This window comes from Arthrobacter sp. 131MFCol6.1 (genome assembly GCF_000374925.1).
GTDB lineage: Bacteria > Actinomycetota > Actinomycetes > Actinomycetales > Micrococcaceae > Arthrobacter.
Genome location: NZ_KB895551.1, coordinates 57,018 through 112,771, shown reverse-complemented (window position 1 = coordinate 112,771; position 55,754 = coordinate 57,018). Strand labels below are relative to the sequence as shown.

The following is a 55,754-nucleotide window of genomic DNA, read 5'->3' as shown; positions in this document are numbered from 1 at the left end:
ACCGGGTTCCCGGCGTACTTGGTCCAGGTGGCGCCGTCGTCCGTGCTGTAGGCGAGGGACTGTGCCTGCCGTCCGGCGAGCGGCGAGGCGGGCGAGTACGCGCTGGTGTAGATGGCCACCAGCGGGGGCACGCCGCCGGCGCCGAAGCCGCTGGTGTTATGGACATCGACCACCGCGGAGCCGGAGAAGATGGCTTCCTGCTCATCGCACGCGATGGCCACGGGTTGTTCGTCCCAGTGCTGCAGGTCCGTGGAGGTGGCGTGGCCCCAGGACATGTTGCCCCACTCCTCGCCGTGCGGGTTGTGCTGGTAGAAGAGGTGGTAGGTGCCGTTGGAGTAGACCAGTCCGTTGGGGTCGTTGAGCCAGTTGCGCTGCGCCGAGTAGTGCCACTTTGGCCGGTACTGGCAGTCGAGTTCTGTGAGTGTTTTCATGAGGGTTCTTTGCAGGCTTTCGCGTGAGGAGGCTGGTCAGCCCTTGACGCCGCTGGAGGCGATGCTGTTGATGAAGGATCGCTGGAACGCGATGAACAGGACCACCACGGGAATGGTGATGAGGGACGCGTAAGCCATCACCTCGCCCCAGGAGACGTTGAGCTGGAAGAAGTACTGGATGCCGATCATTACCGGCCGGAGCTCCTCGGACTGGACCACCATGAGCGGCCAGAGGTAGGAGTTCCAGGCGGGCAGGAAGGTCAGGATGGCCACGGTGGCGGTGGCCGGTCCCGCGAGCGGCATGACCACCTTGCGGTAGATGGTGAACCAGCCGGCGCCGTCGATCCTGGCGGCCTCGTCCAGTTCCTTCGGGATGGACTCGAAGTACTGGTGGAACAGGTAGATGGAGAACGCGTTGGCGATGAACGGGATGATCTGGACCTGGTAGGTGTCCAGCCAGCCCTTCGAGATCTCGAGGCTGAAGCCGTTGAGCTCAAAGTACGGCAGCTGGTTGACCCACCACACCAGCGGCAGCGCCAGCGTCTGGAAGGGCACGATGAGGGTGGCGAGGATGGCGGTGAACACGACGCGCTTGCCGCGGACCTCCATGCGGGACAGGGCAAACGCGCAGAGGCTGTTGATGAAGATGCCGAGCACCACCGTGACTGCGGAAATGCCGATGGAGTTGATCAGGAAGCGGGCGGCCGGGACCCGGTCGAACACGGCCGCGTAGTTGTCCAGTGAAATGTTGCCGACTGGCAGGAACGCAGCCACCGAGGACATGTCGCCGAAGATCTGCTGGTCCGGCTTGAGCGAGGACACCATCATGAACACGATGGGGAAGGCGGCGACGGCGGCGAACAGGAGGCGGACCGCCGTGGTCGCGGCGCTGCCGAGACCCTTGGAAATGAGTGTCTGTTTCACGTCAGTCCTTCTCTCGGGTCAGGTAGCGCTGCACTGCGGAGATCAGCAGCACGAGCACGAAGAACACGAGCGAGATGGCCGAGGCGTAGGAGGTCTCCTGCTGCTTGAAGCCGGAGCGCACCGCCTCGTAGATGATGGTGGTGGTGGAATCGAGGGGCCCGCCCTGGGTCATGACGCTGACCTGGTCGAAGAGCCCGAGCGCCTGGATGGTGATGGTCACCAGGACCAGGGTGCGGGTGTGGGTGAGGCCGGGCCAGGTCACGTAGCGGAACTGGTGCCAGCGGCTGGCCCCGTCGAGCTGGGCGGCCTCGTACAGCTCCCCGGAGATGCTTTGCAGGCCTGCGAGCCAGATGATCATGTGGAATCCTGCGGCCTGCCAGATGGACAGGGCGATGATGGCCGGCATGGCGGTGGCGGGATCGTTGAGCCAGTCCGGGCCGTTGATCAGGCCGAAGCTGGCCGCCGAGAGCAACTCGTTGATCAGGCCGTCCTTGCGGTACATGAACAGCCACAGCAGGGACACCACCACCATGGACGTCACCACGGGGAGGAAGTAGATGGTGCGGAAGAAGTTCACGCCGCGGAACTTTTTGTTGATCAGGAGGGCCATCGCCAGGGCGAGTCCGGACTGGACGGGCACCACCACGACGGCGAAGTAGCTGACGTTAAGCAGCGAGCGCCAGAACACCGGATCCGCGAAGAGCCGCGCGAAGTTGTCCGTGCCGACAAACTCCACGGGCCGCGGGGAAACAAGCCGGGCGTTGGTGAACGCCAGCCCGAAGCCCAGGATCGCCGGGAGGAAGACGAAGGCGAGCAGGAGGACCGCGGCCGGGGCGATCATGCCCCACCCGCTGATCTGTTCGCGCAGGTGGCGCGGCCGGCGGCGGGGTTTGCTGGGCGGTGCGGCCGGGGCCGGATCCGCCAGGCGGCGGCCGGGGGAGGGGAGTTGGGTGGTTGTCATGGTTTTCTCCGTCGACAGTCAGGGCCGGAGGTACGACGACGGCGGCGGTTGCGCACCGCCGTCGTCGTACCGTTTGGCAGCCGGCTAGTTCTTGTAGCCGCCGTTGGACTTGATATTGGCGTCGATGGCCTTGACCGACTTGTCCAGCGCCGTCTTGGGGTCGGCGCCGGCGAGGATGTCCTGAACCGCCTTGCCGTATTCGGTGGCGATGAAGGGATAGGCCGGGGTTTCGGGACGCATCACCGCGTGGTTGCGGGAAAGTTCCATGAAGATCCGGTTTGTGCCGCCCTTGGCGTATTCGGGGAGGAGCGCGGCGGCCTCGTCGGTGGCCGGGATGGTGCCCGTTGCCTTCGCCACCGCGGCCAGGTTTTCCGGCTTCAGTGAGTAGGAGAGGTAGTCCATGGCTGCCGCGGAGTTGTTGCAGCCGCTGGTCACGCCCCACTGCCAGGAGGCGCCGCCGATCTTGGGGCCGGTCCCGAGGTCCACGGACGGCATGACCACGAGGTCCTTGCCTACCGCCGCGCGTGCCTTGTCCGCGGCCCAGGAGCCGGTGTAGAGGAGGCCGCTCTTGTTGTTGAGGAAGTCCTGGGTGGAGTCCTTGCCGCTCTTCTTGGCCATGAAACCCTGGTCGGCCAGGCCGCGGAACCACTGGGCCCACTCGATGGCCTTGTCGCCATTGAGGACGCCGTCTGCCGACTGGAACCCGTCGCGGTTGATCAGGTCCCCACCGAAGGACTGCAGGAACGGGGAGTAGGCGTAGGGCAGCCATTCGCCGGTTCCGGCGGTACCCATATCCAGCGGGTATTCCCACTTGCCCAGGGCCTTGAGTTTGGTCAGCGCGTCCTGGAACTCGTCCTTGGTCCACGGCTTCTCCACCGTGGCGACCCGGACACCGGCTGCCTTGAGATCGGAGGCGCGGGCGAGCATCGCCAGTGCGACGTCATAGGTGCCCACGGCGTAGGTCTCGCCCTCCCATTTGGCCACCGTGCTCGGCAGGTTCTTGGAAACGTCCGCGTCGAGTTTCAGGGGTGTCAGGTACTTCGCCCAGGCCCAGTTGGGAACATTGGGGCCATCGATGTCAACAATGCAGGGGAGCTTCCCGGCGGCCGCGGCGGAGACCACGGAGTCGTTGTAGGAGTCCTGCGGGAACGCCTGGACCTTGATCTTGGCCTTGGCGCCGGCGCTCTTGTTGTAGGAGTCGACGATGTTTTCGACCGCCTTGAGTTCTTCGGCGTTGCCCGCGTTGTGGGTCCACATGGTGATCTCGTTGGAGCCGGCGGACGGGGCCGAGGCGCTGCCCTTGCCGCAGGCGCCCAGGGATCCGACAAGTGCCGCCGCAGCTACACTGGTGGCGAGGATCCGGGTGAATCGCTTGTTCATGATGGTCAATCTTTCTGCTGAATTTGGGCGTGGGAGATTGCCCCGGGTCCTTCGGGACGCGGCCGGTGCAACGGCTGCGTCCCTTCTTATTGCGGTCCCCGGGCGGTGGAGCTGTGGAGCGGTGGAACGGTGTGGTGATGCCGGCCTGGTGCCGGCGATCAGCTAACGTGGCGGCGGGCCGAGGGACCCCCGCTCAATCAGGGGGCAGTCCAGCCGCGTCTGGACTGCGGGTTCGCCTGGATTTTCGATGTCGTCCAGGATTCGGTGGACCGCCCAGCTGCCCATTTCGTAGTGCGGAAGGGCGACGGTGGTGAGCCCCGGCCACAGGGCGTCCGCGATGATTTCGAGATTGTCGATCCCCACAATGGACACGTCCTCCGGGATGCGCAGCCCCAATGCGGTGGCCGCCTGGTAGGCGCCCATGGCAACCCTGTCACTGAAGCAGAACAGGGCTGTGGGGCGGTCGGGCTGACCGAGCAGGCCCAGCGCGGCCTCGCGGCCTCCCGCGGTTTCGGGCTGGGCGATCACGAGGTGGCGGGGGTCGTGCTGCAGGCCGTGCCGCCGGAGAGCGTTGAGGAAGCCCTCCCTGCGGCCGTGCGTGGCGGGGATGTCGTCCATGTTGTTGATCATCCCGATCCGGGTGTGGCCCGCCTGGATGATTGCTTCAACGGCCGTTTCGGCGGCGCCCACCTCGTCGGGGATAACCGAGGAAATGGATTTGTCGTCAGTGACGGAGTCCAGCAGCACGGTGGGGAGGCCCTCCAGTTCCGCGGGGACCTGCACGCTTTGGTGGTACATCCTGGCGTAGACCACCCCGTCCACCTGGTGCTGGCGCAGCATGTTGATTTCACGGTTTTCCAGCTCGCTGTCCAGGCCGGAGTTGACCACCATCACCACGTAGCCGCGGTCGTAGGCGGCGTCCTGCGCTCCGCGGATCATGGCCCCTGCAAAGGGGGTGGTGGTGATTTCGTCACTGACCAGGCCAAGGATCTGGGAGCGCTGGTTGCGCAGTCCGCTGGCCATCTTGTTCGGGGCATACCCAAGGTCCCTGGCCACGTCCCGGACGAGTTGCTGCGTGGCCGCCTTCACCCGGAAGCTCGTGGCGTCGTTGAGGGCATGCGACACCGTGGTGACGGAGACTCCCGCGGCCTTGGCCACGTCGCGTATTCCCACTCTTGTCGTCATTGACTTCCCTTTGCAAAACGTTTTGTATCTGGTGTGAGACACGTTACACAAAACGTTTTGCAGTTGTCAACGCGACGGCATGTCCAGCCCGCATCCCGGACGCGCAGGCAGATCGTCGAGGTCGTCGTCATGGACCGTGCCGGATTGGACGCTGGCAGGCGGACAACGATGCTGGAAGTACCGGTCGCTCCTCCCCGCCGGGCGTTGTCCACGTTTATCGCGTAGTGCATAGTGATATCCACTCAGTGTTCCCGCCCCGAGGGATGGACAACCAATGAAGAGCAAGCCGGCCACAGCGGTGATTCAGACAGCACATCGGAAGCTCTCGGAGGCGCTCCCGTTCAGCGACCGGGCTGACTTCGTCGATGCCGACAGGGGGTTTATCGCAGCTCTGGAACCCGGCGTGGTGAGGGCGTCTGACGGCCGGGTTGTCTGGGATAACGACAGCTACGCCTTCCTGTCAGGAGATGCCCCGGCATCGGTCAACCCCAGTCTCTGGCGCCAGTCCTCCCTGGTGGCCAAACAGGGGTTGTATCAAGTGGTTGATGGCATCTACCAGGTGCGCGGTCTGGACCTTTCCAACATCACGTTCGTCGAAGGCGACACGGGTGTGATCGTGATCGACCCGCTCATCTCGACGGAGACGGCGGCTGCGGCACTCGCCCTTTACCGCACGCACCGGGGCGACAAGCCGGTTGTCGCCGTCATCTATACGCACAGCCATGTGGACCACTTCGGCGGCGTCTTCGGAGTTGCGTCGGAGGAGGCGGTGAAGGCCGGTCGCATCGAGGTGATCGCGCCGGTGGGTTTTGTCGAACACGCAGTGTCCGAAAACGTCTACGCCGGGACCGCCATGGCCCGCCGGGCAGGCTACATGTACGGCGCGGCCCTGGAAAGCGGACCCCGGGGCCAGGTCGGAGCAGGGCTCGGCCAGACGACATCAACAGGAGAAGTCGGCCTCATCGTGCCGACCCTTGACATCAGCGAGACCGGCCAGACTCACAGGGTCGACGGCGTCGAAATCGAGTTCCAGATGGCCCCGGGGACTGAGGCGCCGGCGGAGATGCACTTCTATTTCCCCCGATACCGTGCCCTGTGCATGGCCGAAAACGCGACCCACACCCTGCACAACCTGCTGACCCTGCGCGGGGCGCTCGTCCGCGACCCGCACGTGTGGTCGTCCTACCTGACCGAAGCCATCGAAACGTTCGGTGCTCGAACCGATGTTGCGTTCGCGTCCCACCACTGGCCCACATGGGGATCCGAACGCATCATCGATTATCTGTCCACACAACGCGACCTGTACGCCTACTTGCATGATCAGACCCTGCGGTACATCAACCAGGGCTACACGGGGTCAGAGATCGCCGAGATCATCGAGTTGCCGCCGGCACTGGAGAGTTCCTGGAGCACGCGTGGCTACTACGGCTCCGTCAGCCACAACGTCAAGGCCATCTACCAGCGGTACATGGGATGGTTTGATGCAAACCCCGGCCGGCTCTGGACACACACTCCGGCCGAACTCGCGACCCGGTACGTCGAGGCGATGGGCGGGCTCGATCCAGTCATCAAACTCGCCCAGTCTGCCTTCGACTCAGGAGACTTCCGTTGGGCTGCGACCCTACTGGACCACGCCGTCTTCTCCGACCCGGATCACGCCGCAGCCCGCGCCCTCTATGCCGACACCCTGGAACAGCTCGGGTATGGCTCCGAGAACGGGACTTGGCGGAACTTCTTCCTTTCGGGCGCTGCGGAGCTCCGCGAAGGCAACTTCGGCACCCCGACGGTGACGGCGGCACCGGCGATTCTCGCCCAGCTCACTCCAGAACAGCTCTTCGACTCGCTCGCGATCTCGGTCAACGGCCCCAGAGCATGGGATCTCGATCTGACACTAAACGTGACGTTTACCGATCTCGAAACGACTTACCGGGTCACCCTGCGCAACGGCGTCCTCATATCCACCAAAGGGGCCATCGATGCGGCAGCAGCGGTGTCGCTCTCCGTCACTAAAGGCCGGATGCTCGCGCTCCTCGGAGGGGACACTGATTCTGCCGGCATCGATCTCACCGGCGACGCCACCGTCCTCCATTCCCTGCTCGGCGTACTCGACGACGGCGACCCGTCGTTCAACATCGTGACCCCGTAGCCGGCCCGTTCCACCGGCAATGAAGGCTTTGCCCAGGTGCCGGCACGAGCGCCGCCAAGGACGAAGACGAGGCACTTCACTGCACGACACGGGCTCTGTCAGCCAGAAAGGGCCCTAGTTTCGTAGACTCGATGGGTTCGACATTGTCTCCGCTCCAGGGACAAGCCGCCACAGGAAGAGCCATCGATGAAGATTATCGTCCTAGTAAAGGAGGTCCCCGACACGTACGGGGACCGAAAACTGAACCTCGAGACGGGCCTCGCCGATCGAGGAGCCAGCGAGGCAGTCATTGATGAGATCGGTGAGCGGGCCCTGGAGCTGGCACTGACCTACGCCGACGCGAACCAGGGCACTGAGGTCGCAATCCTTTCCCTCGCCCCCGAGAGTGCAACGGCAACGATTCGCAAGGGGCTTGCGATGGGCGCGGGAAGCGCCACCCACGTCTGTGACGAGGCGCTCCGGGGAGCGGACCTGGGACTTACCGCTGAAACCCTCGCCGCAGCGATCCGCCGCAGTGGGTTTGACCTGGTGATTACCGGCAACGTCTCCACCGATGGATCCGGCGGAATGATTCCCGCGATGCTTGCCGAACTGCTTGACGTGCCGCATGCCACCGGGCTCAGCTCCGTCGAGATCAGCGACGGCGCGGTGTCGGGTTCCAGGGCCGTTGACACCGGCGTGCAGAAGGTCTCAGCGAACCTGCCCGCGGTGATTTCCATTACCGAGGCACTTCCGGAGGCGCGCTTCCCGAACTTCAAGGGCATTATGGCCGCGAAGAAGAAGCCCCTTGAGGTCCTGACACTCGCGGACCTCGGGATCACGGCCGACAACCCGGAGGCGGCGCGTTCGATCATGCTGACCATTGCGGAGAGGCCCCCGCGCGCGGCGGGCGTGAAGATCATCGACGAGGGTGATGCCGGCGAAAAGCTCGCTGAGTTCCTGATCGAAAACCGACTGGCCTAAGGATCAACGACATGACTGAATTCCCTCGTGACGCAATCCTCGTCGTCGTCGAAACCCGGGCATCCGGTGAACTCGAGCAGGCCGCGGCCGGGCTCTTCGGTGCCGCCGCTGCCGTTGGCACCCCGGTTGCATTGGTACTTGCCTCACCCGGCGCCGGGAGCGCCGCCGCCGTGGAGGCCGCGGCCCTTGGTGCCGCACACGCCCTCATCGCGGAGACTCCGGATCCTTCCGCGCTCGGAGTGCCGGGCGTTGACGCGCTTGCCGCCGCCGTGGAGCAGGTGCAGCCGGACGCGATCCTGATTTCGCATTCCCTGAACGGGCGCGACCTCGCCGGCCGTTATGCTGCCCGTTCGCGTGCGGCGATTTCTGCCGATGCGGTCAGTGTTTCCCGTGATGACGAGGGCGTCGTGGCACACCACTCCGTCTACGGCGGCGCCTACAACGTGACGTCATCGTCCACGTTTGGGGCGCCGGTGATTACGGTCCGCCAGGGCTCCATCGAGGCCCGGGCCGAGGCTCAGCCGCAAGCGTCGCAGACCTTGGCCGTGATGCCCTCCGAGAAACCGGCCGCGCGGATCGACTCCTTCGAGGAGGCAACTGCCGCCACCTCGCGGCCGGAACTGCGTGGTGCTGCGAAGGTTGTCGCCGGTGGCCGTGGCCTTGGCTCGGAAGAACAGTTCGCACTCGTTGGACAGCTCGCCGATACGCTCGGTGCTGCCGTTGGCGCGTCGCGCGCCGCGGTGGATGCAGGATTCGTCCCCACAGCGCATCAGGTCGGCCAGACCGGGGTTTCCGTGTCACCGCAGCTGTATGTCGCGCTGGGCATTTCTGGCGCGATTCAGCACCGGGCCGGCATGCAGACCGCGAAGATGATCGTCGCCATCAACAAGGATGGCGACGCGCCGATCTTCGAGGTCGCGGACTATGGTGTGGTCGGCGACGTCTTCAAGGTTGTTCCCCAGCTCATTAGCGCACTTGAGGCCCGGAAGAAGTAGCGATGGCAACTCTGTCTCGGTCCATTCGGCGGGGCCTGCCGCGCGTCGAAGGTGGTGAACCCTGGCCTCCAGCAGGCCAGGCGCCCGCCCGCATAGTCACGGAAGAAGCCGCAGAAGCGGTCGATGTGTCGGTGTCTGTTTCCGGGGCAGCGGCGGCCGCCGCCGAGCCAGTGGCCGCCGCGCCGTCCGCCATCGGGCCAATGGCCGCCGCGCCGTCCGCCCCCGCTGCTGTCCAGGAAACGGCGCCGGCGGCAGTGTCCGCGCCGGTCCCTGCAGTGAGCCCAGGCGCTGCGGAGGCGCGGCAGCTGCGCCGCGGCCTGCCGCGCGTGCCGGGCGGCGAACCTTGGCCGCCAGCAGGCGAGGCTCCGGTGTCAGTGGCGGCTCTGTCCGGGGCTCCGGCCGCGGGCGCCACGGCGGCATCTGCCGTAGATGCAGCCGCAGATGCTGCTGAGAAAGCAGCGGTGCCGGCAGCGGCGGTGACTTCAGCTGCTCCGGCAGCCGCACCCGCCACACTCACTATGGGAACCACCTCGCTGCGTCGCGGGCTTCCCCGTGTCCCCGGCGGCGAGCCCTGGCCACCGGCTGGGCTTGCTCCGGCGGCCGCCGCCCCTGCGGTGCAGGCAGGTCCCCAACATGTTGCCGACGCCGCCCCTGCCCCGGCTCCCAGCGTGGTGAAGGCCGACGTCGGCGCGGAGCCCTCGGCGTCGAGCGCACCCGCGGCCGCCGCCGCTTCACCGGTGGCGCAGCCCGTCGCCCCGGCACCCGCGGCACAGCCAGTCGCCCCGGCACCCGCGGCGCGGCCCGTTGTCGCCGCCCCGGCATCCGCGGCACAGCCAGTCGTCGCGGCACCCGTGGCGCAGCCCGCCGCCGTCGAAAAGCCCGTGAAGCCAAAGGCTGAGGCAAGGCTCTACGGCTCACGTACCCTGGGCCAGTGGATCAAGCTCGTCGTGCTCTTCGCCGTCGGCGGAGTGGCCGCCGCAGCGATTCTTGTGCTCGCCGCGCGCGGTGTAACGACGCTGCCGGGCGTACCCGAGTTCCTCGAGAGATACCCCGGCGCGTATGACCTGCCCGATACGGTGGAGCCCGGCTTCCCGTGGTGGGCGCAGTGGGCGCACTTCCTGAACATCTTCCTGATGGTGCTAATCATTCGCTCCGGCTATCAGGTGCGCACGCAGCAGAAGCCGCCGGCGTTCTGGACGCCGAAGCGCGGTGGCAAGAAGATCAGCATCAACCTGTGGCTGCACCAGACGCTGGACATTTTGTGGCTGGCCAACGGACTCATCTTTGTGGTGCTGCTGTTTGCCTCTGGCCGCTGGATGAGGATCGTGCCGAGCAGTTGGGAGGCGTTCCCGAACGCGCTCTCCGCGCTCCTGCAGTACATGACACTGGACTGGCCCGTTGAGTCCGGTTGGGTGAACTACAACAGCCTGCAGCAGATCATGTACTTCGTGGTGGTGTTCATCGCGGCCCCGGTCGCGGCGATCACGGGTGTGCGCATGAGCGAGTTCTGGCCGAAGAACGCGAAAACGCTGAACAAGGTCTACCCGTTGGAGGTTGCGCGCGCGGTTCACTTCCCGACCATGCTGTTTTTTGTGCTGTTCATCCTCATCCACGTGTTCCTCGTGTTCGCGACCGGTGCGCTGCGCAACCTGAACCACATGTTCGGCGGCACCGACGTGGTGAACTGGGTCGGGTTCTGGCTCTTCGCGGCCGCAATCGCCATCACGGCGGCCGGATGGTACGCCGCCCGGCCGCTCGTGCTCGCGCCCATCGCGAAGCTGTTCGGCCAGGTGAGCAGCCGCTAAGCCGGAATTCCCCCGTTCAGCGGCGCAGCAGGTAATCGGCCACACCGTCCGGGTTTGCCAGGGCGAGGAGATGGCCGCCGGGCAGGACGTCGGGCTCCATGCCGAGGCGTTCGCGGGCGACCCGTTGTTGGAAGTCCAGCGGAAAGAAGCGGTCTCCCCGTCCGGCCAGGACGCGGGTTGGGATCCTGGGCCAGTCCGTGAAGGTGCAGACTGACTCGAACACCGCGTTTGCTTCGGGGCGTTGGTGCGGTTCGCCTTCCGCGGCGACTTCCGGCGGAACGTCGTGCAGGAAGTAGGTGTCCGTGTCGAACTCCGTGCTGTACCCGTGGGCCTGGGCCGCGCTTTGCTGCGCCGCAGCCCAGCCGGTGTTGTCCCACCATGCACCGGGGGTCTCGCCCGGTAAGGGGATCATCGCATTCACCAGGACAAGCCCGGCGACGGGGGCTTTTTCGCACACGAGCGGGGCGGTGAAGCCACCCAGCGACTGCGCAACGAGCACCACGTCGTGGCGTCCACCGATGGCCTCAAGAACCAGGCGCGCGTACTCGGGCAGCCCGGCGCTTTCGTCGTCGCCGGGCAGATCGACAGCGACGGCTTCGTGGCCGGCCCCCTGCAGCAACGGAACGACGCGGCTCCAGTACCAGGCCGCGCCGCCCGCTCCGGGGATCAGGACGAACGTACTCACCGCAGCACCGGCCAAACGCCGACGTCGGGACCCCGGTTCTGGACCGGCAGGTGGCGGCCGTGGGGCCGGCTACGTTTCAACACCGAGCTCATCTCCCCATTGTTACCCCGCCCGCATCGACTCGGGCACCCGCAATACCCCCACTGCCGCTACCAAATACGGCACCGGATCGGGGTCCGTCCCGGCGGCCCACTGCGTCCAGGCCTCGAACGTCGCGCCGATCAACGCGGCACACAGATACCCGGCCACGTCCTCGGGGACGCCCGCGGACATCAGGTAGGCCCTGGTCCGCTCGCGCTGGGGCGCCAGCGATTCGTAGCTGCGGCTGGCCAGTTCGGGGTGCTCGGCGATCAGCCGCAGCCGGCCGCGCGTGACCGCGAGATCCGGCAGAACGGCAACTCCGGCGACCGCAGCGTCGCGCAGCCGGGCCAGGATGCCGCGGTCGGCCAAGCCGGCAGCGCGGGCGGAGTCCAGCACCCGGCCCGACGCTTCGACCACCGGTTCCATGCCGCCCCAGACGAGCTCGGCCTTGCTGGCGAAGTAGCGGTACAGGCTCTTGCGCCCGATTCCCGCCTCGCGGGCGATGTCTTCCATGGAGGTCTGCTCGTAGCCGCGCTCAGCGAACAGCCGCAGTGCGACGGCGGCCACGGCGTCCGGATCAATCGTCACCGGGCGCCCGGTGGAGCGCGGGACGGCGGCGGTCACAGCATCCGAAGGCATCCCACCAGTATTCACCCTTACATAATGACACAGAGTGTCATAAGGTGGACCGCATCACCGTCAGCAACGTCTGGAAGGACATCATGGGCAACGAAGCTTCATGGCAGGAAGCCACCACCACCGGCCGGTTCGCCGGTAAGACCGTCATCGTCACCGGCGCGGCCTCCGGCATCGGCCAGGCCACCGCGCTGCGGATCGCCAAGGAAGGCGGCCGCGTCATCGCCGCCGACATCAGCAAGGAACGCTTGGATGATCTGGTGGCCGAGAACGCCGGGCTGGACCTGGTCCCCGTCGCCGGCGACATCTCCACCGAAGAGACCGTGGCCGCCGTCGTCGCTGCCGCCGGCGGACGCGTCGACGCCCTGGCGAACGTTGCCGGCATCATGGACAACTTCGCCCCGATCCACGAGGTGGACGACGACACCTGGGATCGCGTCTTCCGGATCAACGTCACCGCCCTCATGCGCCTCACCCGCGCCGTGGTGCCGCTGATGCTGGACGCCGGCACCGGCTCCGTGGTCAACGTCGCCTCCGAGGCCGGCCTGCGCGGGTCCGCCGCCGGCGCCGCCTACACCGCGTCCAAGCACGCCGTCGTCGGCCTGACCAAGAACTCGGCCGTGATGTACGGGCCGAAGGGCCTGCGCTTCAACGCCGTGGCCCCCGGCCCCACCATCACCAACATCGTGGCCAACTGGGGATCCCAGCTCGCGGCCGAACGCCTCGGCCCGCTCATGCAGGCCACCGTCCCGACGCCCGCCACGGCCGCGCAGCTCGCCGCGTCCATCACCTTCCTGCTCAGCGACGACGGAACCAACATCAACGGCGCCATCCTCGCCTCCGACGGCGGCTGGTCCGCCCTGTAGGCGAGCGGCACTCAACGCAGCCGGACGACGGCGGGATGTACCGCCGTCGTCCGCTTGGGTCGCTCGTTTGCTCTACCCGGGATGACGCTGGACGGCCGAGGGTGGAGGCGGTGGCCCGGTCACTTTGGACCCGTCGACGCTGACCTCGTTCCGCGCCGCGTCCGCTGTCGTGGAACTATATTCGGACAAGGGGGAGGATCGGACTGCAGTGCAGGCACAAAGGAAGGCGGGGTTTCTGAATGGCGGAAATGCCGCCCGCCACGGTGGAAGTGACTAACGCGCTGGTCCAGCGCCTCGTCCGGGACCAGCGGCCCGACCTCGGCGATTGTCCGATAGCGCGGGTTGCGAACGGCTGGGACAACGCGACCTTCCGGCTCGGAGACAGCCTGGCCGTCCGGCTGCCGCGCAGGGCGGAGGCCGTGCCGCTGATACTTCACGAGCAGCGCTACCTTCCCGACATAGCTCGCCGCTCCCCGGTTGCTGTTCCTGTCCCCGTCCATGCCGGCAGGCCGACATCGGACTTTCCATGGCCGTGGAGCATCGTGCCGTGGGTCCCCGGAGCCGCTGCGGCCGACGTCGGCCCGGCAGACCGCGGACCGGCGGCTGAAGGCTTGGCCGATTTCCTGCTGTCCCTTCACGTGCCCGCCGAAACTGACGTCCCGGTGAATCCGTTCCGAGGCGTGCCGCTGATAGACCGTGACGCTGTGCTGGTGGAACGGCTCGGGGACCACGAACGCTACCCGCAGGCGGCAGCGCTGAGAGCAGTGTGGGCGCAGGCCTGTGCCGCCAAAGCCTGGGATGGTCCGGCAATGATGCTCCACGGGGACCTCCACCCTGGCAACATCCTGCTGGCGGACGACGGCTCCCTGGCCGGCGTCATCGATTTCGGCGACGTCGGGGCAGGGGACCCGGCTGTCGATCTTGCGGTGGGGTGGCTGATGTTCGACGCCGGCACTCGCCGCCGCTTCATGGGCGACTTTGGCTCCGCAGTCGACGGGGACGCCTGGATGAGGGCGCGCGGTTGGGCCCTCATCCTGTCCACCGCCATGCTGAGCAACTCCGACGATAATCCGCGGATGTTCGCCGTAGGAAAGTTCGGGATCAGGCAGATCCTGGATGACGGACTTAGCCTGAAACTCTGACGCCGGCATTAATGGTGCTCCTATTAATGTCAGTGGCTCCTTCTATGGTGTTGGTATGGAAGGCAGAGCAGTTGCCGAGACGTTGGAGGCCATGGAGGCCTCCCTCGCTGCAATGGCTGCATGTGCCGATCGCGGAGCCGGGAACGTGCACTCGACTGGCGCTGACCTTCTCCGGGACGGAGCGGACGCGTGCCTGGACGGCATGGCAGAAGTGAGCCGGATGGAAGCCAGGCTTGCCGCGCTGAAAGTGCACTTCGCCGCCGGATTTGCCCGCGCTACTGTGGCCATGGCGGCCCCGGCTGCTTCCCCGCAGGAGCGCACCGCCCAGGAAATGGCGGCGACAGCAGAAGTGGCTTGTGTCCTGACCGTGAGTGAACGATCGGCGGCGGCGCTCCTGGCGGAATCAGCCACCCTGACCACCGGGTTGCCCCTGACCCTGTCTGCGCTGCAGGCCGGGAGCATTTCATGGCAACACGCACGCGTGATGTGTGATGAAACGTCCGGCCTGGACCCCGCTGCGGCGGCTGCTTTGGAGGCTCATTTCCTGAACCCGGAAGCTCCTTTCGCCGCGCGTGGCTGCCCGGCGGGGGAGCTCGTGCCGGGCAGGTTCCGGGCCAAAGCGCGCAGATGGCGTGAGCTGCACCATCCCGTAAGCATCGAAACGCGCCACCGCAAGGGTGTGGAGGACCGTCGGCTGGAATATGTGCCGGACCGGGACGGCATGGCCTGGCTCTCGGCCTATGTGACCGCGGACGTGGCGGTGGCTGGATGGTCCCGCGTCACGGAAGCGGCCCGTGCCCTGCAGGGGCCGAATGAATCCCGGACCCTGACCCAGCTCCGTGCGGACGTGGCCGCAAACTGGCTGCTGACGGGGGTGGCGGAAGGAACTCCGTCACCCAAGGCGCAGGTCCTGGTGACCGTACCGGTGCTGTCTCTATTGGGCGCCGTGACGGAACCGGCCACGCTGGACGGGTATGGTCCCGTTCCGCCGTCCATGGCCCGCCGGCTTGTGGGGGATGGCGCCGGATCGTTCCTGCGTGTGCTGACCGATCCGCGCACCGGAGCGCCGCTGGAAATCGGACGGACCAGCTACCGGGTTCCGAAGGCGATGCGCCAATGGTTGCGGCTTCGGGACGGCCGGTGCCCTTTTCCGGGCTGTAATAACCATTCCATGGATAACGAAGCGGATCATCTGTTGGCTTGGTCCGAGGGAGGCGGCACCGGCGTCACCAACCTGGGCCAGCCATGCCGGCGGCACCACCGACTCAGACACACCACAGCATGGAGGCCGGTTGACGCGACCCGGGACCAGCCACCCGGCTGGATCTCACCTGCGGGACGCTCCTATCCCAGCGAACAACAAGACTGGGAACCACCACACTGGCCGCAGCACCTCGGCCACGCGGGTGAAGGGCAGGAGTTGGAACCGCCCGACTGGCCCGACGTACTTGCCGGTGACGTCGGCCCCGGAGAGCCCGAGCCGCCATTACCGGTCGATCCCTTTCCTGACTGGGCACTGTTCATCGCGGCGTAGGATCGACTCTCCATGTTCCCCCCTCGCCAATGACGGGGGCGCGATGAGGCAAATGGGTGCGGAAGCTTCGGGCTTTGGTGGTCGCGCCGAGTTTGTCCGGATTACGTACGAGGTAGATGCCCGTAACCTGTTCGTTGCTTGATTCAACAAGGGCCACAAGGTCAACCCTGTCTCCGCTGTAAATGATGAGGGCCGGCATCCCGTTCAAAGATGATGATTCAACCCGCAGATCAGGGAGCGGGTTTTTTGCGATGCCAGTGAGGAAGCGCACGATGTTGTCCGCGCCAATAACGGGTTTGCGGGCCGCTGTGACTTTTCCGCCTCCATCGGAGAGGAGGACGGCTCCGGGGGCGAGTACATCCATGAGGGACTGCATATCGCCCCCGAGTAGAGCCGTGAGGAACCGGTCAGCGACTGCTCGTTGCTGTCGTGCATCCACCTCAAAGCGCGGTCGACGCGCGCGCACGTGCGCCTTTGCCCTGCTTGCTATTTGACGGACGGCCGCCGGCGACTTGTCTGTGGCTTCGGCGATCTCCTCGTATGGGAAATCGAAAACCTCGCGGAGGACGAAAACTGCCCGCTCATCGGGGGACAGGGTCTCAAGCACCACGAGCATCGCAAATGACAGTGATTCACTCAGGACAGCATTCTCCGCGACATCCGGGGCCGTGACCACAGGCTCCGGGAGCCACGGACCAATGTAGTCTTCCCGGCGGCGTTGAGCTGCCCTCAGCGAGTTCAACGCTTGACGCGTCACGGTCTTGGCCAGGTAGGCTCGCGGATTTTGGACAGCTTCTGTATCGACACCGGACCATCTCAGAAAGCTCTCCTGAACGACGTCCTCGGCATCCGTAACTGTTCCCGTGATTTCGTAGGCAATGGTGAAAAGCAGTGAACGGTGTTCCTCGAAAACTCCTGCTGTTCCCACAGCCTTACCTGGCTTCTGCCGGCCGGGGCCCCTTGGGCCAGCTGAACGAACCGCTCCGACGAAGCTCGCCTCTGATCCAGGAAAGCGTCATTTGGCACATCTGCGCTTTCACCGTTGCCGCGAGACGACCCCGAAGGACGAACCGGCGCGGCTGGTCGTCGGCGCGCACGGTCTGAACGAGTCCGGACTTGCGTCCCAGGCTGATGCACCTGAGCATGTATCCGACTGAAAGCGGGGCCGGAGCTCGTTTATCGAGGCGGGCCATGATGCTGTCGGCCGCGTGAGCACCAAGCGGCAGGGCCGTCGCGCAGCTCATGCGCAGGTGACCGGCGACGCTTTGGGGGGCTTGTATGGCATCGCCCGCACCGAAGATGTCGGGGAACTGCGGGCACGAGAGTGACTCGTCGACCATGAGCCGCCCGAGGGCATCGGTTGGCAGTCCGCTGTCACGTGCCAGGTCCGGTGCGCTGAATCCTGCGGTCCAGATCGTGCAGTCAGACCGCAGGGTGTCACCACCCGACGTTATGACCGAGGAATCGTCGCACCCTTGCACATCGGTATTCTCTATCATTTCGACGCCGAGCCCTGAAAGCCGTTTCATGACCGCGTGTCGGCCGGAGCCGGAGAGGCTGCCGGCAATGGCTCCGCGGGAAATGAGCTGTACCTGTAGCCGCTGATACTTTTCCGCGATTTCGGCTGTAACCTCGATGCCGGTCAGGCCAGCTCCGATGATGCTGACGGTTGAGCCTGGATCCAGTTGCGAAAGCCGGGCCCGTAAGCGGTTTGCGTCCCCGGGATCTTTCAGAGCGTAAGCGCCCGCCGGAATCTTGCCCGAGGCCTGGATACTGCCCACGGCGTACAGCAGTACATCGTAGTCGAGCGGTTCGCGGCCGCCTGATATGTGCACGTAGTGGTTTTCAGGGTCGATGCGGGACGCAGTGCCTTCGACGAGGTCCGCACGCTCATGCAGCAGCGACCGCATAGGCACCCGGGCTGATTGCCGACTTCCTGCCGCGACCTCGTGAAGGCGAATCCTTTCCACGAAATCGGAAATCGGGTTGATGACGGTAACGCTGATGGAGTCAGACAGTCGCGGACTTCCGGCGAGCCGGTTCGCGGCCATGACTCCGGCATACCCGGCGCCGATAATAACCACACGACAACGTATTGACACGGTGACTCCTATCGCTGAACGAACGTTTGAACATAGGACACCGCAGAGGCCCGAATTGTGACACACCCAAGAAGTGCGCATGACACTCGTCACGCACCGCTGCGACCACCAGTTCGAGTTCCAGTTCGCCACGGATGTGCTCCTGACGCGTCCACGGCTCAGCGTGGCCGTTCACTGCTGTTTACCGGCCCTCCATCGCGTGGCCCGACCCTGTTAGTGCGGATCGGAGAGCCTGTTTGAGGCATCGGCGCGCCCGATCGGTCGAGCTGAACTATGCCCCCTGAACCGCACCAAGGAGAACCCCGTGCTTATCAAAAGTGCTGTCGCCGCGATGGTGGCCCTCACATCCCTGACCGGAATCGCCGTCCCCTCCTCTGCCGCCACCTCCTCCCGGGATGCTGTGCTGGGCCAGCCGCTGTTGGAGGCCCATGCGCACAACGACTACGAGCACGGCCGCCCGCTCTTTGACGCCTTGGAGCATGGGTTCACCAGCGTCGAGGCGGACGTTTGGCTGGTTGACGGCGAACTATTGGTCGCTCACGACCGGGAGAACGCACAGTCGGGAAAGACCCTGGCGAGCCTGTACCTGGATCCGTTGGACAAACTAGTCCAGCAGGAAGGTCACAGCGTCTATCCGGGCTGGGACGGCAGCTTGCAGTTGCTGATAGACATCAAGAGCGACGGCGAGAGCACCTACGCTGCCATTGAGCAGGAGCTGCGCAAGCACCCGGCCCTCATGACCCTTTACAGCAAGGGTAAAGTCAGCCCCGGCCCGGTGACCGCCGTGATCAGCGGCAATAGGCCGCTGACCACCATGCAGGCGGAAGACAAACGCTATGGGTTTTTCGACGGGCGCTCAGCCGACCTTGCCTCCGGGATGCCTTCAGCGCTCATGCCGCTGATCAGTGATAACTGGACAAAGCTGTTTACGTGGCAGGGTGTTGGCCCGATGCCCGAGGCGGAACGCGTCAAACTCCACGCGTACGTCGCGGACGCACATGCCAAGGGATATCGGGTCCGATTCTGGGCGACTCCGGACCAGCCGGGCGAGGCACGCGAAGCCCTTTGGACCGAGCTTCACCGGGCAGGTGTTGACCACATCAACACCGACGACCTTGCAGCACTGGAATCGTTCCTCAAAGCCCAGCAGCCATAAGACCAAGATCCACGAAGCCGAGCAGAATCCCGGAATGTAGCAGCGGCCGAACCCGATCCTGCCGGTAGCCGCCGCTGCCCCCGGCAGCCGCAAGCGGACGACGGCGGGAAGTCCCGCCGTCGTCCGCTCACTGTGGCCGCAAACATTTGGAAGCGGGTGGCCAGCGGCAGGGCAATGTAAACGCCGACGCTTGTAAATCCTCATTGTGGCGGCTGGCCGACTACGCCACGATGTCCGTATGAACGCTGAAACACCGAAGGCGGCGGAGCTGAACCTTCCCCAGGCCTTCCTCCTTCTGGCAACGAACGACAAAGACGGCAAACCTGTTGTGCCGATGTACGCACTCAGGACCACCTTGGCGGGGGCAATACTGGCCGAGCTGGACCTGATCGGTGCAATCGAGCTGCAGGGGAAGCTCGTCAGGGCTACCGGCACTGCCCCGGAAACGGACTTCCAGCGCGAGCTGGAGCTCATCCGCGGCAAATCTCGGCCCCACACTCCCAAACGGTGGGTCTCCATGCTGGAGGGCCGCGCCGAAATGCAGCGTGTCTACGAGGGGATGGCGGCACTGGGCATCGTGGAACATGTCGGCGAAAAACACCTGGGTCTGTTCCGGACCGTGCGGTACCCGGAGAAGGACCACGCTCCGGAGGCGGCGCTCCTGACAAAGATCCAGGCCGCACTCGGTGGTGCGCCGCCCGCTCCCGGGACGCCTGATGCCAAGGCACCTGATGCCGGGACGCCCGCTCCCGCGACGCCTGATGCCACGGCACCTGATACCGGGACGTCCGCTCCCGGGACGCCTGACGCCACGGCACCTGATGCCGGGACGCCCGCTCCCGGGACGCCTGACGCCACGGCACCCGACGCCAGAACCACAGCGCTGATCGCCCTGCTTCAGGCGGCCGGACTGCTCGGCAAGCTCATACCGGCAGCAGACAAAATCCGGGCTAGTGAGCTGGCGAAAGACTATTGGCCTTCCCGCGCGGTGGAGGTCGAACTCCGCATGATCAGACTGGCAGAGGAAGAAGAACCAGGCATATGAGGATGCCTGAATCGCTAGGTGCGGGAACAACATCATGGCCAACTGTGTCTCCCAAATACCGACCTGTAGGCAGGTTTCCCGTAGGAAGGGAGCGCATCGAGGAACCCCGGCGTTCGTATTGACTACCGCCGGGAGGTCCTGTTCCTACGGTGACGACCGCCGTAGGCTATGGGCATCCACCCCATCGAGGAGGCATTCATGCGCACGGCAACACCCAAGAACCAGGCCGACCAGATCCGCCATCTTTCAGAGAATCTCATCTCTCAGCTCACCGAGGGGAGGGAGTGGGCCACTCCCGGGGTCGAGGCGGCATTGAAAAGAGCGGTGGCCGGGCTCGATGCCGGGATTGAATCCGCGTCTCCGAGGATCCAGACCGGACTACGGCGGCTCGCTGACGAGCTCGCCGGTGGAGTGGAAACTCTGGCTCCCCGTGTTCAAGAGGGCCTGCATCGGGTTGCACCGAAGGTTGTCACGGCACCCGCCCGGGCTAAGTCGCGGCGGACGGCGTCCGGGAAGGCCTGGGTGATTGCCGGAGTGGCGGCCGTCGCGGTGACCGCGGGAGTCGCGGTGTGGCTCGCTTTTCGGCGTGCGGATAACGAGCCGGTGCGGTCCGCGGATGCGCAGCGTACCAGCGGCGTGGACCCCGACCTGCGCGCCACCTCTACGGAGGACCAGACTTGAGGGACCCGGGCGGCATAGGCGGAGGGGGAAGCGTGCAGTCCAAGGGGACATGGCAAATTGCAGTGGGCTTGATATTCCTGGCGGCCACGGTCTTCGTCCTGCCGATGCCGCTGTTCGAGGTGTTCTCGGGCATCGCAGGGCAAGGTGCGGTGACGCTGTTCGTCCTGGGAGTCTGCCTTCTGACAGTTGGTCTTGGGCTTGTCGCGGTAGGGCTGCACAAACGATCCCGGAACCTGCGAACGGCCCGCACCTACGACACCAGGGAGCCGTCCGCGTCCGACGAGGACAGGCCCGTCAATCCTCATGCGCTGCCAAATACCTACGGCGCCCTTCCCCCAATGGGTTAGCCCCAAGACCGTCGACTCGTTCAGGGGAGGGTGGGCCGCAGGGTTATGTGCTGGGGGTTCCGCGGCGCGGGAGCGTCCGACGGCGGCAGGTCCCGCCGTCGTCCGTTTTGTGTGAAACAGCCGCTATTCGCCGGCGGGCTGGAACAACTCGACCACGTTCCCGGACGGATCCTCCAGCAGGATCTGCTGTCCCCGGGCCGGTGACAATGTCGTTCCGGAACGTAACGCCCGCGCCGCGCAGCCGCTTCACTTCGGCCGCGATATCGCCCACGATGAGGTGAATGCGGTTCCATCCTCCCGGCGCGGGCACCGTGCCGACGCTGGGGGGTGCGCAGCCGATCCTTGGGCCTCGAACTCGCGAGTATCGCTACGCCCGGGAGCCGCCGGCGCCGGCCTCCAGCAGCCCGCCTCCGGCCCAGCGCCTGAGCGCGAGCTTTTCGGCGTCGTCGAACTCCATCAGGGCCAGCCGGCACAGCTCTTCCACGTTCCTGGTCCACGCGGCGGCGAGTTCTGCCGCTGACATCTCCTCTGCGAGGGAGCCGCCGGCGTACACCACGCCCTGGATCACGAAGTTGACGGCCGAGCGGGACACCGGCTGCCCGGCCGCAACACAGTCGTCCCGGACAAGGCGGGACAGCTCGCTTCGATTGACCGGCTGCTCCCGGAGCCTGGCGGCCATGGCCTCGATCAGTTGACGGAACTGGGCCGCGGAGAGCGCGGGCACGTCGGTGACCCGGGCGACCCGTTCCGCGATGCCCGGCTCGATCTCACCTCCGGCGGGCAAATCGTCGTCGGAGAACCTCTTCGCATCCCAGACCCAGCCGCCCCGCGCAGCTGAGTATTCGACACCGTGGCCGATCTGGGCCACCCACGTCCCGAACTTGCCGCAGCCGCCCCAGTCCGTCTTCAGGGAGGGATCGGCCGCGAGTGCCCGGTGAGCCACCATGGCCCCGACCACCGGACCCGGGGCAGTCCGGACAAAGTCGCGGACCTCTTTGGCGGCGCCGGAAAGTGTCGTCGCCGTGGACTTCGCCTTCACTGCCCCTTCTGCCCGCGGCGTCTGGACAGATGCCACCGCGTGGATGGACTCGGCCGCGGTCCCGTTGAGGATTGCCACGAAGTCGTGGGACTCCACCACGCTGTCGGCCATCTCCCGGTACGCGAACGCCACGGCACCGGCAGCGATGACGGTGGTCATCCGGTCCGCCGCCCGGAACCGCTGGACCAGCGAGGTGAAGTCCGCATCCGCCGACGCTACGAAGAACTCCTCAATATGTGCCGCGCCGGACAGGGCATCCATTGCGTCCAGCACCAGGTTGATGTCGGTGCTGGACTTGCCCCGCTGGGTCAGGGAGGGGCAGTCGATCACGCGGAAGCCCGCGCGCGTCCAGTACGGCCGGTACTTGGAGTAGATCACCGGATTGAGATAGCAGTTGCGGATCAGGAAACGCCGAGACTCTTCGCCGGCGCCGCCGTCGGCCAGCGCCTCCGTCCAGTGTTTGGGGTCCTCGGCGAATCTCTTCGCGGCCGCCGGGTCCAAGGCCATCAGGCCCGTATAGACGTTGTCGAAGTCCACGAACATCGCGGCACGGATGCCAGGCCGCCGGGACTGGGAGAGGGGATCGCTCATCGGCTCAGTGTGCCAGCAAGAGTGGGGACGTACCAGATGTGTCGTCCCTTCGTTGCTTATTTGCCGTCGCGTTCCGGGCCTCCTCGCGGGCGCAGGAGTTCCGTACGCCTGTCCGGAATCGGCCGGTAGCGGCCGGGAGCGCCGGAACAGCTTGCTACGGCCAGTCTTCGACTGTAAGCATCCGCGCCAAAACCCCGCATGACCTGCAGGGACGCCTGTCCGGAGCCCATGGTCCACCGGACTAAGATGGATCCACGTTGTCGAAATACATCCCTGTAATGAGGGACTTTTCGTGGGGCGGCGCCTGCAAGCGCCGGACGGATTTGTCTGGGCCCGGGGCCCGGACCAATAGTGCCGCCGTCGGTCTCGATCGGCGGGTCCATGTGTGTGAATTGGAAGAGCAGGTTGGCCGATGGCGTCTGGTGCGGCAGCGAGAAACAACGTTCAGGTGCACGGGCCAGAAGGCGGCCCTGTCCTGGTGTTTGCCCACGGGTTCGGCACCGACCAGGGCATGTGGGGCAAGGTTCTGCCCCGGTTCACCGACCGCTACCGGGTGGTTCTGCTGGACCACGTGGGCTCCGGCGGCTCCGACCAGTCCGCCTACGATTCGGCCACCTACTCCACCCTTGATGCCTACGTCGATGACCTGATGGAACTCTGCGGCGAACTCGACCTGCAGGACGTGACCCTCATCGGCCACAGCGTCGGGTCCATGATGGCCATCAGCGCGGCCGCCCGGGACACAGGGCGCCGGTTCGGCCGGCTCGTGCTGGTCACGGCGTCGCCGAGCTACCTTGACCACCCCGAGGACGGCTACGTGGGTGGGTTCACCCGGCAGGACATTGACGACGTCTTCGAATCTCTGGATGCCAACTATGTGGTCTGGGCCGAGTCGATGGCCCCGGTCTACATGAATACACCGCATGCTCCCGAACTGGAGCACGAGATCCAAGGCAGCTTCGGGCGGATCAGCCCCCGGGTTGCCCGTGACTTTGCCCGGGTGGCGTTCCTTTCCGATGTCCGGCACCTGCTCGGCGAGGTCACCATCCCGGTGCTAGTCCTGCAAAGCACCGACGACGTCGTCACACCGGACCACGTGGGAACGTACCTGCACAAGGCGCTCCCCAACAGCACCCTGGTCCGGCTTGCGGCCACAGGCCACTTCCCGCAAAGCAGCGCGCCGGAGGAAACATCCGCCGCCATCCTCGAATTTTTGAAGCCGGCATGACCCGGACAAGCACCACGGCCGTCGATTACGGGCAGCTCTTCCACCAAGCGCCCGCCGGCTACATCGTTGCCGGTACCGACGGGACCATCCTGGCCGCGAACGCCACCATGTGCGCCTGGACCGGAATCCCCGAAGGCGGCCTCGACGGCACCCGCCTCCTGGACCTCATGCCGGTCGGTGACAGGCTGATGTACCGGACGCACGCCGGGCCGAAGCTGGAACGCGACGGGCACCTCGCCGAACTCTCGATCGAACTGTTGGGACCGGATGGGCAGCGCAGGCCCGTCCTGCTCTCCGTCACCCGGACCGTTGATGGGGCGGAACCGAGGGATTTGATGATCTTTTTCGCGGCCCCCGAGCGGCGGCGGTATGAGCGCGAGCTGGCCAGTGCGCACCGGCGACTCGAGGATGCCGAGACGGACCGCGCCAAACTCCTGCAGGAAGCCCACCACCGGGCGCTGCATGACCCACTGACAGGCCTGCCGAACCGGCGGCACCTGGAGGAAAACCTGCTGGCTGCCCTGGCCAGCGCCGGCGAACAGCGGAACCGCGTCGGCGTGCTCTTTTGCGACGTCAACAAGTTCAAACAGGTCAACGACACCCTGGGTCACGCGGCCGGCGACCAGGTCCTGGAACACGTGGCGCTGATGCTCTCCCAGGCCGTACGCGGCGCGGACACCGTCACGCGCTACAGCGGGGACGAGTTCGTTGTCCTGATCCCCTGGCTGGAGCACCCGGCCGAGCTCGAGGCGGTTGCCGGGCGCGTCCGGAGCTGCCTGGCCGGCGCCGTCACCATCGCGGGGAGCGAGCTCCGGCTGGGCATGTCCGTTGGCCAGGCGGAAACGGCAGTCCCGGCGGACGCTGATCCGGCAGCGCACAAGGAACTGGCCAAGGCCCTGCTGCTGGCCGCCGATCAGGACATGTACCGGGTCAAGACGAAAATGCGCGGGGCCTCGGGAGCCGGTTGAGCCGCGGGCTTTAACGCCAAACGACGACGGCGGGAGGTGGCTCCCGCCGTCGTCGTTTTGCCTTTTAGCCGGGAACCCGGGCTTTAGGCGCCGTGGTTCAGGCTGAGGGTGAAGGTGTTCGGGCCGCTGGCGTGGACCGCGATGTTGCTCTTGGCGGTGTTGTGGCGCTCGGAGAGCTCGTGGACCAGCGCGTCCAGTTCGTGGTGCATGGTGGAGCGGTCCCAGAGCTTGTGGGTTACAGAGTTGGCAGTTTCAAACGTCATTGTTCAGTGCTTCCATTTCTTGAATCCGGATGTCCGGCTGCCGCACCGATGCGGAGCCGCCGTGGGGGCCAAACCAGGAACGCCTGAGACCGTGGGCAGCTCTGCGAGCTCACCGGTTTGGCCTCATTGCGTCCACCAGGATGGGTGCCCGGCGTTTACTGCGGACGCGGAACGTCGCAAGAAATCGTCAGGCTGCACCGGCAGGAACGTCGCAGTCCCTGCCTTGCCTTTCCATAGTGCACAGCGCCGCGCGGGCGGCTCAAGCCAGATGGCGAAAATTGCGCGTGAGACTCATCACAGCCGCCCTGGCTTCCGCCGCATCGGCGGAGCGGGCATGTGCTTGCGGCTCAGCCCCCGGGCGGGGGCGGGGGTTACCGGCACCGGGCCGCCGGGTTCCGGTCCCGCGGCGGCAGCGGCCCGTCCGTAACGGGCGGCCAACGGCGCGGCGCTGAGGCCGTGGGCCAGGACGCTGAGCAGCACGGTGGCGGTAATGACGGCCACGGCCTGATCGGACACTGATCCGAGCGCTTCCAGCGCCAGCAGCGCGAACACGAGCGAAGCCAGGCCCCGCGGACCGAACCACCCCACGAACAAGACGGTTTTCCGGTCGAGGCCGGCGCCGATCGAGGCCAGCGCCACCGGCAGCATCCGCACCACCGTAAGGCTGAGCACGGCATAGGCGATGGTCAGGGGGACGGAGCTCGCCAGCATAATCGGAACGGTGATGGCTCCGAAGGCCAGCCACACGAGTAGCGACACCAGGCCCCCCATCTGCTCGACGAAGACCAGCTCGGCCGGCGCCCGCTGACCGGCGCACGTTCCGAACGCCAGCCCGGCGCAGAACGCGGCGACGAAGCCGTTGCCGCCCACCGCGAGTGCGGCGCTGTACGAGAGCAGGCTCAGGGCAAGGACTCCGATGCCGGCGAAGTCCTCGGCCCCGGTCCCGCGCCGGCGGGCCAGCTGCAGCAGCCACCCGCCCAAGGCGCCTGCCCCTGCGCCGGCCCCGGCGCCGATGAGCAGTTCAACGGCGGCGCTGCCGGGACCGGCGGCGCTCTCAAGGCCTGCTGCGGCGGCCGCGCCGGCGATCGCCACCATGACAACGGGGGTGGCGATGCCGTCGTTGAGGCCACTCTCGACGGTGATCAGCTGGCGGATCCGCGACGGCACCGCCGGATTCGTCACCACGGGGATCCCGAGTGCGGCGTCGGTAGGGGCAAGTGCGGCGCCGACGAGCAGGGCCAGCCACAGCCCGAACTGGGGGAAAAACCAGGCGGCCAGGGCCCATCCGAACACAATCGTCAGGGGCAGGCCGACTCCCAGCAGCCGCACATAGCGGCCCACGTCCCGGCGCAATTCCTGCAGCGGCAGGCGGGCAGCGTCCGTGAAGAGCACCCAGACCAGGGTGACCTCGACGACCGGGGTGATCAGGGTGGGCGCCGAGGAGGCATCGACCAGCCCGGACCAGGCCAGGGCCGCGCCGAGGGCGGTGAACACAATAGGGGCGGTCAAGTCCGCCTGCTGCAGCCTCACCGACACCAGCGCCCATGCGAACAGTGCTGCGGTGATGAGGACGACGACCGTCAGCTCCATGACGGACCTGCGCCCGCGTCCGAAGGCCCCGCGGTAGGGCGGCCCGATGCCAGCAGCCGGATCGGTCCGTCCACAGGGATCACACTCCCTCCGCCGGTGGCACTAAACGTTCCCCTGCAGTTCAGTGAATCCGCCGGCCCGGCACCGCGCCAGAGAACTAAGCCCTGTCCTTTGGGTCGAGGCGCCCAATGCCGCACGCAGGTGGATCAGGTGTGCTCGCGGGCCGCCCGCGGGGCCGCGACCGAGCCGCGGCGGATCAGGGCGGCCGTGAATGTCGGTGCGGCCGCCGGTGCCTTGCGGCCTTCGATCTGCCGGATCAGGGCTGACGCGGCCGCAACGCCCATGTCATAGACAGGCTGGGCGATGACCGTGAGCGGGGGTGTGGTCAGGCGCGTCCAGGCGAAGTCGTCATACATGAGGAAGGAGACGTCATCCGGAATGGAGAGGCCGAGCTCGTGGATCGCTTCCACGACGCTGAGGCCGATCAGGCCGTCGGAGGCGATGATCGCCGTCGCCGGGTCAGGGCGCTGCACGAGTTCGCGGGTGATCTTCTTGATGGACTCGTCGTCGCCGGCGTTGAGGCGGATCAGATCGACGGGCAGGTCCAGCCCCGCCTCCTCGAACGCGCGTTTCATTCCGTCGCGCCGGTCCGAGATCTGGGACGAGTCCAATTGCATGCCGTCGTGGTATGGCCCGGCTGTTTTCAGTGTGGAGATGAAGGCGATCCTCCGGTGGCCGGACTTGAGCAAATAGCTGGTGGATTCATGGGAGATGTCCTCCATGTCCACCGCCACGGTGTCGACGTCGAGCCCTGGCGCCTTGCGGTCCAAAAGCACCAGCGGACGGCCGGATTCGTGAACGCGCCGTAAATGTTGCGTTTCCACGGAGGACGCGGGTGCCACGATCAGGCCGTCAACGCGCTTGTCGAGGAGCACTCTGACGGCGTCGATTTCCGCGTCGGTATCCTCGTCCGTGTTGATCAGGATGACATTGAATCCACTCCGCTTGGCGGTATCCGTAATGCCCCGTGTAGCCAGGCCGAAATGGGGGTTTTCGATGTCGCCGACCACGACCCCGATCGTGTGCGATTTCCCGGTGTTCATGCTGCGGGCGAGCTCGTTGGGCCGGTACTCCAGTTCTTCGGCGGCAGCCAGCACCCGCTCGCGCACTTCGTCGCTCACGGCCCCGTAGTTGCCCAGGGCGCGGGCGGCCTGGGCCTTGGAAACCTGGGCGGCTTTTGCGACGTCGGCGACAGTGACATCGCGGCGCCGGGAAGCATCACTATTCATTACGGCCTTTCGTAGCGGACCCTTGACGCCTGATGTGGCTTCGATTACATTTCTAGCAATCGATGTGAGTCCGGTCTCAATCTTAGGGACTGAGACCGGACTCAGCAAGACTCCCATCGACAAAGTCCCACTTCAAGGGGCCAACTGCCCGCCAACCTCGCCCCTCACCCCACGATTGGAAACGCTGTGAACACAGGAAACAAAATGCGCCCCGGGGCGCTCATCGCCGCTGCTGTTGCCGCGGTCCTGGCACTGTCCGGCTGCGGAGGCAGCTCATCCGCCTCGTCTTCGCCGGCGGACAACCCCTACGGCCTGATCGAGGCCGGCACCATCCGCGTTGCCAGCCTCGGTGATTCGAAGCCCTATACCTTTGCCGATGCCCAGGGCAACTTCACCGGCTTCGACGTCGAGCTCTTCAAAGACGTCGCCCACCGCGCCGGAATTGACAAGGTCGTCTTCACCGGGCAGGACTTCTCCGGGCTGCTCGCGGCCGTCTCCAACGGCCAGTTCGACGCCGGCGTTGCGGCGATCGGCATCACTGACAAGCGCAAACAAACCGTCGACTTCTCCGACGGCTACCTGGCTGGCTACCTGACCGTCATCACTACGAAGACCTCGGGCATCACCAGCGCCGACGGTCTCGCCGGAAAGCGTCTCGGCGTCGTGCAGGGAACGCTGCAGGAGGCCTACGCCGTCAAGAACTTCACCTCCGCTAACCTGGTGCGCTTCCCGGACAACAACACCGCCATCTCCGCAGTGAACAGCGGATCCGTCGACGCGCACTTCCTGGATTACGAGGCAGCCAAGGCCTACGAGACGCAGTACGGACTGGTCAGCGCCGCGGACATCCCGTCCTTCGACGCTCCCGCCGGCTTCGCCGTGGCCAAGGGCAAGACCGCTTTCAAGGACGCCCTCAACAAGGGTCTGGCCGCAGCCATGGAAGACGGCACGTGGAAGAAGCTCTACCAGAAGTGGTTCCCGGGCTCCCCGATGCCCGAGCAGTACCTGCCGAAGGCGGAGCAGACGGCCAGCCCCACACCCAGCAGCAAGTAAGCGGCCCGGCAACCAATAGGCACCGAAACTATCGGCACGTCCGGCACATAGCCCGGCTGCCACCTGACCGGGCGGGCCGCACCGCGCGGCCCGCCCGGGTTCCACAAGCTACCTACGTCTGAGAGCAACCATGGACTGGTTAAGCACCATCACCCGCACCTTCTTCGACTTCGGCGCAATGGCCGAAGTCCTGCCCCAGCTTCTGGGAGTCGGTCTCCTCAATACCCTCATCATCTCCGTTGCGGCGACCATCATCGGCGTTGCCCTCGGCATGGTCGTCGCCGTGATGGGGATATCTCCCTCGCGGTGGCTTCGGGTTCCGGCCCGGATCTACACGGACCTCTTCCGCGGACTCCCCGCCATCCTGACCATCCTGCTGATCGGCCAGGGCTTCGCCCGCTTCAGCCAATCGATCTTCGGCCCCTCGCCCTACCCCCTGGGGATCATCGCCCTGAGCCTGATCGCCAGCGCCTACATCGGTGAGATCTTCCGCGCCGGTATCCAGAGCGTGGACAAGGGCCAGGGTGAGGCCTGCCGCGCGCTGGGCATGAGCTACGCGAAGTCCATGGCCCTGGTGGTGGTTCCGCAAGGCGTCCGCCGGGTCCTGCCGGCGCTGGTGAACCAGTTCATCGCGATTGTCAAGGATTCGTCGCTGGTCTATTTCCTGGGCCTGCTGGTCACGGAACGCGAGCTCTTTCGCGTGGGCCAGGACGCCGCCGTGCTTTCCGGCAACCTCTCGCCCCTGGTCATGGCCGGCATCTTCTACCTGCTGATCACGGTTCCCCTGACCCATCTGGTCAATTACTTCGATAACCGCTTCCGCACCGGCCGACGCCGCCCCGCCGCACCCAGCAGCGGTCTCAAGGAAGTCAAAGAACTCGCCGCGGCTTCACCGCTGACCACCGGGAGCAACACATGAGCCTCGCCAGCAACACCGCAAGCAACACCGCAAGCAGCACCAGCAACGCCAGCAACGCCAAAGAATCAGTCCCGGACATCGAGACGTTCCATGGCTCCAGTCTGGAACTGACGAACCTGACCATGGCCTATGGCGACGTCGAAGTGCTCCGCAACGTCAGCCTCAACGTCGCCCCGGGCACCACCACCTGCATTATCGGGCCCTCCGGCTCCGGCAAGTCCACCCTCCTGCGCGGCGTCAACCGGCTCCACGAACCCAAGAGTGGGGACGTGCTCCTGGCCGGCGAGAGCGCCCTGCAGGTCAAACCGGACCTCCTGCGCAGCCGCATCGGCATGGTGTTCCAGCACTTCAACCTCTTCCCGGACCACACCGCCCTCGAGAACGTGGCGCTGGCCCTCTGGAGCGTCAAGGGCATGCCCAAGGCCGAAGCCAGGGAACGCGCCCGGCGCCGCCTCGCCGAGGTCGGTCTCGCCGAACGCGCCGACCACCGGCCACGCGACCTCTCCGGCGGACAGCAGCAGCGCGTTGCGATTGCCCGAGCCCTGGCAATGGAACCGGAAGTCATGCTCTTCGACGAGGCCACCAGCGCCCTGGACCCGGAACTGGTCAAGGGCGTGCTGAACCTCATGGCAGGCCTGGGCCGCCGCGGCATGACCATGCTGGTGGTCACGCACGAGATGGGCTTTGCCCGCAAAGTCGCCGACCAGGTCGTCTTCATGGACGAAGGCGAGGTCGTCGAGTCCGGCACGCCCGCCGACCTCTTCGACAACCCCCAAAGCGAACGCCTCCAGCGCTTCCTCTCGGAAGTGCTCTGATGGAGACCCTGAAGGGAAGCACCGTGGTGGCACCCATCCGCACCGCCGTCGTCGGATTCGGCATCTCGGGCAAGGTCTTCCACGCACCGCTGATCGCGGCGGATGCCAGCTACTCGCTGGACGTGATCGTCACGGCAGATCCGGACCGGTCCGCAGAGGCGGCACGGCTCTACCCGAATACCCGGATCGTCCCGACGCCGGAGGACCTGTTTGCGCTGTCCGGTGACCTTGATTTGGTGGTCCTCGGCACGCCACCGCTGACCCACTTCGACCTCGCCGCGATGGCCATCGCCCATGGCCTCCACGTGGTGGTGGACAAGCCGTTCGTCACCACATCGGACCAGGGGCATGAACTCATCTCCCGGGCGGCCGACGCCGGCGTGCAGCTCACGGTATTTCAGAACCGACGCTGGGACGCCGATTTCCTGACGCTGCAGAGGCTTATCGGGGAAGGAGCGCTGGGCGAGGTCCGCAGCTTCGAATCGCGCTTTGAATGGTGGCGGCCGGAGGGCTTCGGGAACTGGCGGGACACCGCCGCCGTTTCCGAGGGCGGCGGTATCCTCAACGACCTCGGTGCCCACCTGATCGACCAGGCCATCCAGCTCTTTGGCCCGGTAGCCGAAAGCTACGGCGAAACGGCGAACCACGGCCCGGACCCGGGCGGCGCCGACACGGAGGCCTTTGTGTCCCTGCTCCACGAATCCGGGGTCCGCTCACGGCTCTGGATGAACGGCATGGCCCCCCAGGTCGGCCCGCGCTTCCACGTCCTGGGCTCAGAGTCCGGCTACACGAAGTGGGGCCTGGACGGCCAGGAACCGGCCCTCGCGGCCGGCATGACACCGTCGGATCCTGCCTACGGCATCGAACCCCAGATCCATTGGGGGGCCTTGGGTACCGACGGAGACCTGCGGCCAACCGCACCTGAACCCGGCGCCTATCCGCTGTTCTATGCACAGCTCGCGTCTGCCCTCCGTGGCGAAGGCCCACTTCCTGTCAACCCGCAGGAATCACTCGACGTCCTGAACGCCATCGAAAATGTCCGCGCCTTCGCATAGCCCGCACACCGCCTCCCAGTGCCCCTGACGGACACCCCAGACACCACTACTTAAGGAAAGGCAGACCCATGTCCTCCACGCCCTCAACCAAACGCATCGCCATCATCGGCGGCGGCATCCTCGGCGTCTCCACCGCCGTCCACCTGCTCCGCGACGGCGCCTCCGTCATCCTCCTGACCGAACACGGCCTGGCCAGCGAGGCCACCGGCCGCTCGCTCTCCTGGCTGAACTCCGCCGGAGAACGGTCCACGCCGTACCACCAGCTCCGGATCGCCGGCGTGGACCGCTACCGCACACTCTTCGCCGCTGACCCCGGCCGGGACTGGCTGCAGTTCGGCGGCGGCCTCATGTGGAATCCCGCCGGCCAGGAAGCCGCGATGGAAGCCCGCCACGGCTACGAGAAATCGATTGGCTACGACTCGAAGCTCCTGGCGCCCGGAGAGATTTCTTCAAGCACTCCCGGCATCGATCCGGATGCCGTGCCGGAGAACGCCATCTTCAATCCCGGTGAGGGCTGGGTCAGCCTGCCCGATCTGGTGGACTTCCTGATGGAGGAATTCCACGCCCTGGGCGGTGAACTCGTACTCAGCGCCGGCAAGGTGTCCGTGACGGTCGACGGCGGCCGGGCCACCGGCGTCGAGACGGCCGCAGGCGAAACCTACGAGGCAGACGCTGTCCTCGTGGCGTGCGGTGCCGCAACTCCCGCCGTCGTCGCGCCCCTCGGCGTCGAGATCCCCAACGGATCCCCTGTCTCCATGCTGGTGCTGACCAAGCCCGTGGAGCACGAGCTGAAGGCCGTGCTGAACACCCCCAGGGCCGCCGTCCGGCCCAACCCCGGAAACACTCTCGCCCTGGACCACGACTGGTATGAAGGGCACATCGCCGAACACGCCGACGGCTCCTTCAGCATCCCCGATGATGTGGTCCAGGAACTCGCCGATGAAGCATCCAAGCTCATCGCCGGCAACCCCGACCTCAAACCGGCCTCCTGGAAGATCGGCTACAAGCCCATCCCGGGCGACGGCGAACCGGTCCTCGGTGAACTCGGCCAGGTTCCAGGGTGCTTCGTGGCCTTCACCCACTCGGGGGCCACGCTCGGCCTCATCGCAGGTGAACTTCTCGCGGGCGAGATCATGACCGGCACGAAGCACCCGATGCTCGCCACCTTCCGGCCGGGACGCTTCTCCTAGCCAGAGCCGCGGCTGCCAGGCGGGCAGGGACGGCGTTCACCGGCCCTGCCTGCCTAAGCCCTGTCCTGCTCCGGTAACGGCCCCTGCTCCGCTGCCGGCGGGGTCACTCCTGGCGCCAGATCCATGGTTGTCAGGCGCAGCCAGAGCCAGAGCCGCTGCTGCGGGTCGTCCAGGTCCAGGTTGAAGTCCTTGGCCAGGCGCCCCACCCGGTACCGGACGGTGTTGTTGTGCACGTGCAGGCGTGCGGCCATCGCCGAGATATTTCCGTTCGACGTCAGGTAGGCCCTCAAGGTCGCCAGATAGTCGGTCTGCTGGTCGGCGTCGTGGGCCTGGATCCTTGCGATGTCGTCGAGTTCCGCAAGCCCGTTGTGTTCGATGAAAGCCCCGATTTTCAAGAGGTTCAGCGGGATCCGGTGGTCCTCGAAAAGCCCGGCAGTGGCGGCCGGTCCGCCACTGCCGCCGGGAATTGCCGCGTGCCGGTGGAGCAGGTACTGCTGCGTTTGCAGCGCCTCGGCTCTGGAGCGGGGCAGGTCCTCCAGCCGGGGTGCGATGCCTCCGACGGCGGCGATGATCGGGTAGGCGCTGATGGTGTGGGCGTACGCCGCGATCTCCTGGGCCACGCGCCGGTGCGCGGTCCTCGGGCTGGTCCCCCCGCCCGGCAGAAGGGCGTAGACCACCGAGCCGATGAGGGCGCTGTGGCTCGTCTTGAACTGGATGTTGCAGACCGTCGTGACAAGGTGCAGCAGCCGGTGGAATTCACGCACCGATTCCAGGCTCCCGGATTCGGGGCGGCTGACTGAAAAAGCCGCGACCGCGAGGCCCTGGGCGGCATCGAGCCCCAGCTGGGCGGCGGCAAAGGACGCGTGGACGGGGTCGTCCATCAGCGTTCGAATCAAGTCCCCGTTCCGGCGTTCGCCAAAGTCGGACGCCGACCGGGCGTGGAGCATGTGCAGCCCCGCCAGCGGCGCCATCCTGTTGAGTGCCTCCAGGGCCGCCTGCCGCTTGTCGTCGCCGGGGTCGATGATCCAGATCGAGCCGAGCAGTTCACCGCCGGCTCTCACGGCAAGGGCCAGCCGGGCCATCTCATCATCCGCAGCGGGAATCAGCACCGCGCTCCCGGAGGCATAGACGATCTTGAAATCCGCATCGAAGGCCGGCGGCTTGATCTCCTGCAGCGAGAGGGTGGTGACGCGGCGCAATTCGTCGATGGGCTGGCCCGGCAGGGTCGAATAGCCCAGCACCCGTCCGAGCGGGTCCACGATGCTGGCCGCGCCGCTGGTGATGGACGCGGCAGCGTTGGCGAAAGCGTAGAGATCCCCGAGGCGGACCCCTGACACGGAATCCACCGCCGCGCCCATCACCGACGCCCTGGCCAGCGCCACCAGCCGCGTCCAATCCGCGTTGTCGGGTGCGACGAGAACCGCGAGGCTGTGGCGGACCGCGGCGGACCGCAGCTGGTCCAGGGACGCCCCGTGGGCCTTGACGATCACTGCGGCCGCGTTGCTGTTGGAGGCCCGGTGCAGCAGTTGGTCAAAATCCGGCGATCCGCAGCTCAGCCCGACAGCCAGGATGATCCGGTCCTCGATGCTGGTCCATTCGTCCATGGGGTCATACATGAGCACGTCCGAGACGGGATGCGCGAGGTTGTCCGGCGCAGGATTGGCGTGCACCAGATCGGCCTGCATGAGCTGGATGCAGTCGGACAACCGGACCACCGCAACGTTCTGGTCGAGCTCAACGGCAGGCTGTTCCCCGGGATTCATATGTGGACGATATCACAGGCCAAATTGAGTTCTTTTGGAGGAATTAACATGTAGACGGGGTGAGATCTTCGTCACCATGGAGGGACGAAGTTGACCGAGGTTGCCTCGCAAGACGACCCACTCGCAAGACATAAAGGACGCGAAATGAGATTCAAAGACATCAAGTCACTGGCGGCGGTCCAAGGGCCGGCCCGGTCAGTGCCGGAGCGGCTCTCGCGGCGGTGCCACAGCGTTGAGGACATGCGCAAACTGGCCGCCAAGCGGCTTCCCGGGAGCGTGTTCGACTACATCGAGGGCGGCGGCGAGGACGAGGCCTCCCTGCGCCGGAACCGGCGGTCCTTTGATGACTGGACCTTCCTGCCGAAGTGGGGATCGGTGGAGCACCTCGACCTCAGCTCCACCCTCCTGGGCGGCCCGGTCGCGATGCCGCTGACGTTGTCGCCAACCGGCGGCACCAGGCTGTTCCACCCCGACGGCGAGACCGCCGCCGCCCGCGCGGCCCTTGAGGCCGGCGTTCCCTACGGGCTGGCACACCTGAGCACCACCACCATGGAGCACGTCAGCGCCGCCGCCCCCGGGCTGCGGCGCTGGTTCAACCTCGAGCCCACGGCGGACAAAGGCCTCCTGCAGGCTGTCCTGGACCGCGTCTCGAACGCCGGCTACGAAGCCCTCGTGGTCAACGTCGACTGCCGGGCCATCGGCCACAGGGAACGCGATTACCGCAACGGATTCACCGCGCCACCGTCTATCAAGCCCAAGACCGTCATCGAGGGGGCACTGCACCCCCGCTGGGCTCTGGGCTTCCTGGCCAACGATGCGATCGCCTTCCCCAACCTGGACGCAGACATTCCTGAAGGCCCGCTCTCCAGCACGCCGGACATGTGGCGCACCCTGCTGGCGGGGTCCTACGAACCGACCGACTGGGACGACATCCGGGACCTCAGGGCGCGGTGGGACGGTCCCATCATTCTCAAAGGCGTCGTCAACCCCAGGGACGCCGTCATGGCGGCAGGGATCGGCATCGATGCCATCCAGGTCAGCAACCACGGCGGCAGGCAGCTGGACCACATGGCCGCGGCCCTGGACGTACTGCCCGACATCGTCGAGGCGACGGCCGGCCGGCTGGAAATCATCGTCGACGGCGGCATCCGCCGCGGCTCCGACGTCGTCAAGGCCCTCGCCCTCGGGGCCGACGCCTGCTCGATCGGCCGCCCCTACCTCTACGGCCTTGCCGCCGCCGGTCAGGCGGGCGTTGCCCACGTCCTGAAGCTGCTGGCAGCGGAAATGACGCGCACCATGATGCTCCTCGGCGTATCCACGGTCCAGGAGCTGCGCGGCGAGGGCCGCGACCTGCTCCGGCACCGCAGCGAGGCCTTTACCCGCACCCTTCCCGCTGATTTCCCGACGGCCCAGCTGGCCTACTCCGATTTGAGGACCCCCTGATGAAAACCCCCACCGCCCCCGCCCCCGCGAAGCTGACCAGGCGCGGCATCCCCGCAGTCATCGCCACGGCGGCGCTCCTGCTGGCGGCCACCGCCTGCGCGCCAAGCACCGCCACCTCACAATCCGCATCGTCGACGCCGGCGGGAGACGCCGCCGGTTCCGGCACCGGCGTCCCGGCCCTCGCAGTCAACGAGGCCGCCGCGCAGCTGCTCCCGGAAGCGATCAAATCAACCAAGGTCCTGCGCGTGGCCATCCCCACCAACGAGCCGCCGACCCAGTTCTACCGGGAAGGCACCCAGGACATGACCGGGACCAACCCGGACATCGCCCGCCTCCTCGGTGAGGCCCTGGGCGTGAAGGTGGAGATCCAGGTGGCCAATTTCGACTCCATCATCCCGGGCATTGCCGCGGGCCGGTACGACATGACGGTCTCCTCGATGACCCCCACGGAAAAGCGGATGGAGGTCCTGGACTTCGTGGACTACATGCAAATGGGCAACTCCATCGCCGTGGCCCAGGGCAACCCGCAGGGAATCACCGACCCGCACGCCCTGTGTGGCAAAAAGGTGGGCCTCCTGACCGGGTCCTACCAGCTCACGGTCAACGTCCCCGAGTACGACAAGGCCTGCACCGCGGCCGGCAAGGACACCATCCAAAGGAGCGAGTTCCAGGACACGCGGCAGGCAATCTCCGCCCTGGGCAGCGGGCGGCTGGACGCCGTGCTGGCGGATTCGCCGATTCTGAACTTCGCCGCCACGCAGAACCCGCAGATTGAGATCGCCTCAAAATATGACTTCACCCCGGTCGGTGTGGGCCTGCCCAAGGACTCCGGCCTGGTCAAGTCCGTCTCCGCTGCGCTCGCCGGAGTCATCAAGAGCGACTCCTACCGCAAGGTGCTCGGGAAGTACGGCCTTGAGTCCAGCGCCATCACCGACGCCCGCGTCAACTTCGCCCAATAGGAGGTGACCACCGTGCAGCAGCAACATTCCCTCCCCGACACCCGCCAGGACACGCCGGCGGCGCCGGGAGACTCCATCCCGGTGGTGCCGCTCAGGCACCCGCTCCGGCTGGCGTCCGCCGTCGTCCTCATCCTGGTCGCGCTCAGCGCGGCGTGGGACGTGGCCGTGAACCAGCGGTACCACTGGGACGTCGTCGTCTCCTATCTCTTCGCCCCGCAGATCATCGCCGGGGCCGGGCTGACCATCCTCTTGACCGTGGTGTCCATGAGCGTCGGCATCGCCCTCGGCACCGTCCTGGCGGTCATGCGGCTCTCGGCCAACCCGATCGTGAGCACCATCAGCCGCGGCTACATCTGGTTCTTCCGCGGCACGCCCCTGCTGGTGCAGCTGATCTTTTGGTACAACATTGCCGCCCTGTACCCGGTGATCGCCTTCGGCCTTCCGCTCGGCGGCCCGTCCCTGGTCCTGGGCTCGGCCAATGTGCTCATCACGCCCCTCGGCGCCGCGCTGCTGGGGCTGTCCCTGAACGAGGCGGCCTACATGGCCGAGATTATCCGCGGCGGCATCGGATCGGTGGACAAGGGCCAGTACGACGCCGCCCGGGGCCTGGGGATGAACGGCAGCCAGCTCATGCGCCGGGTCATCCTGCCCCAGGCGATGAGAGTGGTCCTGCCGCCCACCGGCAACCAGGTCATTTCCATGCTCAAGGGCACGGCCCTGGTCAGCGTCCTGGCGATCTCGGACCTGCTGTACTCGGCCCAGATCATCTACTCCAACAACTACCAGACCATCCCGCTGCTGATTGTCGCCAGCCTCTGGTACCTGCTGATGACCACCATCCTCAGCTTCTTCCAAACCAAACTCGAACGGCGCTATGGCCGCGGCTTCGACGCAGCGCCGCGACGGAGCCTGCTTTCAAAGACCCCTTCAAAAACCCGGTCAAAGACAAGGACAATATGATGAACACCGCCATGGTGGAAGCCCAGGGAGTCCGCAAGAGCTTCGGCTCGACGGAAATCCTCAAGGGCATTGACCTGAGAGTCGAACGCGGCTCGGTGACCTGCCTGATCGGCCCGTCCGGTTCCGGAAAGACAACCTTCCTCCGCTGCATCAACCACCTGGAAAAGGTCGACGCCGGACGCCTGTACGTGGACGAGCAGCTGGTCGGCTACGCCGAGCGCAACGGACGGCTCTACGAAATGAAGGAGCGGCAAACAGCACGCTCCCGGCTGACCGCGGGAATGGTCTTCCAGCGCTTCAACCTGTTCCCGCACATGACCGTGCTGGAAAACATCGTGGAAGCGCCCGTTCACGTCCTTGGCCGTCCGCGGAACGATGTCACCGCCGAGGCCCAGGCCCTGCTGGCCCGCGTGGGACTCGGCAACCGGGGGCACTCGTACCCCCAGGAACTCTCCGGCGGGCAGCAGCAGCGGATCGCGATTGCCCGCGCACTGGCCATGAAACCCAAGCTCATGCTCTTCGACGAACCAACCTCGGCACTGGATCCGGAACTCGTCGGCGAGGTGCTGGACGTCATGAAGTCCCTGGCCGAGGCGGGGATGACCATGGTCGTCGTGACCCACGAACTCGGCTTCGCCCGCCAGGTCAGCGACCAGGTGGTCTTCATGGACCAGGGCGTCGTCGTCGAAAACGGGGCCCCGGCCGACGTCCTGGGCAACCCGCAACACGAACGCACGCAGGCCTTTCTCTCCAAGGTCCTCTAAACATCACATCCGGAACAGCAATATCCAGACCATCAGCAAATGCGGCCGGCCGGCAGGCCGGCCGCATGAAAGGACGCAGCTCCATGTCACGACAGCAGATCAGCACCGACCTCGCTCCCAGCCCGGCGGGCCCCTACTCCCAGGCCATCGCCGCCAACGGGTTCCTCTACACCGCCGGCCAGACGCCGCACCACCCGGCCACGGGCGACACGGTGGGCGCCACCATTGAAGAACAGACCGCGCAGACCATGGCGAATCTGGCCGCCGTCCTCGGCGGGCACGGCCTGGACTTCTCCCATGTGGTCAAGGCAACCGTGCATCTGCACCACCCGGGCCGCGACTTTGACGGGTTCAACGCCATCTACGCGGGGTTCTTCGAAGCCCCCTACCCGGCACGAACCACGGTCGGCTCGTTCCTGGGGGACTTCCTGGTCGAGATCGACGTCGTCGCCGCGATTCCCTAGCCGGCGCTTGGTCCGGGGGCTACGGGCTGGGACTGGGGGAGGGGCTGGGACTGGGGCTGGGGGACCCGGTCCCGGGTTGCGTGGGTGACGGGGCGCCGGAGGCAGTCCCGGACCCGGGCGATGCGGGCATGTACGACTGGTATTCGGGCAGTGTGGAGTCGAGGACCGGAAGCTGCACCTCGGCCGACGTGTCTGTGGAGTCCTCGCTCACCCGGACCGTGACCAGGGTCCCGGGGGATCCCGAGGTGGGGTCCAGCATCATGGCCGGAGGTTGGGCCAGCGATGTTTCACCGTTGGCCTTGACCGGAATCGATACCGTCGACCCTGAAGCACCTGAAATGGTGACAACCGCGTCCGTGGCGGACGTGTTGAATACGGTACCCATGATCCGTCCGGGCTGGTCCGCTCCGTAGGAGAGGATGAGCATGTCCGCCAGCTTTATCGGACCGACCACGGTGTTGATCCCGTTGGTTGCCGGCGTGATCTTCGTGGTTTCCGCGGGATTGTCGGAGGAGCAGCCGGTTCCGGTCAGCAGCAGCACCCCCAGCGCGAGGGCGGCGATCGCAGATCTGATTCCTGCCAGCAGGGTGGTGGGTGCCACGGCCGGCTCCTCTCGGCAGAAGCTGTCCGGTCACCTCCGATTATCGTCCCGGGCCGCGGCAAAATCGACCCGCCGTCGCTCCCGTTGGCCGCCCAACGGGCGGCGCCGAACTTTTCGACTGATTTGCGGCTCGAAGTGCCCATAATTTCCGCAAATGGGGGATTATGGAGTCATGCCGAAAATCCGCATCTCCGAAGCAGCACGTTTTCTCGGGGTCAGTGACGACACCGTCCGGCGCTGGACCGAGAACGGGATCCTGACCCCGGTGAAGGATGACTCCGGCCGGCTGGCCGTGGACGGCCTGGAACTTGCCCACCTCGCCCGCGACCAGGCCCAGCTTCCCGACGACCCCACCAAGGTGGGCCGCTCCGCCCGCAACCGGTTCGTCGGCCTGGTCACGGGCATCACCGCGGACAAAGTCATGGCACAGGTTGAGCTGCAGTGCGGGCCCTTCCGCGTCGTGTCCCTGATGAGCAGCGAAGCCGTCCGTGAACTGGGCCTGGAGCTTGGATCCGTGGCGACAGCGGTGGTCAAAGCCACCACCGTCATCATCGAAACGCCCCACGGAAAGAGCATCATATGAGGATCGCCAGCAAGCACGTCACCGCAGTGCTGGTGGCCGGCGTCCTGGCCGCGGGCCTGGCCGGCTGCGGCGCCGGCACGTCCGGGGCGGGCTCCACCTCCAGCGCCGGGGCCAGCGGGACCCCCAGGCTGTCCGGAGCGATCACCGTCTTCGCCGCGGCCTCGCTGAAATCGACCTTCGCCAAGCTGGCCAGCGACTTCGAGGCGACGAACCCGGGCACCAAAATCACGCTGAACTTTGCCGGCTCCTCGGACCTGGTCACGCAGATCACCCAGGGCGCCCCGGCCGACGTTTTTGCCTCGGCCGACACCAGGAACATGGCCAAGCTGGCCGATGCGAAGCTGATCGACGGCGCCCCGGCCAACTTCGCCACGAACGTCCTGGAGATCGCGGTTCCGCCGTCCAACCCGGCGTCGATCAGCTCCTTCGCCGACCTCGCCAAACCGGGCGTGAAAGTGGTGGTCTGCGCCCCGCAGGTTCCCTGCGGTGCCGCGACCGAGACCGTCGAAAAGGCCGCGGGCACCACCCTGGCGCCGGTCAGCGAGGAATCGTCCGTCACGGATGTCCTGGGCAAGGTCACCTCGGGTGAGGCCGACGCCGGTCTGGTCTATGTCACGGACGTCAAGACCGCCGGAGACAAGGTCAAAGGCATCCCCTTCGCCGAGTCGGATCAGGCCGTGAACACGTACCCGATCGCCACCGTCGGCACGAGCAAGAACAAGGAGCTCGCCCAGGCTTTCATCGCCGCGGTCACCGGCAGCGAGGGCAAGAAAGTCCTGAGCGACGCCGGATTCGGCACCCCGTAAACGGCATGTACAGACGCAGCGGCACGGGGTATACCGGCATCCCGGCATGGATTTACGCCATCGCGGCGGCGGGGGCACTCTTCGTCCTGCTGCCCCTGATGGCGATGGTGGCCAGGGTCAACTGGTCCCAGTTCATCCCGCTGGTCACCTCCGAATCCTCACGGACCGCCCTGGGCCTGAGCCTGCGCACCTCCGCGGCGAGCACGGCCGCCTGCATCGTCCTTGGTGTGCCGCTGGCACTCATCCTGGCCCGGAGCCCCTTCCCGGGCCAGCGCCTGCTCCGGGCCTTCGTCCTGCTGCCACTGGTCCTGCCTCCCGTGGTGGGAGGCATCGCCCTGCTCTACACCTTCGGCCGCCAGGGACTCCTGGGCAAAAGCCTGGAGCTGGCCGGAATCCAGATCGCCTTCTCCACCAGCGCCGTCGTCCTCGCGCAGACGTACGTTGCGCTGCCGTTCCTGGTGGTCAGCCTCGAAGGCGCCCTGCGCACCGCCGGCAACAAGTACGAGGCGGTCGCCGCGACCCTCGGGGCCCGCCCGGGCACCGTGCTGCGCCGGGTCACCATCCCGCTGGTGCTGCCCGGGCTGGTCTCCGGCGCCGTCCTGTCCTTCGCCCGCAGCCTGGGCGAATTCGGCGCCACCCTGACCTTCGCCGGCAGCTTGCAGGGCGTCACCCGCACCCTCCCGCTGGAGATCTATTTGCAGCGTGAAACTGACGCCGACGCCGCCGTCGCCCTCTCCCTCCTGCTGGTCGCCGTGGCGGTGGCCGTCGTCGGGCTCTCCTACCGGCGCCCGCGTCTTGGCGTGGCACCGGAAGGGGCGGTCCGGTGACCTTTCAGCTGGACGCAACCCTTGCCGCACGGCGCTTCGCAGTCTCCCTCAGCCTCGGGCCGACCGAGACCATCGCCATTCTCGGGCCCAACGGGGCCGGCAAATCGACGCTCCTCTCGATCATTTCGGGCCTGCTGCGCCCCGACGCCGGCAAGGCCACGATCGGCGAAAAGGTCCTCTTCGACCTGGACGCGGACAAAAACATCTGGCGCGCCCCGCACACCAGGGGCACGGCGCTGCTGGCCCAGGAAGCCCTCCTGTTTCCACACCTCAGCGCACTGGACAACGTCGCGTTCGGGCCGCGCAGCGCCGGAGCCTCCAGCGCCGCGGCCCGCGACACGGCCATGCACTGGCTCACCGAAGTCGACGCCGACTCCCTCGCCTCGCGGCGCCCCGGACAGCTCTCCGGCGGACAGGCCCAGCGTGTGGCCGTGGCCCGCGCCCTCGCCGCCGACCCCGACCTGCTGCTCCTCGACGAGCCCATGGCCGCGCTCGACATCCATGCCGCCCCACTGCTCCGCCGGCTCCTCAAACGGGTCCTCGCCGGCCGCCGCGCTATCATCATCACCCACGACATCCTCGACGCCCTCATGCTGGCCGACAGGGTGATCGTCCTCGAGGACGGCCGGATCACCGAACAGGGCCCCACCCGCGAAGTCCTCGAAAAACCGTGCAGCCGGTTCGCCGCCGGCCTGGCCGGACTGAACCTGGTGGCCGGCACCGTCAGCGACGCCGGCGTGACCACCGCCCAGGGCATGGTCGTCGCGGGCCAGCGGGACGGCACCATCGAGCCCGGGCAGGACGGCGTAGCGGTCTTTCCGCCCTCCGCGGTATCGGTGTTCCTCACCGAAGAGCACGGCAGCCCGCGAAACTCATTCCAGGTGATCATCACGGACCTGGAGCCGCACGGCGATCAGATCCGTGTCCGTGCAGGACGGCTCTCCGCCGACATCACCCCGGCCGCGTCAGCCGACCTCGGCCTCACCCCCGGAATGAGCGTCTACTTCGTCATCAAGGCCGCCGCCATCGCGATCTACCCGGCCTAGGGAGCTTCCGGACGTTCCGATCGGCGGAGTAGTCTCGGTGCCGGGCGCTGCCGGCGTCGAGCGATTCCGCGAGGAAAGGGAAGGCTATGCCTGGACAGTATGTGGCGACCTCGACCATCACCATCGAGGCGCCCGCGAGCCGCGTATGGTCCGTGATCACCGATCCCGGCGCCGCCAGGGAGTTCATGTTCGGCACCGAACTCGTGACCGACTGGACGGTCGGCGGACCCATCCTGTGGCGGGGCGCCTGGGACGGCAAGGACTACGAGGACAGGGGCAGCATCCTTGAGTTTGACCCCGGACGGCGGCTGGTCGTCACGCACTTCAGCCCGCTGAGCGGCCAGGAGGATGCGCCCGAGAACTACCACACGCTCACCTGGACGCTCGAGGACCGGGCCGGCGCCACCCAACTGACGCTCGCCCAGGACAACAACGCCAGCGCCGAGGAAGCCGACCACTCCAAGGGCATGTGGGACAGCCTGGTAAAGAGCGTGAAAGGAATCGCGGAGCGGGAAGAGCCAGGGCGCGATTAGGCCTCTCGGCGGCAGCAGAGCGCCTACAGCAGGCTTGCCGCGATGTCCCTCCCGATCCTCTGCAGCAAGGCGGCGGAAAGTCCGGGGTCTTTGGAGGAGTCCTGGTCGGTGTACTCGGCCAGGGTGTAGACCCGGGTGAGCGCCATTTCGGACCACCGTTCCCGGGGGAGGAGGGAACGGCCGGCCACCGCGATGATCGGGCGGGTTCCGGACCTCCGGGCGACGGCGGCGGGAAGTTTGCCGGCGAGGGTCTGTTCGTCGATGCTGCCTTCGCCGGTGATGACGACGTCGCAGCTGTCCCTGCGGTTGTTGAAATCGAGCAGGTCCAGGAAGTAGTCGGCGCCCGAGACCTGCTTTGCGCCCAGCAGCAGGCAGGCAAAGCCGATCCCGCCGGCGCTTCCGGCGCCCTCGCGCTGCGCAAGTGCGGCCGCATCCTCGAACCCGGCGTCCGTCATCTTGGCGACGAGGTGCTCCAGCCCGTGCTCGAGTGCCGCAATGTCCTGGGGTCCGGCGCCCTTTTGGGGTCCGAAGACCGCAGGCGCCCCGTCGGCCCCGAGCAGCGGATTGTGGACATCGCTGGCCACCACGAGCTCCGTCCCGTTCAGTTCCGGGAACCTGGTCCGGCGGACGGTGTGGATCTGCGCCAGTGACTGTCCGCTGCCGTAGAGCTGCCGGCCATCGGCGTCGTGGAAGCTGTAGCCCAGGGCGGTGAGCATTCCCATGCCGCCGTCGGTGCTGGCACTTCCGCCCAGCGCCAGCACGATCCTGGCCGGGTTCAGGCTGAGGGCGAACAGGACCGCCTCCCCAAAGCCCCGGCTGGAGGACACCAAGGGTTCCAGGTGGCCCTCCGGCAGGAGCGCCAGGCCGCAGGTGTTGGCGACCTCGACGACGGCGGTGGTGCCGTCGTACGCGATGCCGGCCTGGACGGGCTGGCCGGTGGGCCCGGCGACGGTGTAGCGGTGCCGGGTGAAGCCGGAGGCGACGGCGGCGTCCACACTGCCGTCACCGCCGTCGGCCAGCGGGAGCAGCTCGCAGTGGACCGCTCCGGGCCCGCCGGTGGAGCCGGCTCCGGCGCGGAGCCCTGCGGCCAGGGCGTCGGCCACCTCGCCGGCCGTGAGGCTGCCTTTGAACTTGTCCGGCGCAATGAGGGTCCGCACGGTTTTCGGGGCGGTGGTGTTGAACATGTCAGATGGTTTCCGAGTAGGCGGGGCGGCGGTTGTCCTTGGACGTCGGCTCGTCCTCGGCGGGTTCCGTGTGCCCCGGGTCGCTGTCCATGGACGCGTGGTGGCCGTGGTCAGTCAGGTCAGCAGCGATATCCGTGAACTCGTCCAGTGGTGTCGGATCCTCGCTGGGCAGGGGCTCAACAGCCTCGCCGTTGAAGACGCGGCGGACGCGGTCCGCGTCCAGGGTGTGGTCCCACCAGGCGATGAACAGGGTGGCGACGGCGTTGCCGGTGAAGTTCACCAGGGCCCGGCACTCGGACATGAACTTGTCGATGCCGAAGATGAGCATGATGCCGGCGGCCGGGATCGTGCCGAGCGTGGCCAGGGTGGCGGTCAGGGCGATGAAGCCGCCGCCGGCGACGCCGGCCGCGCCCTTGGAGGTGAGCAGCATGACCGCGATGAGGCCCAGCTGCTGGCCGATGGTCAGGTTCGTGTTGGTGGCCTGGGCGATGTAGACGGCGGCCAGGGACAGATAGATGGCGGCGCCGTCGAGGTTGAAGCTGTAGCCGGTGGGGACCACGAGCCCGACCGTTTCCTTCTTCACACCGGCGTGCTCGAGCTTGCGCATCAGGCCCGGGAGGGCCGGTTCGGCAGTGGAGGTGCCCAGGATGAGCAGGTATTCCTCTTTGAGGTGGCGGATCATCTTGAAGATGTTCAGCTTCAGGAAGGCCATGACGGATCCGAGGACCACGACGACGAACAGGATCGAGGTGGCGTAGAAGAGGGCGATCAGCCCGCCCATGCTGGAAAGGGAGGAGACGCCGAACTTGCCGACGGCGAAGGCCATCGCGCCGAACGCGCCCAGCGGGGCGGCCTTCATGATGAAGCCCAGGATTTTGAACATGACCCCGGTGAGGCGCTGGACGCCGTCGAGGACGGGTGCGCCGACCTTGCCCATGGCGTTCAGGGCGATGCCGAAGATCACGGCGATGAAGATGATCTGGAGGATGTCGCCTTCCACGAAGGGCGCGACGATGCTGGTGGGGATGATGTGGGTCAGGAACTGCCACCATTCCTGGTGCGCGCCGGCGTCGATGAGTTTGGCTGCGGAGTCCGTCGTCTTGATCGCGCTGGCGTCTGCGTTGACGCCGTCGCCGAGGCGGAAGATGTTGATGGCGACCAGACCGAAGAGCAGGGCAAAGATCGTGCCGATCTGGAAATACGTCAGGGCCTTCAGCCCGGTCATGCCGACCTTTTTCAGATCGGCGACGCTGGCGATGCCGCCGACGATGGTCAGGAACACGATCGGGCCGATCAGCATTCTCATGGCGTTGACGAACGTGGTGCCGATCGGTTCCATGGCGATGCCGGCAACCGGGGCCAGCCAGCCCACCAGAATGCCGAGGACGATGCCGGTCAATACCCAGAAGTACAGCTGCCTGTACCAGCGTTTTTTGGGGGCCGGGATTTCCGTGCCCGCGGTGGTGATGTGTCCCATGATTCCTACCTCATTGTGGAATGTCTCTGGAGATGCTTTAAGTGTGGGGTTTGCACGGGGCGGGTGCCAGTTGGGCGCAGCCGCCCCGTGCGGTGGTGTAGCGTTCGACGGCGGCCGCGCGGCCGGCGTCGTCTGTTTCAGTGCCGTCGTCCGTCTTAGTGCGCCGCAGCGCTAGACGGTGGCCAGGGTGCGGGCGAGGGCCTCGATGATGGCGTCGGTGACGTCCGCGGTGGTGGCGTCGCCGCCGACGTCGCGCGTCAGGTGGCCGGTGCCGGTTGCCTCTTCGATGGCGGCCTCGATGCGGCGGGCTTCCTCGTGCAGACCGAAGTGGTCCAGCATCAGGGCTGCGCTGGCGATCGCGCCGATCGGGTTGCTGATGCCCTTGCCCGCGATGTCCGGGGCCGAGCCGTGGACCGGTTCGAACATGGAAGGGAAGCGGCGCTCCGGGTTCAGGTTTGCGCTGGCCGCCAGGCCGAGGCTGCCGGCCAGGGCCGAGCCGAGGTCGGAGAGGATGTCGGCGTTCAGGTTGGAGGCGACGACGACGGAGAGGTCCTCGGGGTGCAGGATGAACTTGGCGCTCATCGCGTCGACCAGGACGCTCTCGGTGGCGACATCCGGGTAGTCCAGGGCAACACGCTGGAACGTTTCGTCCCAGAGGACCATGCCGTACTGCTGGGCGTTGGACTTGGTGACCGACGAGACCTTCTTCACCGTGCGGGTCCGGGCCAGATCGAACGCGTAGCGCATGATGCGCTCGCAGCCCTTCTCGGTGAACAGCGCGGTCTGCAGGGCCACCTCGTTGCCGGGGCCACGGCCGCTGAGGTTGCGCCCGCCGAGGCCGGCGTACTCGCCTTCGCTGTTTTCGCGGACCACAATCCAGTCGAGCTCGGTGGTGTCGGCCTTGCGCAACGGGGACTGGACGCCCGGGAGGAACTTCACCGGGCGGATGTTCGCCCACTGGTCAAAGTTCTGGGTGATCTTCAGGCGCAGGCCCCAGAGGCTGATGTGGTCCGGGACGTTTTCCCAGCCGACGGCGCCGAAGTAGATGGCGTCGAAGTCCTTAAGGGTGTCCAGCCCGTCGGGGTCCATCATCTGGCCGGTCTTGGCGTAGTACTCGCAGCCCCACGCGAACTCGGTCCATTCGAAGGCGAACTTGCCGCCGGAATTCTGCGCCAGGGCGTCCAGGACCCGGCGTCCGGCGGAGACGACCTCCTTGCCGACCCCGTCGGCGGGGATAGAAGCGATGCTGAATTTCTGGGTGGCGCTCATGTGCCTACCTCCTCGTTGAGTGTGTTAGCAGCGTCACACTGCCTTCCTCTTCAAGTAGACGGGCCGGCACGACCTGCCGTCCAAGACCAAGATCCGATCCGCTAGATAGGTTCAGCCTATTGATGAGGCGCCGGGGGAGGCGTGTCTGTCTTTCCTTGCGGTGGCGGGGCCGCGTGCAGCCGCGCCACCGCCAGGAAGGACCGGGCTGCGGGGGTCAAGTCATCCCTTCGGCTGAGAACGGCAACATCCAGGTAGGACACGGGTTCGATCAGCAGCGTCCGCAGCCCTGATTTGTGCGCCAGGGGCGCCCACGACGACGGCATCACGGCGTGACCGACCCCGGCCAGGACCAATGGCAGGATCGAGGTCCGGTGGGCGACCTCGACGACGATTTCCGCGTCGATCCCCCGTGCCAGGGCGTCGTCCACAAGCCAGCGCATCAGCGAACCGCGCTGGCTCGCGACCAGACGGTGGCCGGCCAGCTCCTCGCGTTGGATGGTTGTTGCGGCGCCGAACGTATCGGACTGGGGATTGACGAGAAGGATCAGCGGCTGGCGATCGAGCTCCAGCACCTCAACGCCGGGAACCTTGATGGGCGTGGGGGAGCCTGCCAGCCCGATCTCCGTGCTGCCGCTTCGGACAGACTCGATGACGTCCTCCGGAGTGAAGGCGGCGCTGACATTGAGCCTGACCAGGGGATGCGCCCGGGTGAAGGCGGCGATCATCGATGACAGCGGCTCGATCCCGGGCGAGGGCATCGTGACGATGTCCAGCCGTCCGCTGCGCAGCCCACGCACCGACTGCAACGCAGACTGCGCCGCGTCGAGGTTGCGCATCACGAGCCGGGCCGGCCCGATCAGCTCCTTGCCCGCCTCCGTGAGCACCGCCCGCCGCCCGATCCGGTGGAACAGGGGCACGCCCAGTTCCTTCTCGAGGGCGGCGATGGTCTGCGAGAGGGATGGCTGGGCGATGAGCAGGTGCTCCGCCGCCCGGCTGAACCCGTCGTGGTCAACAACAGCCAGAAAATACTTCAGCTTTCGGGTGTCCACGCTGGCTCCTTCACCGGTTGGGGCGCTTGGCGGTTGCCGTGCGTCCGCCTGATCGATGAGTCCGAGCCTATTTCCTGCCGACGATCCGGACGGGCATTTGTTCCACATCCGAGGCAAAGAACACGATCGCCGCCCGCCGTCATCCGCACCGCCCGCCGCCGTCCGCACCGGCCGCCGCCGTCCGCGCCGCCCGCCGTCGTCCGCCGCCGCCTGCGCCGCCGCCGTCATCCGCCGGCCGCCGTCGTCCGCCGCCGCCTGCGCCGCCGCCGTCATCCGCACCGGCCGCCGTCGTCCGCCGTCGTCCGCGCCGGATCACGCAACCCGGCGCTACGGCAGCCGCGGCGCTACGGCAGCCGGGACGGGCGCAGCAGCGTGGGGACGCCGGCCTGTCCGGGGTCGAGCGGCACGGGGCTGACCAGCACGGCCGGGCCGCGGCTCAGGAGGCCGGTCGAAAGGGGCTGGCAGCGCACGCCTCCCCGGCCGCGCATGGCGGCGTGCGCGCCCGGGGCAAGCATCCGGTCCATCCAGGCACAGGGGTGGGCTGGCCGTCCGGCCCGGATCCGGACCACGTCCCCCCTTGATTCGAGCGCGAACTCTTCGCCGAGCAGGGGAGCGAGGTGGGCGCCCCGGAGGACCACATTCCGCCGGGTCAGGAGCGGGTCAAAGGGTCCGGCTCCCAGCTCCTCGGCCATCGCCTCGATGGCCTCGATCGAGAGGAGGGTGACGGCGGCGTCCATGTGCGCAGCCTTGCCGAAGAACCGGTCGCCGACGATGCCCTTGCCGGCCACCAGTTCGACTTGTTCCGCGTCCGTCGTGGGGACCTGCGCCGCACCATCGCGGGCGCGGCCGAAGTAGGCGTGCGCCGGCGAGACGAGGAGGTGCAGGATCTCGACGTCGTACCTGTAGCTTGCCGTCATGCCCTAAAACTATCCTCCCATCGTGGCGTTGGGGCGCGTCGATGGTCCCGGGTGCGGCGGCCGCGCGCATGTATGCCGGCTGTGGTGCGCGAAGTCGCCGGAAACCCTCGAGGTCGCCGGAACCTTGCGGCGACCTCGCAGGCTTCCGGCGAACTCGGCGGGGCCTTACGCCTAGTGCCGCGGCGTCAGCCATGCCGGCTCAGGGTACGAGCACGATCTTCCCTTTCGCCGCGGTGCTTTCCAGCAGCTCATGGGCGCGACGAACGTCGGAAATTGGCAGGCGCTCGGCGACCACCGGGTGAATCTGGCCGCGGCGAAGCATCTCGAGCAGGGCGAAGAAGTCTGCCCTGAACCAGTCCTGGTGATGGATGCGCAACTTCTGGATCCGGTAGGACAGCACTTTTCGGCGGGGTGACAGCCAGCCCCAGAGCGCGACGCTCCCCGTTGCCGCGTACCAGGCGATCACCCCCGGCCAGTTCTTGCGCCCCTGCGCGATCGTGGCGTAGCGGCCAAACACAACGAGCCGACCGCCGGGCCGCAACGCGCGGAAGGAGCGCAGCGACAACGGCCCACCGATCCCGTCAAGGGCAATGTCTACGCCGTCGCCGGTGAGCCCGCGCACTCGGGCCAGGAAATCCTCGTTCTGATAGTCGATCGCCACCGCGCCCAGCCGCTCCACTGCGGCTCGGTCCGCGCCGGCGGCGGTCCCGTAGAGGCGCAGGCGGGCCAGTGCTCCGAGCTCGAGGATAGCGGTGCCCACCCTGCCTGCCGCGCCGTGAACCAGAGCGCTCTCCCCGGGCTTCGCCTGAGCCGTCCGGTGCAGCAGCTGGTAGGCGGTCATATAGGGGAAGACGAGGCTCACGACCTCGGCCGGGTCGAGGTCCTCAGGCACCTCCACCGCGTATGCCTCCGGCACACAGACGAGCTCGGCGTTGGCGCCCCACACCGTCAGCGCGCCGATCCGGTCTCCGACCCGTACCCGCGAGCAACCGGGCCCGATCTCATCAGCGATGCCGACGAGCTCGTAGCCGGGCGTGAAGGGCGGCTTCGGTCCGCCGAGGTAGGTGCCGGCGCGCAACTGTGCGTCGGTGAAAGAGACCCCCGAAGCCAGGACCCTGACGCGGACTTCGCCCGGGCCGGGCCGGGGATCCTCGACCTCCACCACCTGCAGGACCTCGGGGCCGCCGAAGCGGTCGATCACCACACGCTTCATGGGCTCACTCTACGCTCGGCACCCGCTCCGCACACGGGCCTCTTGCCGCCCGGCGCCGGGGGCCGTGCGGGGCCGTTTCGTGACCTATTGACACCCCCGAACCGCCGGACTATTCTACAACCAAATGGTTGTAGATCAGCTCCGAACCCAGCTCAACGACGACGACCTCGACCGCCTCTTCCAGGCATTCGCCGACACGACCCGCCGGGATATCGTGCGCCGGGTGACAGTGGGCGAGTACTCGGTCTCCGGGCTCGCTGCCCTCTACGCCATGAGTTTCGCGGCCGTCCAGAAGCATGTGGCGGTGTTGGAACGCGCTTCCCTTGTCTCCAAGGAGAAGCGGGGGAGGGAGCAGATTGTGCGGGCCAACCACGATGGGCTGCAGCGGGCCCGCCGGCTGCTCGACGAGTACGAGGTCATCTGGCGGCAGCGGGCGGAGCGGATCGCAGACCTGCTCGCCGAAACGGCCGCCCCGAATCAGGCAACACAAGCCAGCAAGGCAACACGCAAGGCAGGAACCAGCAAGCTGAAGGTTAGGAAGGGTTCGTCATGACGGTTATCAGTTCAGTCAAGAATCTCGAGGCGTTGAGCCTCACCGTGGTCGCCGAGTTCGACGCCGGCGTGGAGCGAGTCTGGCAAATCTGGGAAGACCCGCGCCAGCTCGAGCGCTGGTGGGGCCCGCCCACCTGGCCGGCCACCTTCGAGAAGCACGAGTTCGTCCCGGGCGGCGAGGCCAGCTACTACATGACGGGACCCGAGGGGGAGAAGGCCCGCGGCTGGTGGCGGTTCGTGACCATCGACGCCCCGCACCGCCTGGAGTTCGATGACGGCTTCGCGGACGACAACGGCGACCCCGTGGCCGACATGGGCACCATCCACGGTGTTGTGACGCTGGAGCCAATCGGCGGCCGCACCCGAATGACCATCCTGTCCACCTTCGAGGCCGAGGAGCAGATGGAGCAGATCGTCGCCATGGGCATGGAAGAAGGCATGAAGGGGGCACTCGGCCAGGTCGACGCGATCCTCGCCGAGTCCGTCAACGCCTGACCTGCAACGCAAGACGACGGCGGCGGGAATCTGCCGCCGTCGTCCTTTGGCCCTATTCAGCCCGCCGCGTGCGGCGTTAGGATGCCATGTGACTTTCACCCACGGTTACGCGGCCAACGGCGACCTCCGGATGTACTACGAGGTCCATGGTCACCCGCGGGTCGGCGAGCCCCCGCTGTTGCTGATTCCCGGCGGAGGCTCGAGCATCGAGACCAACTTCGCCGGCCTCATCCCCGCGCTGCTGGCCGAGAGCCTGCAGGTGATCGCCGTCGAAGAGGAAGGCCACGGCCGGACCGCGGCTACCGGCCGGCCGCTCACCGCCGAAAACTCGGCCGGGGACGTCAAAGCCGTGCTCGATGAGCTCAACGTGGACTCCGTGGATGTGCTCGGGTTCAGCGCCGGGGGCCACACCGCGCTTGCGCTGGCCATGAGGCATCCGTCCATGGTGCGTTGCCTGATTGCCGCCTCAACCTTCGTCAGCCGCGACGCTGTAGGCGACGAGTTCTGGGAGGGGATGGAGAAGGCAACCCTCGATGAGATGCCGGAGGCGTACCGGTCCGCGGACCGCCGGCTCAATCCGGAGCCCGGACACCTCGAGCGGATGTTCGAACTGGACCGCCAGCGGATCCTGACCTTCCCCGGATGGCCGGACGAGGACCTGCGCCGCATCACGGCCCGCACCCTGGTGCTGAGCGCCGACCGCGACGTCGTCAGCGCTGAACACGCCGTGCGGATGTCACGGGTCATTCCGGGGGCGCGCCTGATGATCGTGCCCGGCAGCCACGGCGACTACCTCGGCGAGCTGGCCGCCAGCGGGGGCGACCTGCGGGCCATGCGGACCACTCTCCCGTACCTGCTGCGGTTCCTGGAGGAGTAGGGGGCGGTCAGGACCTTGCCGGCATGGAGGTATCGTTCGGCGCAGAGGTCCAGTGCTGCCGGTGCAGCCGCTCGAAGCCGTCCAGAAGCAGATCGAGGGCGAATTCGAACTCGAACTGGTCATCGCACCCCTGTCCCACCACGGAGTCCTGGTGTACGGAGGCGGTGGCGACCTTCAGGATGTTCGGATACCGCTCGGCCATCTCCTGGAACATGGCCGCCTGGGCCTCCGGCGGAAGGGCGGCCAGTCCCGCGGCGTTCCCGCCGGCGGAGTCGTCGAACAGTTCCTGGGTGAACCCCCACATGCGGCTGCCGAGGGCGTGCATGACGTGATGGGTCAGGTCCACGGAGAAGCCTCCGGCCAGGAACATGCCGATGAACGAGTCCATGTAGCCAAGGACCGCGGGCGTTTTGTTCGTGCGCGATTCCAGCACTTGCCGGGCCCACGGATGCCGCAGCAGCGCCCCCCGTGCCGAGAGCACCCTCAGGCGCACGGCGTCCTTCCAGCCGGCGTCGCGGACGGGAGGATCGATCTCGCTGACAAGGGCGTCCACCATGCCGTCGAGGAGTTCCTCCTTGTTGGCCACGTGCTTGTAGAGCGCCATCGGCACGACGCCAAGTTCCTGCGCCAGCCGGCGCATGCTCAGCGCCTCGATCCCCACCTGGTCGGCCAGCTCGACGGCGGCAGCCAGGACGCGGTCCCGGCTCAACGGGATCCGGCGCGTTCGCTCCGCTTGCTGGGTCATCCGGCCACCTTTCCCTAACGGTTCCCCATTGACAAGTGTACGCCGTACACCTAACGTGGCCGCATCGGGTGTACGCCGTACACCCGGGCCCATGTACCACCGCCGCCAGGCATCCCAGCCAAGGACCACGCCGTGACAACACACGCCAGCAACGCCCCCGTCCCCCGTGTCCGCCGCCGCCCCCAGTGGCCGGTGCCCGCCGGATTGATCCTTCTCAGCCTCATCCCGGTGATCGCGGGCGCGGCGCGGCTGACGGAACTGACCGGCGGTGCCGCCATCACCGCCCAGAACGCCCGGTTCTTCGCCTCGCCCGTGCCCGTGGTGACGCACATCCTCAGTGTCACCACCTACAGCCTGCTCGGGGCGTTCCAGTTCCTCCCCTCGCTGCGGGGCCGCCGCGGCTGGCACCGCATCGCCGGCCGCATCCTCGCGCCCGCGGGCCTGCTGGCGGCCCTGTCCGGCCTGTGGATGGCAGTCTTCTATCCGCTGCCGCCCGGGGACGGCCTGGCGCTGTTGGTGCTGCGGCTGGTCTTCGGCTCGGCCATGGCGGCGAGCATTGTCCTGGGAGTCGTGGCGGTTGTGCGCCGGGACTTTGTACGGCACGGCGCGTGGATGACCCGCGGCTACGCGATCGGCGTCGCCGCGGGAACGCAGGCGCTGACGGGGCTGCCGTGGATCCTGCTGGTGGGTCCGCCTGACGAGCCGACCCGGGCGGTGCTCCTGGGGGCAGCCTGGGTGATCAACGTCGCGGTGGCCGAGTACGTCATCCACCGGCGCGCCAGGCGGACCGTTCGGGTGCCCGCCGCCGTCGTCGTCGAAGTCGCCGCAAGCGTGCCGGAACGCCGCACTTTTCCGGCGAAGCGGACAGTTTCCGGCGAGGTGGAGTCCGGGCGGCTAGACTCACGCGCATGACGATTGTGGATGATCAGGGCCGCCCGGAGCCTCCCCTTGCTGCCGACGAAACCGCGACCCTCGTGGGATTCCTGGACTACCAGCGGGCCACGCTGGCGTGGAAATGCGCCGGACTGGACGCGGCCGGCTTCGTGGCCACCACCGCTGCCTCATCGATGACACTGGGCGGGCTCCTGAAGCACATGGCCTATGTGGAGAGCGAATGGTTCTCCCGGTCCCTGCACGCCCGGGACCGCGAGGCCCCGTTCGCCGCCGTGGATTGGAAGGCCGACCCGGACTGGGAGTGGCATTCCGCCGCAGGGGACACCCCGGACCAGCTGCGCACCCTGTGGCAGGAAGCCGTGGACCGGTCCCGGGCCAGCGTCGCGGAGGCCCTGGCCGCCGGTGGCCTGGACCAATTGGCCCGGCGCCCGTGGCCGGACGGTTCGGCGCCGAGCCTGCGCTGGATCCTGTGCCACATGATCGAGGAGTATGCCCGGCACAACGGCCACGCCGACCTCCTCCGCGAGGCCGTGGACGGCGAAACGGGGGAGTAGCCTCGTGGCGGGTTGATGCTTCCACCCGTTGCGCTATCAGTCCTGGCGGTTATGAACGCCGAATGACGACCAGGACTGATAGCGCAACGAGGTTAGGCAGAGTGGATTAGTAGGCCTTGACCCGCTGTTCGACGACGAGGTGGACCAGAGCGAAGACGCGGTCCCGGTCGATGGCGGCCAACGCAGCCTCGAGGGCGGCCGGCACGTCCTGGTCCTCGGTGACTGTGATGCCGAAACCGCCGAACGCCCGGGCCATCATGCCGAAGTCGGGGTTCTTCAGCTGCGTCCCCGATACCCGGGATGGGTAGTGGCGTTCCTGGTGGGTGCGGATGGTGCCGTATTCCTGGTTGTCCATCACGATGATCAGCGGCGTGGCTCCGTACTGGGCGGCCGTGGCGAGCTCCTGGCCGTTCATCAGGAATTCCCCGTCGCCCGCGATGGTGACCACCCGGCGCTCGGGGCTGGCCAGCGAGGCGGCGATCGCCGAGGGCACCGAGTACCCCATGGAACCGTTCCGGGCGCTGATCATCGAGGCGTAGCGCCGGGTGGGGAAGTAGCGGTGCGCCCAGTTGGTGTGCTCGCCCGCCCCGAATGTCACCAGGGCATCCTCCGGCAGCAGGGGGACGAGGTTCGCCATCAGGGTGTCCATCTTCGCGGGCCCCCCGCCGGGGGTCGACGGCGGCAGGCTGGCGAAGGAGCGCTGCTCGGCGCGCA

The 55,754-nt window shown here is 66.9% G+C and carries 56 protein-coding genes (2 of these 56 cut by a window edge); 33 read left to right on the top strand and 23 right to left on the bottom strand.

The features are described from left to right. The 5 genes from C566_RS0116905 to C566_RS0116885 all read right to left on the bottom strand — a co-directional run. Window positions 1–431, bottom strand: the start of a protein-coding gene (locus tag C566_RS0116905) for a glycoside hydrolase family 32 protein (RefSeq protein ID WP_018775540.1). 1,099 nt of this gene lie to the left of the window's left edge; 431 of the gene's 1,530 nt are visible here — the first part of the coding sequence; its start codon is at window positions 429–431; its stop codon lies beyond the left edge, outside the window. 36 nt (window positions 432–467) lie between these two features. Further along, a complete protein-coding gene (locus C566_RS0116900) occupies window positions 468–1,355 on the bottom strand; it encodes an ABC transporter permease subunit (RefSeq protein ID WP_018775539.1) in 888 nt (295 codons plus the stop codon). Between the two features lies 1 nt (window position 1,356). Then, window positions 1,357–2,316 (bottom strand): carbohydrate ABC transporter permease, encoded by a 960-nt coding sequence (locus tag C566_RS0116895; protein ID WP_018775538.1) that lies wholly within the window; start codon window positions 2,314–2,316, stop codon window positions 1,357–1,359. A gap of 84 nt (window positions 2,317–2,400) precedes the next feature. Beyond that, entirely contained in the window at window positions 2,401–3,696 is a 1,296-nt protein-coding gene (locus tag C566_RS0116890) for a sugar ABC transporter substrate-binding protein (protein ID WP_026266790.1), read from the bottom strand. A 162-nt stretch (window positions 3,697–3,858) separates the two neighbouring features. Beyond that, window positions 3,859–4,881 carry a LacI family DNA-binding transcriptional regulator gene (locus C566_RS0116885; RefSeq protein ID WP_026266789.1) on the bottom strand — a complete coding sequence of 341 codons (1,023 nt, stop codon included), beginning with the start codon at window positions 4,879–4,881 and terminating at the stop codon, window positions 3,859–3,861. A 274-nt stretch (window positions 4,882–5,155) separates the two neighbouring features. Here C566_RS0116885 and C566_RS0116880 point away from each other — a divergent pair, with 274 nt between their 5' ends. The 4 genes from C566_RS0116880 to C566_RS21710 all read left to right on the top strand — a co-directional run bounded on the left by C566_RS0116880 (window position 5,156) and on the right by C566_RS21710 (window position 10,790). Then, on the top strand, window positions 5,156–7,027 hold the full coding sequence (locus tag C566_RS0116880; RefSeq protein WP_018775535.1) for an alkyl/aryl-sulfatase: 1,872 nt from the start codon (window positions 5,156–5,158) through the stop codon (window positions 7,025–7,027). A 186-nt stretch (window positions 7,028–7,213) separates the two neighbouring features. Beyond that, on the top strand, window positions 7,214–7,990 hold the full coding sequence (locus C566_RS0116875; RefSeq protein WP_018775534.1) for an electron transfer flavoprotein subunit beta/FixA family protein: 777 nt from the start codon (window positions 7,214–7,216) through the stop codon (window positions 7,988–7,990). A gap of 11 nt (window positions 7,991–8,001) precedes the next feature. Then, window positions 8,002–8,985: an electron transfer flavoprotein subunit alpha/FixB family protein gene (locus C566_RS0116870; RefSeq protein ID WP_018775533.1), complete on the top strand. Its 984-nt coding sequence runs from the start codon at window positions 8,002–8,004 to the stop codon at window positions 8,983–8,985. Between the two features lie 518 nt (window positions 8,986–9,503). Then, window positions 9,504–10,790: a cytochrome b/b6 domain-containing protein gene (locus C566_RS21710; RefSeq protein ID WP_231386410.1), complete on the top strand. Its 1,287-nt coding sequence runs from the start codon at window positions 9,504–9,506 to the stop codon at window positions 10,788–10,790. Between the two features lie 16 nt (window positions 10,791–10,806). Here the strand turns inward: C566_RS21710 and C566_RS0116860 are convergent, their stop codons facing one another. Together C566_RS0116860 and C566_RS0116855 are read right to left on the bottom strand one after the other, a co-directional pair. After that, entirely contained in the window at window positions 10,807–11,475 is a 669-nt protein-coding gene (locus tag C566_RS0116860) for an alpha/beta fold hydrolase (protein ID WP_043467289.1), read from the bottom strand. A gap of 102 nt (window positions 11,476–11,577) precedes the next feature. Continuing rightward, window positions 11,578–12,195 carry a TetR family transcriptional regulator gene (locus C566_RS0116855; RefSeq protein ID WP_018775530.1) on the bottom strand — a complete coding sequence of 206 codons (618 nt, stop codon included), beginning with the start codon at window positions 12,193–12,195 and terminating at the stop codon, window positions 11,578–11,580. 83 nt (window positions 12,196–12,278) lie between these two features. Here C566_RS0116855 and C566_RS0116850 point away from each other — a divergent pair, with 83 nt between their 5' ends. The 3 genes from C566_RS0116850 (at window position 12,279) to C566_RS0116840 (ending at window position 15,734) form a co-directional block, all read left to right on the top strand. Then, a complete protein-coding gene (locus C566_RS0116850) occupies window positions 12,279–13,058 on the top strand; it encodes an SDR family NAD(P)-dependent oxidoreductase (protein WP_026266788.1) in 780 nt (259 codons plus the stop codon). Between the two features lie 239 nt (window positions 13,059–13,297). Further along, entirely contained in the window at window positions 13,298–14,200 is a 903-nt protein-coding gene (locus tag C566_RS0116845) for an aminoglycoside phosphotransferase family protein (protein ID WP_018775528.1), read from the top strand. Window positions 14,201–14,255: 55 nt separating this feature from the next. Next, entirely contained in the window at window positions 14,256–15,734 is a 1,479-nt protein-coding gene (locus C566_RS0116840; RefSeq protein WP_026266787.1) for an HNH endonuclease signature motif containing protein, read from the top strand. Here the strand turns inward: C566_RS0116840 and C566_RS0116835 are convergent. Both C566_RS0116835 and C566_RS0116830 read right to left on the bottom strand, forming a co-directional pair. Then, complete coding sequence (locus C566_RS0116835) at window positions 15,721–16,662, bottom strand: RNA polymerase sigma-70 factor (protein ID WP_018775526.1); 942 nt, start codon at window positions 16,660–16,662, stop codon at window positions 15,721–15,723. The two genes, C566_RS0116840 and C566_RS0116835, sit on opposite strands and share 14 nt — an antisense overlap. Window positions 16,663–16,666: 4 nt before the next feature. Further along, complete coding sequence (locus C566_RS0116830; protein WP_026266786.1) at window positions 16,667–17,818, bottom strand: NAD(P)/FAD-dependent oxidoreductase; 1,152 nt, start codon at window positions 17,816–17,818, stop codon at window positions 16,667–16,669. A gap of 322 nt (window positions 17,819–18,140) precedes the next feature. Between C566_RS0116830 and C566_RS0116825 the strand changes: the two genes are divergently transcribed. The 4 genes from C566_RS0116825 (at window position 18,141) to C566_RS0116810 (ending at window position 21,065) form a co-directional block, all read left to right on the top strand. Then, entirely contained in the window at window positions 18,141–18,992 is an 852-nt protein-coding gene (locus tag C566_RS0116825) for a phosphatidylinositol-specific phospholipase C/glycerophosphodiester phosphodiesterase family protein (RefSeq protein WP_026266785.1), read from the top strand. Between the two features lie 238 nt (window positions 18,993–19,230). Beyond that, window positions 19,231–20,037 (top strand): GOLPH3/VPS74 family protein, encoded by an 807-nt coding sequence (locus C566_RS0116820; protein ID WP_018775523.1) that lies wholly within the window; start codon window positions 19,231–19,233, stop codon window positions 20,035–20,037. A 198-nt stretch (window positions 20,038–20,235) separates the two neighbouring features. Then, window positions 20,236–20,718, top strand: coding sequence for a hypothetical protein (locus tag C566_RS0116815; RefSeq protein WP_155846922.1), 483 nt, complete (start codon window positions 20,236–20,238; stop codon window positions 20,716–20,718). 62 nt (window positions 20,719–20,780) lie between these two features. Continuing rightward, window positions 20,781–21,065 carry a hypothetical protein gene (locus tag C566_RS0116810; RefSeq protein ID WP_018775521.1) on the top strand — a complete coding sequence of 95 codons (285 nt, stop codon included), beginning with the start codon at window positions 20,781–20,783 and terminating at the stop codon, window positions 21,063–21,065. 367 nt (window positions 21,066–21,432) lie between these two features. On the opposite strand, the gene C566_RS0116800 is transcribed toward C566_RS0116810, so the two are convergent. Next, window positions 21,433–22,695 (bottom strand): NYN domain-containing protein, encoded by a 1,263-nt coding sequence (locus tag C566_RS0116800; RefSeq protein WP_018775520.1) that lies wholly within the window; start codon window positions 22,693–22,695, stop codon window positions 21,433–21,435. Between the two features lie 448 nt (window positions 22,696–23,143). Between C566_RS0116800 and C566_RS0116795 the strand changes: the two genes are divergently transcribed. Continuing rightward, a complete protein-coding gene (locus C566_RS0116795) occupies window positions 23,144–23,923 on the top strand; it encodes an alpha/beta fold hydrolase (RefSeq protein WP_018775519.1) in 780 nt (259 codons plus the stop codon). After that, window positions 23,920–24,891 carry a sensor domain-containing protein gene (locus C566_RS21700; RefSeq protein WP_018775518.1) on the top strand — a complete coding sequence of 324 codons (972 nt, stop codon included), beginning with the start codon at window positions 23,920–23,922 and terminating at the stop codon, window positions 24,889–24,891. The genes C566_RS0116795 and C566_RS21700 overlap by 4 nt, the downstream gene beginning before the upstream one ends. An 83-nt stretch (window positions 24,892–24,974) precedes the next feature. Here the strand turns inward: C566_RS21700 and C566_RS0116785 are convergent, their stop codons facing one another. From C566_RS0116785 to C566_RS0116775, 3 genes are all read right to left on the bottom strand, one after another. Beyond that, on the bottom strand, window positions 24,975–25,154 hold the full coding sequence (locus tag C566_RS0116785; protein ID WP_018775517.1) for a hypothetical protein: 180 nt from the start codon (window positions 25,152–25,154) through the stop codon (window positions 24,975–24,977). A 294-nt stretch (window positions 25,155–25,448) separates the two neighbouring features. Continuing rightward, a complete protein-coding gene (locus C566_RS0116780) occupies window positions 25,449–26,744 on the bottom strand; it encodes a cation:proton antiporter domain-containing protein (protein WP_018775516.1) in 1,296 nt (431 codons plus the stop codon). A 206-nt stretch (window positions 26,745–26,950) separates the two neighbouring features. Beyond that, window positions 26,951–28,033 carry a LacI family DNA-binding transcriptional regulator gene (locus C566_RS0116775; RefSeq protein ID WP_018775515.1) on the bottom strand — a complete coding sequence of 361 codons (1,083 nt, stop codon included), beginning with the start codon at window positions 28,031–28,033 and terminating at the stop codon, window positions 26,951–26,953. 204 nt (window positions 28,034–28,237) lie between these two features. Here C566_RS0116775 and C566_RS0116770 point away from each other — a divergent pair, with 204 nt between their 5' ends. The 5 genes from C566_RS0116770 (at window position 28,238) to C566_RS0116750 (ending at window position 33,065) form a co-directional block, all read left to right on the top strand. Further along, complete coding sequence (locus tag C566_RS0116770; RefSeq protein WP_018775514.1) at window positions 28,238–29,086, top strand: ABC transporter substrate-binding protein; 849 nt, start codon at window positions 28,238–28,240, stop codon at window positions 29,084–29,086. Between the two features lie 130 nt (window positions 29,087–29,216). Then, entirely contained in the window at window positions 29,217–30,005 is a 789-nt protein-coding gene (locus C566_RS0116765; protein ID WP_018775513.1) for an amino acid ABC transporter permease, read from the top strand. Beyond that, window positions 30,002–30,820, top strand: a complete 819-nt coding sequence (locus C566_RS0116760) for an amino acid ABC transporter ATP-binding protein (RefSeq protein ID WP_018775512.1) — start codon at window positions 30,002–30,004, stop codon at window positions 30,818–30,820. The genes C566_RS0116765 and C566_RS0116760 overlap by 4 nt, the downstream gene beginning before the upstream one ends. After that, window positions 30,820–31,875, top strand: coding sequence for a Gfo/Idh/MocA family protein (locus C566_RS0116755; protein WP_018775511.1), 1,056 nt, complete (start codon window positions 30,820–30,822; stop codon window positions 31,873–31,875). The genes C566_RS0116760 and C566_RS0116755 overlap by 1 nt, the downstream gene beginning before the upstream one ends. A 68-nt stretch (window positions 31,876–31,943) precedes the next feature. Next, entirely contained in the window at window positions 31,944–33,065 is a 1,122-nt protein-coding gene (locus tag C566_RS0116750) for an NAD(P)/FAD-dependent oxidoreductase (protein WP_018775510.1), read from the top strand. A 53-nt stretch (window positions 33,066–33,118) separates the two neighbouring features. On the opposite strand, the gene C566_RS0116745 is transcribed toward C566_RS0116750, so the two are convergent. After that, entirely contained in the window at window positions 33,119–34,828 is a 1,710-nt protein-coding gene (locus tag C566_RS0116745) for a PucR family transcriptional regulator (RefSeq protein ID WP_018775509.1), read from the bottom strand. A 144-nt stretch (window positions 34,829–34,972) separates the two neighbouring features. On the opposite strand from C566_RS0116745, the gene C566_RS0116740 reads away from it, so the two are divergent. From C566_RS0116740 to C566_RS0116720, 5 genes are all read left to right on the top strand, one after another. Beyond that, complete coding sequence (locus C566_RS0116740) at window positions 34,973–36,271, top strand: alpha-hydroxy acid oxidase (protein WP_018775508.1); 1,299 nt, start codon at window positions 34,973–34,975, stop codon at window positions 36,269–36,271. Next, on the top strand, window positions 36,271–37,230 hold the full coding sequence (locus C566_RS0116735; RefSeq protein WP_018775507.1) for an ABC transporter substrate-binding protein: 960 nt from the start codon (window positions 36,271–36,273) through the stop codon (window positions 37,228–37,230). Before C566_RS0116740 ends, C566_RS0116735 begins: the two co-directional genes overlap by 1 nt. 12 nt (window positions 37,231–37,242) lie before the next feature. Continuing rightward, complete coding sequence (locus C566_RS0116730) at window positions 37,243–38,190, top strand: amino acid ABC transporter permease (protein ID WP_051082347.1); 948 nt, start codon at window positions 37,243–37,245, stop codon at window positions 38,188–38,190. After that, window positions 38,190–38,954, top strand: coding sequence for an amino acid ABC transporter ATP-binding protein (locus C566_RS0116725; RefSeq protein ID WP_018775505.1), 765 nt, complete (start codon window positions 38,190–38,192; stop codon window positions 38,952–38,954). Before C566_RS0116730 ends, C566_RS0116725 begins: the two co-directional genes overlap by 1 nt. An 83-nt stretch (window positions 38,955–39,037) precedes the next feature. Then, complete coding sequence (locus C566_RS0116720; RefSeq protein ID WP_018775504.1) at window positions 39,038–39,418, top strand: RidA family protein; 381 nt, start codon at window positions 39,038–39,040, stop codon at window positions 39,416–39,418. Between the two features lie 19 nt (window positions 39,419–39,437). Here C566_RS0116720 and C566_RS0116715 read toward each other — a convergent pair whose 3' ends face one another. After that, window positions 39,438–40,019: a hypothetical protein gene (locus C566_RS0116715; RefSeq protein ID WP_018775503.1), complete on the bottom strand. Its 582-nt coding sequence runs from the start codon at window positions 40,017–40,019 to the stop codon at window positions 39,438–39,440. A 172-nt stretch (window positions 40,020–40,191) separates the two neighbouring features. Here C566_RS0116715 and C566_RS0116710 point away from each other — a divergent pair, with 172 nt between their 5' ends. From C566_RS0116710 to C566_RS0116690, 5 genes are all read left to right on the top strand, one after another. After that, window positions 40,192–40,602, top strand: coding sequence for a TOBE domain-containing protein (locus tag C566_RS0116710; protein WP_018775502.1), 411 nt, complete (start codon window positions 40,192–40,194; stop codon window positions 40,600–40,602). Beyond that, window positions 40,599–41,408 (top strand): molybdate ABC transporter substrate-binding protein, encoded by an 810-nt coding sequence (gene modA / locus C566_RS0116705; protein WP_018775501.1) that lies wholly within the window; start codon window positions 40,599–40,601, stop codon window positions 41,406–41,408. The genes C566_RS0116710 and modA overlap by 4 nt, the downstream gene beginning before the upstream one ends. Window positions 41,409–41,413: 5 nt before the next feature. Then, the gene (locus C566_RS0116700; RefSeq protein ID WP_018775500.1) at window positions 41,414–42,235 is read left to right on the top strand and encodes an ABC transporter permease; all 822 of its coding nucleotides are present in this window, start codon (window positions 41,414–41,416) and stop codon (window positions 42,233–42,235) included. Further along, the gene (locus C566_RS0116695; RefSeq protein ID WP_018775499.1) at window positions 42,232–43,281 is read left to right on the top strand and encodes a sulfate/molybdate ABC transporter ATP-binding protein; all 1,050 of its coding nucleotides are present in this window, start codon (window positions 42,232–42,234) and stop codon (window positions 43,279–43,281) included. Before C566_RS0116700 ends, C566_RS0116695 begins: the two co-directional genes overlap by 4 nt. A gap of 86 nt (window positions 43,282–43,367) precedes the next feature. Continuing rightward, complete coding sequence (locus tag C566_RS0116690) at window positions 43,368–43,814, top strand: SRPBCC domain-containing protein (RefSeq protein WP_018775498.1); 447 nt, start codon at window positions 43,368–43,370, stop codon at window positions 43,812–43,814. Between the two features lie 23 nt (window positions 43,815–43,837). Here the strand turns inward: C566_RS0116690 and C566_RS0116685 are convergent, their stop codons facing one another. From C566_RS0116685 to C566_RS0116660, 6 genes are all read right to left on the bottom strand, one after another. Further along, the gene (locus C566_RS0116685; protein WP_018775497.1) at window positions 43,838–44,998 is read right to left on the bottom strand and encodes a glycerate kinase; all 1,161 of its coding nucleotides are present in this window, start codon (window positions 44,996–44,998) and stop codon (window positions 43,838–43,840) included. Between the two features lies 1 nt (window position 44,999). Beyond that, complete coding sequence (gene dctA, locus C566_RS21695) at window positions 45,000–46,475, bottom strand: C4-dicarboxylate transporter DctA (protein ID WP_018775496.1); 1,476 nt, start codon at window positions 46,473–46,475, stop codon at window positions 45,000–45,002. Window positions 46,476–46,646: 171 nt separating this feature from the next. Further along, the gene (locus C566_RS0116675) at window positions 46,647–47,744 is read right to left on the bottom strand and encodes a tartrate dehydrogenase (RefSeq protein WP_018775495.1); all 1,098 of its coding nucleotides are present in this window, start codon (window positions 47,742–47,744) and stop codon (window positions 46,647–46,649) included. A 116-nt stretch (window positions 47,745–47,860) separates the two neighbouring features. Next, window positions 47,861–48,793, bottom strand: coding sequence for a LysR family transcriptional regulator (locus C566_RS21690; RefSeq protein ID WP_018775494.1), 933 nt, complete (start codon window positions 48,791–48,793; stop codon window positions 47,861–47,863). Between the two features lie 344 nt (window positions 48,794–49,137). Continuing rightward, a complete protein-coding gene (locus C566_RS0116665) occupies window positions 49,138–49,710 on the bottom strand; it encodes an MOSC domain-containing protein (RefSeq protein ID WP_018775493.1) in 573 nt (190 codons plus the stop codon). Between the two features lie 199 nt (window positions 49,711–49,909). Continuing rightward, window positions 49,910–50,923, bottom strand: a complete 1,014-nt coding sequence (locus C566_RS0116660; RefSeq protein WP_026266780.1) for a medium chain dehydrogenase/reductase family protein — start codon at window positions 50,921–50,923, stop codon at window positions 49,910–49,912. Between the two features lie 124 nt (window positions 50,924–51,047). Between C566_RS0116660 and C566_RS21685 the strand changes: the two genes are divergently transcribed. The 3 genes from C566_RS21685 to C566_RS0116645 all read left to right on the top strand — a co-directional run bounded on the left by C566_RS21685 (window position 51,048) and on the right by C566_RS0116645 (window position 52,847). Then, complete coding sequence (locus C566_RS21685) at window positions 51,048–51,476, top strand: ArsR/SmtB family transcription factor (protein ID WP_018775491.1); 429 nt, start codon at window positions 51,048–51,050, stop codon at window positions 51,474–51,476. Beyond that, window positions 51,473–51,970 (top strand): SRPBCC family protein, encoded by a 498-nt coding sequence (locus C566_RS0116650; RefSeq protein ID WP_018775490.1) that lies wholly within the window; start codon window positions 51,473–51,475, stop codon window positions 51,968–51,970. Before C566_RS21685 ends, C566_RS0116650 begins: the two co-directional genes overlap by 4 nt. 88 nt (window positions 51,971–52,058) lie before the next feature. After that, window positions 52,059–52,847: an alpha/beta fold hydrolase gene (locus C566_RS0116645; RefSeq protein WP_018775489.1), complete on the top strand. Its 789-nt coding sequence runs from the start codon at window positions 52,059–52,061 to the stop codon at window positions 52,845–52,847. 7 nt (window positions 52,848–52,854) lie between these two features. Here the strand turns inward: C566_RS0116645 and C566_RS21680 are convergent, their stop codons facing one another. Next, entirely contained in the window at window positions 52,855–53,592 is a 738-nt protein-coding gene (locus C566_RS21680) for a TetR/AcrR family transcriptional regulator (protein ID WP_018775488.1), read from the bottom strand. Window positions 53,593–53,724: 132 nt separating this feature from the next. Here C566_RS21680 and C566_RS21675 point away from each other — a divergent pair, with 132 nt between their 5' ends. Continuing rightward, window positions 53,725–54,504, top strand: coding sequence for a DUF2306 domain-containing protein (locus C566_RS21675; protein ID WP_018775487.1), 780 nt, complete (start codon window positions 53,725–53,727; stop codon window positions 54,502–54,504). Then, window positions 54,501–55,040, top strand: a complete 540-nt coding sequence (locus C566_RS0116630) for a DinB family protein (protein ID WP_018775486.1) — start codon at window positions 54,501–54,503, stop codon at window positions 55,038–55,040. Before C566_RS21675 ends, C566_RS0116630 begins: the two co-directional genes overlap by 4 nt. Before the next feature lie 106 nt (window positions 55,041–55,146). Here the strand turns inward: C566_RS0116630 and C566_RS0116625 are convergent, their stop codons facing one another. After that, window positions 55,147–55,754: the 3' end of a thiamine pyrophosphate-dependent enzyme gene (locus C566_RS0116625; protein WP_051082346.1), read on the bottom strand. 1,078 nt of this gene lie beyond the right edge of the window; the window shows 608 of its 1,686 coding nt (coding positions 1,079–1,686); the start codon falls outside the window, past its right edge — the gene reads right to left on this strand; the stop codon is at window positions 55,147–55,149.

What these genes read in the sequence shown, in the direction of transcription:
- C566_RS0116890 (WP_026266790.1), bottom strand. Translation starts at nt 3,696, where the DNA reads ATGAACAAGCGATTCACCCGGATCCTCGCCACCAGTGTAGCTGCGGCG.
- C566_RS0116740 (WP_018775508.1), top strand. Translation starts at nt 34,973, where the DNA reads ATGAGATTCAAAGACATCAAGTCACTGGCGGCGGTCCAAGGGCCGGCC.
- C566_RS0116870 (WP_018775533.1), top strand. Translation starts at nt 8,002, where the DNA reads ATGACTGAATTCCCTCGTGACGCAATCCTCGTCGTCGTCGAAACCCGG.
- C566_RS0116700 (WP_018775500.1), top strand. Translation starts at nt 41,414, where the DNA reads ATGTACAGACGCAGCGGCACGGGGTATACCGGCATCCCGGCATGGATT.
- C566_RS0116750 (WP_018775510.1), top strand. Translation starts at nt 31,944, where the DNA reads ATGTCCTCCACGCCCTCAACCAAACGCATCGCCATCATCGGCGGCGGC.
- C566_RS0116895 (WP_018775538.1), bottom strand. Translation starts at nt 2,316, where the DNA reads ATGACAACCACCCAACTCCCCTCCCCCGGCCGCCGCCTGGCGGATCCG.
- C566_RS0116675 (WP_018775495.1), bottom strand. Translation starts at nt 47,744, where the DNA reads ATGAGCGCCACCCAGAAATTCAGCATCGCTTCTATCCCCGCCGACGGG.
- C566_RS0116690 (WP_018775498.1), top strand. Translation starts at nt 43,368, where the DNA reads ATGCCTGGACAGTATGTGGCGACCTCGACCATCACCATCGAGGCGCCC.
- C566_RS0116630 (WP_018775486.1), top strand. Translation starts at nt 54,501, where the DNA reads ATGACGATTGTGGATGATCAGGGCCGCCCGGAGCCTCCCCTTGCTGCC.
- C566_RS0116785 (WP_018775517.1), bottom strand. Translation starts at nt 25,154, where the DNA reads ATGACGTTTGAAACTGCCAACTCTGTAACCCACAAGCTCTGGGACCGC.
- dctA (WP_018775496.1), bottom strand. Translation starts at nt 46,475, where the DNA reads ATGGGACACATCACCACCGCGGGCACGGAAATCCCGGCCCCCAAAAAA.
- C566_RS0116800 (WP_018775520.1), bottom strand. Translation starts at nt 22,695, where the DNA reads ATGAGCGATCCCCTCTCCCAGTCCCGGCGGCCTGGCATCCGTGCCGCG.
- C566_RS0116775 (WP_018775515.1), bottom strand. Translation starts at nt 28,033, where the DNA reads ATGAATAGTGATGCTTCCCGGCGCCGCGATGTCACTGTCGCCGACGTC.
- C566_RS0116765 (WP_018775513.1), top strand. Translation starts at nt 29,217, where the DNA reads ATGGACTGGTTAAGCACCATCACCCGCACCTTCTTCGACTTCGGCGCA.
- C566_RS0116710 (WP_018775502.1), top strand. Translation starts at nt 40,192, where the DNA reads ATGCCGAAAATCCGCATCTCCGAAGCAGCACGTTTTCTCGGGGTCAGT.
- C566_RS0116725 (WP_018775505.1), top strand. Translation starts at nt 38,190, where the DNA reads ATGAACACCGCCATGGTGGAAGCCCAGGGAGTCCGCAAGAGCTTCGGC.
- C566_RS0116720 (WP_018775504.1), top strand. Translation starts at nt 39,038, where the DNA reads ATGTCACGACAGCAGATCAGCACCGACCTCGCTCCCAGCCCGGCGGGC.
- C566_RS21700 (WP_018775518.1), top strand. Translation starts at nt 23,920, where the DNA reads ATGACCCGGACAAGCACCACGGCCGTCGATTACGGGCAGCTCTTCCAC.
- C566_RS0116685 (WP_018775497.1), bottom strand. Translation starts at nt 44,998, where the DNA reads ATGTTCAACACCACCGCCCCGAAAACCGTGCGGACCCTCATTGCGCCG.
- C566_RS21685 (WP_018775491.1), top strand. Translation starts at nt 51,048, where the DNA reads ATGGTTGTAGATCAGCTCCGAACCCAGCTCAACGACGACGACCTCGAC.
- C566_RS21710 (WP_231386410.1), top strand. Translation starts at nt 9,504, where the DNA reads ATGGGAACCACCTCGCTGCGTCGCGGGCTTCCCCGTGTCCCCGGCGGC.
- C566_RS0116755 (WP_018775511.1), top strand. Translation starts at nt 30,820, where the DNA reads ATGGAGACCCTGAAGGGAAGCACCGTGGTGGCACCCATCCGCACCGCC.
- C566_RS0116815 (WP_155846922.1), top strand. Translation starts at nt 20,236, where the DNA reads ATGCGCACGGCAACACCCAAGAACCAGGCCGACCAGATCCGCCATCTT.
- C566_RS0116650 (WP_018775490.1), top strand. Translation starts at nt 51,473, where the DNA reads ATGACGGTTATCAGTTCAGTCAAGAATCTCGAGGCGTTGAGCCTCACC.
- C566_RS0116660 (WP_026266780.1), bottom strand. Translation starts at nt 50,923, where the DNA reads ATGAAGCGTGTGGTGATCGACCGCTTCGGCGGCCCCGAGGTCCTGCAG.
- C566_RS0116885 (WP_026266789.1), bottom strand. Translation starts at nt 4,881, where the DNA reads ATGACGACAAGAGTGGGAATACGCGACGTGGCCAAGGCCGCGGGAGTC.
- C566_RS0116875 (WP_018775534.1), top strand. Translation starts at nt 7,214, where the DNA reads ATGAAGATTATCGTCCTAGTAAAGGAGGTCCCCGACACGTACGGGGAC.
- C566_RS0116880 (WP_018775535.1), top strand. Translation starts at nt 5,156, where the DNA reads ATGAAGAGCAAGCCGGCCACAGCGGTGATTCAGACAGCACATCGGAAG.
- C566_RS0116780 (WP_018775516.1), bottom strand. Translation starts at nt 26,744, where the DNA reads ATGGAGCTGACGGTCGTCGTCCTCATCACCGCAGCACTGTTCGCATGG.
- modA (WP_018775501.1), top strand. Translation starts at nt 40,599, where the DNA reads ATGAGGATCGCCAGCAAGCACGTCACCGCAGTGCTGGTGGCCGGCGTC.
- C566_RS0116735 (WP_018775507.1), top strand. Translation starts at nt 36,271, where the DNA reads ATGAAAACCCCCACCGCCCCCGCCCCCGCGAAGCTGACCAGGCGCGGC.
- C566_RS0116855 (WP_018775530.1), bottom strand. Translation starts at nt 12,195, where the DNA reads ATGCCTTCGGATGCTGTGACCGCCGCCGTCCCGCGCTCCACCGGGCGC.
- C566_RS0116845 (WP_018775528.1), top strand. Translation starts at nt 13,298, where the DNA reads ATGGCGGAAATGCCGCCCGCCACGGTGGAAGTGACTAACGCGCTGGTC.
- C566_RS0116840 (WP_026266787.1), top strand. Translation starts at nt 14,256, where the DNA reads ATGGAAGGCAGAGCAGTTGCCGAGACGTTGGAGGCCATGGAGGCCTCC.
- C566_RS0116665 (WP_018775493.1), bottom strand. Translation starts at nt 49,710, where the DNA reads ATGACGGCAAGCTACAGGTACGACGTCGAGATCCTGCACCTCCTCGTC.
- C566_RS0116760 (WP_018775512.1), top strand. Translation starts at nt 30,002, where the DNA reads ATGAGCCTCGCCAGCAACACCGCAAGCAACACCGCAAGCAGCACCAGC.
- C566_RS0116820 (WP_018775523.1), top strand. Translation starts at nt 19,231, where the DNA reads ATGAACGCTGAAACACCGAAGGCGGCGGAGCTGAACCTTCCCCAGGCC.
- C566_RS21680 (WP_018775488.1), bottom strand. Translation starts at nt 53,592, where the DNA reads ATGACCCAGCAAGCGGAGCGAACGCGCCGGATCCCGTTGAGCCGGGAC.
- C566_RS0116770 (WP_018775514.1), top strand. Translation starts at nt 28,238, where the DNA reads ATGCGCCCCGGGGCGCTCATCGCCGCTGCTGTTGCCGCGGTCCTGGCA.
- C566_RS0116745 (WP_018775509.1), bottom strand. Translation starts at nt 34,828, where the DNA reads ATGAATCCCGGGGAACAGCCTGCCGTTGAGCTCGACCAGAACGTTGCG.
- C566_RS0116850 (WP_026266788.1), top strand. Translation starts at nt 12,279, where the DNA reads ATGGGCAACGAAGCTTCATGGCAGGAAGCCACCACCACCGGCCGGTTC.